The sequence below is a fragment of the Manganibacter manganicus genome (assembly GCF_002075885.1).
GTDB lineage: Bacteria > Pseudomonadota > Alphaproteobacteria > Rhizobiales > Rhizobiaceae > Mesorhizobium > Mesorhizobium manganicum.
The window spans coordinates 56,412-111,509 of record NZ_MDET01000010.1 but is presented as its reverse complement, the minus strand read 5'-3'; the positions used below and the strand labels follow the sequence as shown (position 1 = coordinate 111,509).

Below are 55,098 nucleotides of genomic sequence, written 5' to 3'. Positions count from 1 at the left end.
CATGGCGGAATTCAAGAGCGACATCGAGATAGCGCGCGCAGCGAAGAAGAAGCCGATCCAGGAGATTGGGGCGAAGATCGGGATATCGGACGAGCATTTGCTGCCTTACGGACACGACAAGGCGAAGGTTTCGGCTGATTTCATCAGATCGGTGCAGGGCAAGCCGGATGGCAAGCTGATCCTTGTGACGGCGATCAACCCGACGCCTGCGGGCGAGGGCAAGACGACGACGACGGTTGGGCTTGGCGACGGGCTGAACCGGATCGGCAAGAAGGCCGTGATCTGCATTCGCGAGGCCTCGCTCGGGCCGAACTTCGGCATGAAGGGCGGTGCGGCCGGCGGCGGCTATGCCCAGGTCGTGCCAATGGACGACATGAATTTGCACTTCACCGGCGACTTCCACGCCATCACCTCGGCCCACAACCTGCTTTCGGCGCTGCTCGACAACCACATCTATTGGGGCAACGAGCTTGGCATCGACACGCGCCGGGTGACGTGGCGGCGGGTGATGGACATGAACGACCGGGCGCTGCGCCAGATCGTGTGCTCGCTGGGCGGGGTGGCCAACGGCTATCCGCGCGAGGCCGGCTTCGACATCACGGTTGCCTCCGAAGTGATGGCGATCCTGTGCCTGTCGCGCGATTTGAAGGATCTGGAAAAGCGGCTCGGCGACATCATCGTGGCCTATCGGCGCGACAAGACGCCGGTGTTCGCGCGTGACCTCAAGGCGCCGGGCGCGATGGCGGTTCTGCTCAAGGACGCGCTTCAGCCGAACCTTGTGCAGACGCTGGAGAACAACCCGGCCTTCGTGCATGGCGGCCCGTTCGCCAATATCGCCCATGGCTGCAACTCGGTGATGGCCACGACCACGGCGCTGAAGCTTGGCGAATATGTGGTGACGGAGGCCGGCTTCGGCGCCGACCTGGGTGCGGAGAAGTTTTTTGACATCAAGTGCCGCAAGGCGGGGCTGAAGCCGGCGGCGGCGGTCATCGTGGCGACGGTTCGCGCCATGAAGATGAATGGCGGGGTCAAGAAGGACGATCTGGGTGCGGAGAATGTCGAGGCGGTGAAGAAGGGCTGCCCGAACCTTGGCCGCCATATCGAGAACGTGCACGAGTTCGGCGTGCCCGTGGTGGTGGCGATCAACCACTTCCATTCCGACACCGATGCCGAGATCAAGGCGCTGCAGGATTACGTCAAGACGCTCAATGCCGACGCGATCGTGTGCAGGCACTGGGCCAATGGCTCGGCGGGCGCCGAAGATCTGGCCAAGAAGGTTGTGCAGCTTGCCGAGTCGGGTGCTTCGCAGTTTTCGCCGCTTTATCCGGACGATCTGGGCCTGTTCGACAAGATCGACACCATCGTCAAGCGCGTCTATCGCGGCGAAGGCGCGATTGCCGACAAGAGCGTGCGCGACCAGTTGCACCAGTGGGAAAAGCAGGGTTACGGCAATCTGCCGATCTGCATGGCCAAGACGCAATATTCGTTCTCGACCGACCCGAACCTGCGCGGCGCGCCGACCGGCCATGTGGTGCCGGTGCGCGAGGTGCGGCTTTCGGCGGGTGCCGGCTTCGTGGTGGCGATCTGCGGCGAGATCATGACCATGCCGGGCCTGCCCTCGAAGCCGTCGTCGGAAAACATCCGCCTCAACGCCGACGGCCAGATCGAAGGCCTGAGCTGAGCGGCAAAGGTTCTGCAGATCCGGCGATGGGTCAAATCCCAACAATCGGATTGCAACAATAGACCCAACAATAGCGAAAGGCGCCAATCGGCGCCTTTCCTGCTTTGGCACCCAGTTTTCTGGGCGTTGCCCCTCGATTTTCGGCCCTTCACGCGCCATCAAGGCACCACGCCACATCAGGGAGCCAACAATTGAACAAAACAATCGAACGCATCACAGGCGATACGATCGGCGGCACGAATTATTAGAGTTTGCGCGCTAGCTACCTGTGACGGCGAAGATGTCGCCGGCGTTTCCGAGGGCAGGCGCGGATCATGGATGAAACGGCCCAGATGCCCGGCCGAGAGCAAGGGGCAGTCCGGCGATGGTTGCGGCGCATGAGCCCCAAAGGGGCGATGCAGCGTGCCGCGGGCGCCGCCTTCTTCATCCGTATCACCAATGCCGCCATTGCCTATCTGTCGCAGATCGTCATGGCGCGCTGGATGGGGGCGTTTGAATATGGCGTTTATGTCTATGTCTGGACCTGGGTGCTTTTGATCGGCACGGTGGCCGATCTCGGCTTCGCAGTTGCCGCGCAGCACTTCATTCCGCGCTATATCGAGGCGCGCGACCATTCGCGCATCAGAGGTTTCATCTTCGCCAGTCGCTGGGTGCCGGCAGTGGCGGTCACGCTGATGGCCGTGCTGGCCGCCACCTCGGTCTATCTGTTGTCCGGTTCGATTGGCGTCTATCTCGTCTTTCCGCTCTATCTCGCGTGCCTCGCCTTGCCGCCTTATGGCATGACGGCAGTGCAGGACGGCGTTGCGCGGTCCTTCGGCTGGATCAATCTCGGGCTGGTGCCGCCGTTCATCCTGCGGCCCCTGCTGCTTCTGGCAGTGATGCTTGTTTTGTTTGCAGCCGGCTTTGCACTCGACGCGGCGACAGCCATGCTGGCGGCGCTGGCCGCAACATGGCTGACGGCGATCGGGCAGGTCGTCGTGCTCGACCGGCGGCTGGAAAAGCGTATCCCGAAAGCGCGAAGGAACACCGTTTATGGCGTGTGGATCAGGTCTGCGCTGCCGGTGCTGTTCGCCAATATCTTCCTGTTCCTTATCAGCTATGTCGGCGTGCTCCTGCTGCAATATTTCCGCTCGCCGAACGAGATCGCGCTCTATTACGCGGCGACTAAGGTCACGGCGATCGTCGCGATGGTCCATTTCGCCATCACGGCCTCGGCAACGCACAAGTTCGCCGCCTTCGAGGCGGCAGGCGACACACCGGGGCTGGCAAAATTTTACGCGACCTCGACACGCTGGACGTTCTGGCCCTCTATAGCGGCGGCAATCCTGGTTCTGGTGGCAGGCAAGCCGCTCCTGTGGCTGTTCGGCCGTGAGTTCATGGCGGCTTATTCGCTGATGTTCGTGATGGTCGCCGGTCTCCTGGTGCGCGCCTCGATCGGTCCGGGCGAGCAACTTCTCAACATGGTTGGCCAGCAACGTATTTGCGCGGTGATCTATGCGGGGGCCTTCGCGGTCAATCTCGTGCTTTGTCTCGCCTTCATTCCGCCATGGGGCGCCATGGGTGCGGCATTGGCCGCTGCCATATCCATCGTGGTGGAATCGGTGCTGCTTTTCCTGGTCGTGAAAAGCCGCATCGGCATCCGGGCGTTCGTCGGCTTTTCCGGGCCTCGATAAAACGCAAACCTTCGGCTGAAGGAAAAATTAGCAGCTAATCATGAATATTGCGGCTTGAGCGTCTCAGGATCGGAATGCCCATGCTTGCCCTCAGCAAAGCCCAGCCACTGCCCGCCGGCGATGGTTACAGCGTCGAGGTTGACAGCATCGCGGATCCGGAGTGGGACCGGATCGTTGCTGACTTTGCCGATTCCAATCCCGAACAGACGGCATGCTATGCCAGACATCACTGGAAGAGCCACGACAGCCATTTGCTGCTGCGGAAAAATGGTGTGCCGGTCGCCGGCGCCCGCATTGCCTTGGTCAAGCTGCCGGTGGTCGGGCGCGGCCTTGCCTTTCTGCGCTTCGGGCCATTCTGGCGACGCCGCGAGGCGGCAATGGACGGCCAGACATACCGCACGATGATTTCGGCGCTGGTGCATGAATATTGCACGCGGCGCGGCCATTGCCTGACGATCTTGCCGCGCCCGCACCCCCGTTTTCACGAGACGGAAAGCCTGCTGCTGCGTGAACAGGGGTTTGTACGGCGGCGCGAAATCCGCGATGCCGAGCGCTATGTCGTCGACACCACGCTGGACGATACGGCACAGATGGCCAGCCTTGCGCAGAAGTGGCGCTACAATCTGCGGCAAGCGCTGAACAGACCGCTGGAGGTGCGCTTTACCGAGGAACCTGCGGAAATCCGCGCCTTCCAGCACCTTTACAAGACGATGATGGAGCGCAAGCACTTCGCCAGCACCACGCCGGTTCACCTGACCGGGACGCTGATGGCGGAACTGCCGCCCGCATTGAAGCCCAAGCTGGCCGTGGCTTTCCACGACGGGGAACTCGTTGCCGGTGCGACGATCGGCGTGTTCGGCGACAGCGCCTATTACATGTTCGGTGCCAGTGCGGCGGCGGCACTGCCGCTGCATGCCGGCTATGCGCTGCACTGGTACGTCGTCGCCTTTCTGCGCGAGCAGGGCATTCACTGGTACGATCTCGGCGGTGCCTCGCACGAACCGGGCCTGCGGCAGTTCAAGAAGGGTTTCGTCGGCAAGGCCGGCCGCATCGTGACGATGCAGGGCGAGCATGACCGCTGGTCGCACCCGCTCGGGCGGCTGTCTGCCGATACGGTGTTCAGCCTGCGTTACCTCCAGCGCCGTATCCGTCACGGCAGCCATTTCTCGACCTAGGGTCAGACACCAACTATTGACAGGTCATGCGCACCCGGTCGCCAAGGTCGTGGGCTGCGCCGCAAGCAATCGGCTTCGTCGGTTCCATAGCCGGCGCGGCCGTGGCGCCGGCCTTCTGCGCATGGATTTTGCGATGCTTCACCGTCGATGTCGATGGGCGGTATCGCGGAGGTTCTGAAACCGGCGCGACGGGAAACACGGTCGGACTATGCACAGGCGGCGTTTGCGTGCCGGTCGGGCCTTTGTCCCATATCCGCCTGGCGTCCATCATGTGCGGGATCATTACGGTGCCGTCGCCGGAGCGCGCGCAACCGGCGAAAACGGGAAGCAGGAAAATCAGGAACGGAATTGTCTTGTTGCCCATGATCGACTTCAAAAACCGGTTGGTCTGCCTGTCCCGTGAAGCGTTATCACTTCGACACGAAACTGTCATGCGACTGTAACATACGCGGTTTATGGCCTGCCGCGGGCGCTGAAGAAAAGCGCCGAGAGACCATCCTGAACAGGAGCAGGCCAAATGAGACATTTCATCCGCTCAGCGGCTGTTGCGATTGCAATCGCCGCGGCGTCCACCTTCACCATTTCTCCCGTGCTTGCCGCCGATATTTCCGGCGCCGGAGCGACCTTCCCCTACCCGATCTACGCAAAGTGGGCCGACGCCTACAAGAAGGAGACCGGCATCGGCCTCAATTATCAGTCGATCGGCTCCGGCGGCGGCATCAAGCAGATCAAGGCCAAGACGGTCACTTTCGGAGCGTCCGATGCTCCACTCGAAGGCGAAGAACTCGAATCCACCGGTCTTGCGCAATTCCCGATGGTGATGGGCGGCATCGTGCCGGTCGTCAATCTCGAAGGCATCGAGCCTGGAGAACTGGTGCTCGACGGGGCGACGCTTGCCGACATCTTCCTCGGCAAGATCACCAACTGGAACGATGAGGCGATCAAGAAGCTCAACCCGGAGGCCAAGCTGCCCGATCAGGCGATCGCGGTCGTTCATCGCTCCGATGGCTCGGGCACCACCTTCAACTTCACCTACTATCTCGGTGATGTGAGCGCGAGTTGGAAGGACGAGGTCGGTGTTGCCAAGGCCGTGCAATGGCCGGTGGGCATCGGCGCCAAGGGCAATGAGGGCGTCGCCAACAATGTCGCCCAAACCGGCGGCTCGATCGGCTATGTCGAATACGCCTATGCCAAGGAAAACGGGTTGATCTATGCCGACATGATCAACAAGGACGGTAAGACAGTCGAGCCGACAGCGGAATCCTTCTCCGCTGCTGCCGCGAATGCCGACTGGAGTTCGCAGCCGGGCTATGGCGTCATCCTGGCCAACCAGCCGGGTGCCGAATCCTGGCCGATGACTGCGGCGACCTGGATCCTTGTCTACAAGCAGCCGGAAGATACGCAGGCGACCGCCGATGCGTTGAAATTCTTCGCCTGGTCCTACGCCAAGGGCGACGAAATGGCCGGTGAACTCGACTATGTGCCGATGCCTGACAATGTGGTCAAGAGCGTCGAGGAAATGTGGGCCAAGGATATTCTCGGCTCCGACGGCAAGGCCATCTACACCGAGTAACGGCAGTCTCACGAACGGGAGGGCGAAATGGCGTCCTCCCGTCATTCCAAAATGAGGGCCGCATGACCACCATTGCCGCAGCCATGCCATTATCGATGGAGACCGTTCGTGCCCGCGAGGCTGCCGTACGGCGCTTCGCCTTCACCGACTCCTTGTTCCGGCGGCTGACATTCGCCGCGGCTATTCTGGTGCTGATGATCCTGGGCGGGGTGGCGGTTTCGCTGGTGGCCGGCGCCTGGCCTGCTCTGTCAGCCTTCGGTCCGTCATTCCTGACGACCGAATCCTGGAACCCGGTGACGGAGAAATTCGGTGCGCTGGCACCGATCTACGGCACGCTTGTCACCTCGGGCATCGCCATTCTGATTGCCGTACCCATCGGCATCGGCATTACCGTGTTCCTGACCGAACTTTGTCCGCGTCCATTACGCCGGCCTATCGGCATCGCGGTCGAACTTCTGGCCGGCATCCCTTCGATCATCTACGGCATATGGGGCCTGTTCGTCTTCGCGCCATTCCTGCAGACCTATCTGCAACCCTTCTTCATCAAGCTGTTCCATGGCGTTCCCGTTCTGTCGAGCCTGTTCGCCGGCCCGCCCTATGGCATCGGCATCCTGACCTCGGCGCTGATCCTGGCGATTATGGTGCTGCCCTTCATCACATCCATCACCAAGGATGTATTCGACACAGTGCCGGCGGTGCTGAAGGAATCAGCCTACGGCATTGGCTGCACCACATGGGAGGTCACGCGCCGGGTCGTCATTCCCTATACGCGGATCGGCATTATGGGGGGTGTCATGCTAGGGCTTGGCCGCGCACTCGGCGAGACCATGGCCGTCACTTTCGTTATTGGCAATGCGCACCGCATCTCCGCTTCCCTGTTTGCCCCCGGCACCACGATTTCGGCCTCCATCGCCAATGAATTCACCGAGGCCGACGGTGCGCTCTACACCTCTTCGCTGGTGGCGCTCGGCCTCATCCTGTTTGTCATAACCTTCCTCATCCTCGCCGCCGCCCGCTTCATGCTGATGCGCATCGAGCGGCGCGCCGGAAGCTGAGAACGGAGACCGCCGGTGTCGATCGCACCCTCCCTGCATAGAAGCCGAAAGTTCCGCAACGCCCTGATGATGGGGCTCAGCATGGGCGCTGCCGGTATCGGACTTGCCTGGTTGGCGCTCATCCTCGGCGCGCTGGTCTGGAAGGGTGGAACTGGCCTCGCGCTCTCGGTGTTTACCGAAATGACGCCGCCGCCTGGCGATTCCGGCGGCCTGCTCAACGCGATTGCCGGCTCTGTCGTGATGACGGCCATCGCTGTCGTCGTCGGCACGCCCGTCGGCATTCTGGCGGGCACCTATATGGCCGAATATGGCCGGTTCTCGAAGCTGACGGTGCTGGTGCGCTTCATCAACGATATCCTGCTTTCAGCCCCTTCCATTGTCGTCGGCCTGTTCATCTACGAGATCATGGTTCGTACCATGGGCCATTTCTCGGCGCTCGCCGGCGCCTTCGCACTTGCCATACTGGTGGTTCCGGTGGTGGTGCGCACGACCGAAGACATGCTGAACCTTGTTCCCAATGCGTTGCGCGAAGCCGGCACCGCCATCGGCGCGCCGCGCTGGATCGTCATCCGCTCGGTTGCCTATCGCGCGGCGCGTTCGGGCATCGTCACCGGCATTTTGCTGGCCATTGCCCGCATTTCAGGTGAGACGGCGCCGCTGCTCTTCACCGCGCTCAACAACCAGTTCTGGTCGAGCGATCTCAACGCACCGATGGCCAGCCTTCCGGTGACGATCTACCAGTTCGCGCTCAGCCCCTATGAAGAATGGCAGCAACTGGCCTGGACCGGCGCACTTCTCATCACGCTCGCCGTGCTTGCGCTCAGCATCTTCGCACGCAGCCTCACCGGACGCAGAGAGGACAAATGACACAGATGGTCTCCCTGGACAAAATCATGCCGCAGACCACCGCCGGGAAAACGAAGATCGAGGTCAAGGGCCTCAATTTCTACTATGGCGAGTCCAAGGCCTTGAAGAATATCTCGCTGGCACTGCCGGAGCGCAGTGTCACCGCCTTTATCGGGCCTTCCGGTTGTGGGAAATCGACGCTGCTGCGCGTCTTCAACCGCATTTACGAGCTTTACCCGAAGCAGCGCGCCGATGGCGAGGTGCTGCTTGACGGCGAGAACATTCTCGGCCGGGGGCAGGATCTCAACCTGCTTCGCACACGCATCGGCATGGTGTTCCAGAAGCCGACGCCGTTCCCGATGTCGATCCATGAGAACATCGCTTTCGGCGTCCGTCTTTACGAGAAACTGTCGAAATCCGAGATGGACGGCCGCGTCGAACAGGCGCTGAGACGCGCGGCTCTCTGGGAAGAGGTCAAGGACAAGCTCGATGCCAGTGGTCTGTCACTGTCGGGCGGGCAACAACAGCGACTTTGCATCGCCCGCACCGTGGCGGTGAAGCCGGAAGTCATCCTTCTCGACGAGCCGGCTTCGGCGCTTGACCCGCTTTCGACGGCCAAGATCGAGGAACTGATCGACGAGTTGAAGAGCGACTACACGATCGTCATCGTCACCCACAACATGCAGCAGGCAGCGCGCGTCTCCAGCAACACTGCCTTCATGTATCTTGGCGAACTGATCGAGTTCGACCGCACCGAGAAAATCTTCACCGCGCCAGCGGAGAAACGCACCCAGGATTACATCACCGGCCGCTTTGGCTGAAGGAGAGGAAAGGGACCATGAGCGAACATATCGTCACGTCCTTCGACGACGATCTACGCGAGGTCGGCAAGCTGATCCGTGAGATGGGTGGTCTCGCAGGTTCGATGGTTAATGGTGCGACCATGGCTCTGCTTTCGGCCGACATTGCATTGGCCCACCGCGTCGTCTCCGACGATGCGGTGATGGATGCAAGTCAGCGAGAACTGGATGAGCGGGCCATAAGTTTGATCGCACGTCGTCAGCCGATGGCCGACGATCTGCGCGCGGTGGTTGGGGCAATCCGCATGGCCGGCGATCTTGAACGCATCGGCGATCTTGCCAAGAACATCGCCAAGCGCGTCGAGGCCATCGGCCATGATGCGGTGCCGCGCGATCTGTCGCACTCGATCGAGGCGATGGCGGGCCTGGTGCTCGGGCAGGTTCACGGCGTAGTCGACGTCTATGGCGAGCGGGATGCGGAAGGCGTTGCCTTGCTGCGCGATGAAGACGAGCGCATCGACGTCAAATATACGTCCGTTTTCCGTGAGCTTTTGACCTATATGATGGAAGACCCACGCAATATTACGGCTTGCACGCATCTTCTGTTTTGCGCCAAGAATCTGGAGCGCATCGGCGATCATGTTACCAATATCGCCGAGAACGCCTATTATGTGCTGACCGGCCAGCAATTGCCCGCCACCCGTCCGAAATCGGATGAAACGGCGCAGCCTGCGGCGTGAGGCAGGAGAGAAGGATTACCTGATGATCGCACCGCGCGTCATGGTGGTCGAGGACGAGGAGTCGCTCGGCGTTCTTCTGCGCTATAATCTGGAAGCAGAAGGCTATCAGGTCGAAATCGCCACGCGCGGCGATGAGGCGGAGATGCGGCTGCAGGAGCATGTGCCCGATCTTCTGGTGCTCGACTGGATGGTGCCTGCGGTTTCCGGCATCGAGCTTTGCCGGCGCATCAGGATGCGCCCTGAAACGCAGCGGTTGCCGGTTATCATGCTGACGGCCCGCGGCGAAGAGAGCGACCGGGTCCGGGGGCTCTCGACCGGCGCCGACGATTATCTGGTCAAGCCGTTTTCCATGCCGGAGTTCGTGGCGCGGGTGAAAGCACTGTTGCGTCGTGCCAAGCCGGAGGTCCTGTCCTCGGTACTGAAGGTGGGCGACATCATCCTCGATCGTGAGCAGCATCGCGTCTACCGTGGAAAAACCGAGATCAGACTCGGGCCGACCGAGTTTCGCCTGCTCGAGTTCATGATGCGGCATCCGGGCCGGGTGTTTTCCCGTAGCCAGTTGCTGGATAATGTCTGGGGCGAGACCATCTATATCGATGAACGCACGGTGGACGTTCATGTCGGGCGCTTGCGCAAGGCAGTCAATGAAGGATCCATGTCCGATGTGATCCGCACCATCCGCGGTGCGGGCTACGCGATTCAGGAAGATTGACCGTCAATCCGGTTGTTTCAACCAAACACGCTGCCAGTTCTGCCGCTCGGCTCACCTGGCCATTGTCTTGCCGGCGCGACTTGTTCATAAAGGCATGCGGTGTTCAGTGGTTTGCACATAATTGAAAAAGTTTTTTCCTGTCATTGCCTTCATCGCTGTCGCGCTGGTGAGCCTGGCTATGGCCAGCTTCGCCTATTTCGCCACGCAAGAAGCGACGCGAATCAAGTTTGAGGCGACGGCCGACGATGCACTCAACCGCATCGCCAGCCGCGTGGATTTGCAATTGTCGCTGTTGCGCTCGACCCAGGCATTGTTCGACGCGCGCCATGGAAAAATTTCAAGTGGCGAATTCAAGGCTTTCTTTGACTCGCTCAATGTTGACGGGAATTTTGCCGGCTTGCGCGGCATCGGCTTTCTCAGGCTCGTTAAGACGGGGAATGAGGAACTTGCCGAACGGGCAATATTGGATGATCGCGGTGTCGCGTACCGCGTTCATCCTGAGGCGGTGGGGCGCTGGCGTGCCCCGGTGAAGCTGTTCGAGCCGCTCGACAAGAAAAACCAGTCGGCTATCGGCTACGATATGATGAGCGAACCGGTTTTGCGGCAGGCAATCGAGAAGGCGATGGAGGACGACGGGCAGCATGCCAGTGGCCGCGTCCTTCTCGACGGCAAGAACGGTGAAAAGGTACCCGGCTTCTTCGTCTTCGTCAGGCTGATGGTGCCGACCTCGCCGGAAAACATCAATGCCGGTACGAAGTCGATCGAAGGTTTTGTCTATAGTGTCTTTCGCGCCGAGAATCTGTTTCAGGTCGCGCTCAACAAGACTCCGCTACTGCCGGTCAGTATCGAGGTCTACGACAGAGCTGTCGATCCCGGCAACCTGATGTTCCATTCGCAGAAGCCGGCTTTCGGCACGAAACTGCTTGTTACCCGTGAGTTAAAGGTGGGCGGCCAACCGTGGTTGATCCAGTTTCGGCCGACAGATGCTTTTGAGGCGCCATCCTCGCGCGCCATTCCGGTGACGCTTGGCCTTCTGGGCCTTCTTCTTGCTGTCGCGATAGCGCTGGTCGCGCGCTACCAGGAACGGGCTTACGACGTGGCGTGGGAATTGCGGACGACGATGGAAAAGAGCCTGCTCGAAAAGGATCTGATGCTGCAGGAGATGAAGCATCGCATCAAGAACTCGATCACGCGTGTGCTCGCGATTGCGCGTCAAACGGCTTCCGGCTCACATGATCTCAAGGAGTTTTCCGATTCGTTTTCAGCCAGGATGCAGGCGATGGCCGCCTCTCAGGATATGTTGACACGCTCGCGCTGGCAGAAAGCGGACCTGCGCGATCTGCTGCGGATCGAGCTTGGTCAGGTGTTCGGCAAGGAGTTGCCGGAAGGATTGCTATCGGGGCCGGAAGTCCTGCTCAACGAGACGACAACACAGGCGCTGGGTCTCACATTTCATGAACTAGCAACCAATGCGCTGAAATATGGCGAGACCGGTAATTCGGTCGATGCGCTCAAGGTGGATTGGGCCAAGGAAGGGCGCGGTCGGAATCGAACACTCGTGCTCAATTGGCGCGAATCGGGCAACGACCGGCTCACGGCACCTGCTGCAATCGGCTTTGGAACCAAGCTCATCGACATGAATATAACGCGCGAACTGAACGGCACCATCGAGCGCGATTTTCGTCCCGACGGACTGCAGGTACACATCAGAATCCCGTTGCAGGATTGAACGCCCGCGTCGGCATAAGAAATGAAGGCCGATCTTTCGGCCTCCATCATGCGTAAGAGGAACTAATGCGCGTAGAGCGATCTGAATGATCGCGACGCGCTTTAAATCCCAGTCGGTCAGTTGCAGCGCGCCTGATACGTGCGACCGTGCCGATCTTTATACACACAGTAGCCATTGCGCAGGTTGCGCACCAGCAGACCGCCAAGCGCGCCGGCACCGGCGCCGATCAGTGCGCCCTTGCCGCCGCCGGCAATGCCGCCAATGGCTGCGCCTGCAAGCGTACCGACACCCACGTCCTGCTCAGTCGTGGTGCAGCCGCCAACGGCCATGGCCGAACACAGGGCCAGCGCGATCGCCACTTTTTTCATAATCTACTCCTCTCGCTGATTATTCACTCATCGAAATCTTTGCATCCGGCTCGAAAAGCAGATGACGAATTTCGCAGAACTTTATTTCATTAAACTAGGTTTATCAGGGCGGCTACCATTCGATGTCCCTTTGCGATTTCACCGACGCGGTGTGCAATTCGGCGCATGCTCAAAGTCCAGCTATAATCGTTTTCACACGGCAGGTCGATGGCTGCCCAGGCGTTGAAAACGTGCCAACCGGCGCAAGGTTCCGAATGGCTCGTCACTCCGCTTCGAAATTACCTTGCGGGACGTTGAGCCGATATTCGAGCCGCCCATTGGCCATGCTGAGTTCAGCCGTGCCGTTGAGGGAAACCGGCACCACGCGCTCCAGTGCAACCGAGCCGAAACGCCGCCGGTGCGCTGATGAGCGGTCGCCGGCACCGGCAATTGCTTCACTCCACATCACCGACAGGCTGGGTGTTTCGCCGCTTTCGGCCATATGCGCCTTGACCTCGACATAACCTCCGGGCCGCGACAGCGCACCGTAGCTGATCGAATTGACCGCCAGTTCATGCATGGCGAGGCCGATATGCAATGCCGCGTTGGGGTTCAGATAAGGGTTCGCGCCCTCGAAACGCAGACCTTGAGCGTCGGGCATATAGCGGGCAACCTGACCGGATATGAGGGCGTGCAATTCCGCACCGCGCCAATTGGAAGATGTGACCAGATCTTGCGACGAGGACAGCGACTGCAGGCGCCCGCGGAAGCGGGTCAGGAAATCAGCGATTCCGTCGGAATAGCGACCTGTTTGACTCGCGATGCTCTGAATGATGGCCAACAGGTTCTTCGAGCGATGACTGACCTCGCGCAGCAGCGTTTTCAGCGTCTGCTCCCGGCGCTTCTGCTCGGTGATTTCGATCTGGGTCGTCACCACGCCCTGCATGGCGCCGTCACTGGCCTGGTCGGCATCGATCCATACATTGAACCAGCGAACGCCTGTTTCGCCAGGGAGGCTTATCTCGAGCCGTTCAGGTTCGCCGGTGGCAGCGACATTGCGCCGAGCAGCGTCGAGGCGTTCGGCCTGCAGCGGAGGGAGACCGTGGCCCGGCTTGTCATATGCCCAAGGATCCAGCATGTTGTGCGCCCAGATCGTCTTGAGGCCCGCGTCCTGATAAAGAACTGAAATGTCGGCATTACGCAAAGCGTGCAACAATGCTCGGCCCAGTTGAGGATCGCCCTCGCCGGGTAGAGTTATAATCTCGTCCCCTCCAGCTGTTTGTCTACCCCGGCTTGACGTCATCAGACAACTCGCCTTGTCTCCACTGGTTTCTGGTGTGCGATGAAAAACCTTTCATAGCCTCAACAGGTTCCAAAATAGTTCCGCCGGGCAACGCGTCCTTGCGGAGCATTGCCCGGCGGCGGCTGGAAACCGGTTGAGGGGTGCGGCTTCCAGTGTTCTCTGGAGATGCGTCGTTCCTCTATTTTCATCCGTTCCTGCCTTGTCGCATCGTTATCTTTTCAGAAAGCCGGCTATCAACGAAAGGATCAGGAACGCCAGGAAAATGAAGAACAGAATCTTCGCCAACCCTGCCGAAGCGCCCGCGATGCCGCCGAATCCCAAGGCGCCGGCCACGATCGCCACCACAAGGAACACCAGCGCCCAGTAAAGCATTCACACTCTCCATCAACTGGTATGGAAAACGCTTTGCCACACCCATTGTTCCGTATGTCTGTCGTAATTTTGGTTGAATCTGTTCAGGCCGCCGCCTTGGCATGGCGATCGAAAAACAGTGCCTGACTAATCAGTGCCTTGACCATGTCGGGATTGAACGGCTTGGTCACGAGAAAGGCCGGTTCCGGTCTTTCACCGGTCAGCAGGCGCTCAGGGAAGGCCGTGATGAAAATTACCGGCACGGAAGTCGAGCCGAGAATTTCATTGACCGCGTCGATACCGGAACTGCCATCGGCGAGCTGGATGTCGGCCAGCACCATCTTTGGGTGTGTCTTGCCGAACAGAGCTATAGCCTCGGCATGCGTGCGGGCAGTGCCGACGACGCGGTGGCCGAGGCTTTCGACCATTTCCTCAATGTCCATGGCGATCAGAGGTTCGTCCTCGATGATCAGGATATCGGTTGCCACCTGGCGGGAAATCTCGTTGCTGGCCTGAACCAGAAGGTCAGAGAATTCAGCCTCGTTCGTATCAAGAATTTCAGCGGCTTCATCTTCCGAGAAGCCTTCTACAGCTACCAGGAGGAAGGCTTGCCTGGGGCGGGGTGCCAGCGCATTCAGATTGGCGGCAGCGTGGCGCTCCCAGCCTGTCGGCGATTGCTCCTGCGGGATCCGGATGGCGACCGAGGTAAAAAGCTTTGCGAATATCTTATAGAGAGCAATTCGATCGCTCGACGCCTTGGGAAATATACCTACATCGGCAATGATTGCCTCCAGCATTGCAGCGACCAGAGCGTCGCCACTTTCCTGCGAGCCGGTGACGGCGCGGGAGAAACGGCGAAGATAGGGTAGATGCGGCGCGATAGTCGCGGATAAGCTCATGGTAGACGTCTCCCTCATGTGACGATTACAGTACAGGTCGCTTATAGCTCAGGCGCAAGCCTGACGCTAAAACGCCGGATTTGCAAAAAAGTTCCGATTGCATCGGAACTAAAACAGTGGACCGGCGTTCTGGATCGGATTCGGGAGGCCCGATGGGGATTCCGCTTGCCTAAAGACCGGAAGCGGGTGGGGGAAAAAGGTACATATGAGAGACATGAACAAAAACAACACGGCCGGCGCAGGAAAAGCAGACGCTTCCGGCGATCCGCTTGGACCCAATTCGGAAATCGGCCGCAAACTCAAGCAATACTACGACGAACTGGTTTCCGATGAAGTGCCGGATCGCTTTGCCCAACTGCTTGCCCAGTTGGAGCAGGCGGATTCCGTACAGAATAAGGGCTGACCCGTGACCGTCTCTCTGGCCTTCAAAACCGATCTACTCGGTGCGATCCCCAGCCTACGCGCCTTTGCGGTATCTCTTACGCAGAGTGCCGACAAGGCCGACGATCTCGTGCAGGAAACGCTTGTCAAGGCGTGGGACAAGCATGAGAGCTTTCAGATGGGCACCAATCTCAAAGCCTGGTTGTTTACGATTCTACGCAACGAGTTTTATTCTCAAATGCGCAAACGCGGTCGAGAGGTGCAGGATAGCGACGGCATCATGACCGGGCGTCTGGCGGTGCATCCGGCACAGCAGGGGCAGCTCGATCTGAAGGATTTTCGCAGCGCGCTCGAACAATTGCCCGAAGATCAGCGCGAGGCGATTATCCTGATCGGCGCTTCCGGATTCTCATATGAGGAGGCGGCGGAGATTTGCGGCTGCGCCGTCGGCACCATCAAGAGTCGTGTCAGTCGGGCGCGCGTACGCTTGCAGGACATCCTCAAGGTCTCAGGCGAGGCCGAGTACGGACCCGATGCAATCTCCACTCAGGTGATGGGATCGTCGGTAGCCTGAAGTGAGTTGCGCCGTACTGCATTTGCCACGGCTTCTACGAGATCGGCTCCGGCATAAGGCTTTGTTATCAAGGAGATACCCGCAAAAGACGCAACCAGATCCGGCGACATCGAATAGCCGGATGCGAAGACAAACGGTATCTTTCCGGCATGAAGGCGCGTTGCGAAATCGACCGTCGAGGTACCGCCGAGCATCAGATCGATGATGGCGACGTCGAAGCCCGTGCGCTGCACCTCGTTCTCGGCATCTTCGAGATTGCGCGCGACGAAAATGGCAGCCGCGCCGCTGTCGCGGCAAAGTTGCTCGACATCCATGGCGATAAGAGGCTCGTCTTCGAGCAGAAGAATACGTAGACCTTTAAGCAATGACGGCACCGGCGATGACTCCTTGAGACATGCGACGTGTTGGCCCGTAATCCAAAACCTGTCATTTAAAAAAGACACAGTGATTTCGCCTTGGAACCGGATCGTACGTAACCAGGCGTTGAAAGCCCGACCATCATAGGCGCTCCATGGAAGTAAAAAATGGCCGGTCCATCTCCACCCGGCGCTATCCTTGTGAAAAATGTCCGCTGCGTCCCTTGCCGGCGTTTCGGCCATTTACATCGGACGAGCTTGCCTTCATCAGTCAATTTAAGAAGGGTGAATTAACGGTCGCCAAGGGCTCGACAGTGCTTATCGAGGGCACCCACAGCGCGCATCTCTACACCGTTCTGTTTGGCTGGGGGTTCCGCTACAAACTGCTGGAAGACGGTCGCCGGCAGGTCCTCAACTACGTCATGCCGGGAGACATGATCGGGCTTCAAGGCAGTATCATGGGTGAAATGGAGCACTCGGTCGAGGCGTTGTCGAATCTGATGTTGTGCGTGTTCGAGCGCGACGAGCTTTACGCGCTTTACCGCAAATTTCCCAGCCTTGCCTTCGACATCACCTGGCTGGCCGCACGCGAAGAATGTATGCTGGATGAGAACCTGCTCAGTCTGGGGCGTCGCACGGCGTTGGAGCGGGCCGCCTATCTTTTGGCATTCATAGAGTCGCGTGCTGCGTCTGTTGGACTGAACGGCGGCAAGAGCCCGGTGGAGATTCCGATTACCCAGACGCATATAGCCGACACGCTTGGCCTCTCCCTGGTTCATACCAATAAAACGCTGCGCAAACTGGCGAACCGTAAGCTGATCCGCTGGCTTGAGCGCAGTTATGTGATTCTTGAGCCGGAAGCCTTGCGCGAAATTGCCAGATGGAGCGGTTCGGATGGGGCGCCAAGGCCGCTGGTCTGACCAACGTCTTGTTGACCCTGCGTGACCGCAGTGCTGAAGTGACATTTCATGCCGTCTTGGCACGGTTGCGTTCCGTTGCGCGGCGGAACAATGCGGCCGATCGGACGTTTGTAGCCGTGCAAACGCAAGGAGTTGAATTATGGCATCGGTAGGCAAGCCCATCAGCGATAGAGCGTCCACCGAGGAACTGGAAGCCGATATCAGGCAATTGAAGGCTGAAATCGAGAAACTATCCCAGCAATTAGCCAAGACCGGCGAACAAGGCTATGGCACCGCGCGGCGGGCCGCCGCGGAAGGAGTCGAACAGTTGCGCGTCCAGGGCGAGGCGGCGATGGAGAGCTTGCGGGGCAACGCCAGAGACCTGGAACAGCAGATGTCCGCCCATGTGCGTGAAAAGCCGGTGACGTCATTGGCGATCGCTGCCGGCGTCGGCTTTCTGTTCGCTCTGTTCTCGCGCCGCTGATAATTGCCGATGGGTGCGTTGAGTTCGCTTATCGCAGGCTTGGCATCGGGCGAAACGGTTGCACTCGTGCGCCGTGCCCGATGGACTGCTCTTGTCTACACTATTGCCGCGTTGGCCGGGCTATGCGGCATCGGCTTTCTTATCGGTGCGTGCTATGTCTGGACTTCTCGTCAGTATGGGGTCTTGCACGCTGCATTCGGTTTCGGCATCGGCTTTTTGGTACTGGCCGGGCTGATTATCCTCGTGTCCCGCTTTACGGCAGCATTGCGTGCCCGCAAAAGGGCGACGCAACGGCGCAGCGACATGACGGCGATCGGCGTGACCGCGGTACTTGCCGTGCTGCCTTCGCTTTTGCGCGGCAAGCGCGGGATTGGTCTTCTCCTTGCGCCTGCCGCGGCGCTGGCAGCCTATGCCATTTACCGGGAAAACAAGGGATCGGACAAGGATGGGCCCACTGAGCGCCGTTAACTCTCGATCTTAACCAGGGGCGAATCCGCCGGCACCAGCACTCTCAGTGCGCCGGGATGGATCTTCAGCTCCGTTCTGCGTTCAAGGCCGATCAGTTCGCCGTCGATGACGGCGCGCATGCGTTTTGCCGGGGCGTCAACGGTGAGAACAAGATTGTCGGCTTGGTGGATTTCAACATGCTCGTTGTCCCGCCACCGACCGCGCGCCAAATTTAGCGCAAATTTCATCAACTCGCCCTTGCGGCGGGCGACAGTGACATAAATACCGAGAACACCGCCCGCCGGATCGTCGGCATAAGGCAGATGGCCTTCGCCAAATAGATTGTTGGTGATGCCGATGCCGCTGACACGCGTCGTCACCTCGGTGTCGGCCATTGTCAGTGTCGCGTCCATGGCTGGTGGGTTGGCAATCGAAATCCAGGCGGCGCGGGCGGAAGCACCGATTTTGCCGAGGCGTGAGCCGAAACCCATCTTGTCGCGCAATTGCACCATTTTGGCGTGCAAGCCGATCGAAAACTGGTGGACGAAAGGACGGCCGTTGGCGGTGACAATATCCACAGCGGCTACTCTCCCATTTGCGAATGCGTCAATCGCGGCATCAAGCGATTGTGGAATGCCCAACCCACGAGCAAACAGGTTCATCGTCCCGGCGGGGAGGACCGCAAGTGCTTTCCTGCTGTCCATCAAGCGCGCGGCAGCGGCGGAAACGGTGCCGTCTCCACCGCCGACAAGCACTGTATCAACCTCATGGTGTGCCACCGCCCTGTCGAGTGCCTTCGACACCTTGTCGCCTGAGACCGTCTCGACGATGAGCGTGTGACCGGCGCCCTCCAGTGCCGTCTTCATGCGTCCGGCCAGGGCGGCAAGGTCCGTGTTGCGTAACGTGCCGCCGTCCCGGTTCAGCACCGCCGCATATCGCATCGCATTTCCTCTCGAAGAAAGGACCGGATCGCGCCGGGTCACGGATAAAAAGCCGTTGCCGGACCAAGGTCCCTAAGTGGCGGCCAACTCTTTGGCCGGCCCAATTTGGAACAAGCCTGCTTTCCTGCCGTTGTGAACATGCACACGTCCGCTCACGACCGAGCGGCGACACAAGATCGGTCAACATATGACGAGGAGAAAGATCATGATCAAGACTCTTTTGACCACGACCGCGCTTGCAGCATTGTTGGCGACAGGCGCCTACGCGCAAAACACCACAACACCGACGGAACCTGCACCGGCCGCGGAGGCCGCAGCCCCTGCGGCCCCGGCCACCGAGGCTGAGGATAGCCTCGCTACCAATATCATGGGCGAAAGTGTCTATAACGGTACCGGCGATGAGGCGCAGAACATCGGCAAGGTTTCAGATATCGTTTTCGATAAGGACGGCAAGGTCCAGTCTATCGTTATCGGCGTCGGCGGGTTTTTAGGAGTTGGCGCCAAGAATGTCGCTTTCGAATATGGCAAGCTGCAATGGGCCGAGAAGAATGGCGACCGTTGGCTCGTGGCCCCGACAACCAAGGAAGAGTTGACAGCCCAGCAGGCATTCGACGCTACGCCTTATGAGCCGGCGCCGGCGCCGGCTCCGACCGGAACGGAAACTGCACCTGCTGACGGCACGACCGCAATGGCGCCTACCGGGCAGGCTGATGAGGCCGCGCCGGGAGCGGCGACTGCTCCGGCAGCCGACACGGCACAAAACGCGCCTGCCGCTCCTGTTCAGAAATCTGATGGTCGACTCGCTTCGAACCTGATCGGTGAAAGCGTCTATAACGGCACCGGGGACAAGGCGGAGAACATCGGCCAAGTGGAGGATATCGTGATCTCCAAGGCTGGCAAAGCCGATTCCCTGGTTATCGGCGTTGGCGGCTTTTTGGGTGTCGGCGCCAAGCATGTGGCTTTCAGTTATGACAAGGCCGAAACGGTCGAGGAGAACGGCGACCGTTGGCTGGTTGCGGAGGTGAATAAGGAGCAGCTTCAGGCGTTGCCGGACTTCGACCGGAAGGCTTACGACGTGGCATCCGCGCCCAGTGTAGCGGCCGGGGCCGACACACCGGCCACGACCAAGCCTGCGACCGATGAGACGGCGGAGAGTGCGCCGGCCGCAGCGGCCACGGGCAATGACACTATGGCTGCCGGTGAGGCATCCGATGCCGGTACTGATCCATCGATGACCGCGGCTATCGACAAATCTGCTCTCACACCAGTGCCGATGGGCGAAATCCGTTCAGAGGATCTGGTCGGGACCACCGTCTATGGTCCAAATGACGATCAGGTTGGCGAGGTCGGCGACGTCGTGCTGGCACCTGACAAGAAGGTCAACGCCGTGATTGTGGATGTCGGCGGCTTCCTTGGCGTCGGCGAAAAGGAGGTTGCCATGGAGATGGGCGATCTCAAATACATGACCGACAAGGACGGTAACAAATATCTCTACACCAGTGCCAGCAAGGAGCAGTTGGAAGCGCAACCCGCTTACAGCCAAGGTGATAGCGGATCAAATACCGAAAAGCAGCCGCAGCAATAAGTTGCCTGCCTCTGAAATGCCCGTGCCATGGCGCGGGCATTTCATTGATTGCGGCTGTCTTCAAGGCGAGATGAGTTGAATCGCTGTCTCGCTCCAAGCTATTGTTATTGATGCATGTCTTGTCCAAGCGTTTTAATGGTCAGCGAAAGGGCGGATTCGATGCAGGATGAAGTGCCGGAAATCCGGTTGGAAGAACACGGCTCAAAGGGCCGTTATGTTATTGTCGGACCGAATGGCGCCGAAGCCGAAATGACGTTCACCAGGGCCGGCGAGCATCAACTGATCATCCACCATACTGGCGTACCCGATGCTTTTCGAGGGCAAGGCGTTGGCGCGAGGCTGGTGACGCGTGCCGTCGAGGATGCGCGCGCCGGTGGGCGCAAGATCGTGCCGCTTTGCCCCTTCGCCGCCGCTCAGTTTCGCCGCCATCCCGAATGGGGCGACGTGCTGGCCTGACTTCCTCCCTCAAAGACGTCTTCCGTCACCCCCTCATCCAACCGTTTCTTAATGGGTTGCAGTTAGGCTGCGACAAACAATGAGAGCGCTGACATGGTGGCTGTTCCGATCTTTGAGGAAGTCAGCGGCGGTGGCATAGGCACCATGATGTCCGGCCTTGCCGGTCTGCCGCGCGACGAGCGCGAGCGGGCGCAAATCGAACTTTGGGCTGGCGATCGACCTTCACGCAAGCTGGCGATCTATCCGGCTTCCGCCGGGTTCGATCTCGTTGAGGAACTCGACTATCTCGCCAACCGCACCGTCGAGTCGAATATCTTCTTTAATCCACGCTTTCTAGCGCCTGCCATGCCGAGACTGGAAAATAGGGAAGTCCGGTTGGCCGTCATCCGCGATGGGGATGACTATCGCAGCCGGCTTCGGCTTCTGGGGCCGTTTTCGATCGAGCGTCCAGCCGTGCCGCTGGGCGTGCCTGTCATGCGAAGCTGGGCGAATCCGTTCGGCCCGATGGGCGCGCCGCTGATCGACCGTGACGATCCGCTTGGCGTGCTTGAAGACTTCTTTACCATGCTGGCGCGGCCGCACCTGAAACTGCCCAGGCTGTTCGTCGTACCCGATTTGCGGCTGGATGGGCCGGTGGCGGCTTTGCTGAAGACATTGTCGGAAACAAGGGATTTGCCGCTGGTCGTCACCGGCGAAAACTCGCGTCCGATGCTGAAGAGCGATCTCGACGGCGATATCTATCTGAAAAACTCATTGCGGGCGCATCATTATCGCGAGTTCCGCCGCCTGAAGCGCCGATTAGCCGATCATGGCAAGTTGGAACATGAAACGGCGCGCGGCCCCGAAGAAGTTCGCTATGCCATCGAGGATTTCCTGGCATTGGAGGCTTCTGGCTGGAAAGGCCGCGAACGCACAGCCATGGCGGTCGATCGCTTTCGCGCTGCCTTCGCGCGCGAGGCGGTGCATGGGCTGGCCGATCTCGATATGTGCCGCATCCACAAATTGACGCTCGACGGGCGGACCATCGCTTGCCTGATCGTGTTTATCGAGCAGGGCGTCGCCTACACTTGGAAGACAGCCTATGACGAAACGCTTTCAGCCTATTCGCCCGGCACATTGCTGATGATCGAGGTAACCAAACAGCATCTCGATGATCCCAACATAATCATGACCGATTCCTGCGCCGTGCCTGACCATCCGGTAATGAGCCGGTTGTGGAGCGAGCACAGCCCCATGGGTACCTTCGTAATCGGTATTGCACCCGGCACGGATCGGTTGACGCGCCAGGCGGCGACGCAGATTCATCTTTACCGCGAGACCCGCAACATGGCGCGCATTCTGCGTAACCGGGTCAAGGATCTCGTCGGACGTTATCGAAAGCATTGATGGGCTTTTTGTGCCTCGTCATGGATGACGATAAAATTGCGGTAGCTTGCCTTTCATCGGGTTGCGGAATGAATTAGAGGTCTCGCCAGACATCTCTGGAGGGAACTCATGAAAGCTCTGTTTCTCGCACTGGCTGCCTCTGTGGCCCTGGCGCTGCCGGCCAAGGCGGCCGATGTCACTGTCGACGTGACCGCGATCGTCGAGCACCCGGCACTCGATGCCGTGCGCGATGGCGTCAAGGATGCGCTGGCCGAAGCCGGCTACAAGGATGGTGAGAATCTGAAATTCGTCTATCAGTCGGCGCAGGGCAATCCGGCCACCGCCGCCCAGATTGCCCGCCAGTTCATTGGTGAATCGCCGGACGTGATCGTGCCGATCTCGACGCCGTCTGCACAAGCGGTCGTTGCGGCCACACATGATATTCCGGTCGTCTTCACCGCGGTTTCCGACCCGGTTGGCGCGCAACTTGTGAAAAGCATGGAAAAGCCCGGCGGCAATGTCACCGGCCTTTCCGACATGTCGCCGGTCGCTGCCCATATCGATCTCATCAAGGCAGTCCTGCCCGACGTGAAGACCGTTGGCTTCCTTTACAATTCCGGCGAGACCAATTCGGTTTCGTTGCTTGCCAGCTTCAAGAAGGCTGCCGATAACGCCGGCATCAAGGTGGTGGAATCGGCGGCAACCAAGACGGCGGAAGTGCAGGGCGCGGCGCGCGCTCTGGTCGGGCGGGTCGATGCGATCTATGTGCCAACCGACAACACCATCGTCTCGGCGCTGGAGGCTGCTGTCGGCGTTGCCGACGAAGCGAAGCTGCCATTATTTACGGCTGACACGGACTCCGTCAAGCGCGGCGCGATAGCCGCTCTCGGTTTCAACTACTATGACGTCGGAAAACAGACCGGCGAAGTCGTCGTGCGTGTGCTGAAGGGCGAAAAGCCGGGTGATATTCCTGTCGAGATCGCCAAGGGCACGGATCTTGTCGTGAACAAGAAGGCGGCGGAAAAGATTGGGCTCAAGCTGCCCGAAGGCATCATTTCCGGCGCCACCAAGGTCATCGAATAAGGCGCGGCAGCGGAAAGGTCGGTTATCTTGAGCCAGATCGCTTTCTGGGGCGCCGTCGAACTCGGCCTCGTCTATGCGTTCGTGGCGCTGGGAGTCTATCTGGCCTTCCGTGTGCTCGACTTTCCCGATCTTACCGTTGACGGCTCGTTCCCGCTTGGGGCGGCCGTAGCGGCGGTGCTGATCCTGGCTGGCCTCGACCCCTGGCTGGCCTCCGCCGTGGCGATGGTAGCCGGTGCGATTGCCGGCTTGGTTACGGCGCTGCTCAATGTACGCTTCAAGATATTGCATCTGCTTGCGTCCATCCTGACGATGATAGCGCTGTTTTCGGTCAATCTGCGCGTGATGGGTCGGCCGAACGTGGCGCTAATCAACGCTGACACCATGCTGACGCCCTTTTACGGGCTTGGCCTTAGCGATTATCTGGTGCGGCCGCTGTTCATTGGCGTTTTGGCAATTATCGCGCTGCTGATGGTCTGGCGTTTCCTTGAAAGCGATGCCGGCCTTGCCATGCGCGCCACCGGCGCCAACCCACGAATGGCGCGCGCGCAAGGCGTGGACACCGCCTACCAGATCTACCTCGGCATGGCGCTCTCCAACGCGCTGGTGGCGCTCGGCGGCGCACTGTTTGCCCAGACCAACGGCTTTGCCGATGTTACATCGGGCGTCGGCACCATTGTCGTCGGATTGGCCGCTGTCATTATCGGCGAAACGCTGTTCGGCGCGCGTGGCATTCTCATCACGCTGATTGGCTGCATCGTGGGGTCGATCCTTTATCGCATTGCCATTCAACTGGCGCTTTCCAGCGATGTGCTGGGCTTGCAGGCATCCGACCTTAATCTGGTGACGGCGGTTTTGGTCACCTTCGCGCTTGTGCTGCCGCGCCTGCGCCGGGGAGGGAGTGGCCGATGATTTCGCTCAAGGATATCGGTGTTGTTTTCGGGCGTGGCACGCCGCTGGAAAAGAAGGCGCTTGCCGGCATCGATCTCGAGATCGAGCAGGGCATGTTCGTGACGGTGATCGGTTCGAACGGTGCCGGCAAATCGACCTTGCTCGGCGTGTTGGCCGGCGACATTGTGCCGACTTTCGGCAGAGTGACGATTGCGGGCACCGATGTGACGCGCAAGCCGACAACCAGGCGCGCGGAACTGGTAGCGCGCGTGTTTCAGGATCCGCTGGCGGGAAGCTGCGGGGCACTGACCATCGAGGAAAACCTGGCGCTTGCCGAACGGCGTGGCAAAAGGCGCGGACTGACGAGAGCGCTCAATTCGGCGCGCCGTGCGATCTTTCGCGAACGCATCGCCGATCTCAATCTCGGCCTGGAGAACCGGCTGGGCGACCGTATGGACCTGCTCTCGGGCGGCCAGCGTCAGGCGGTCTCGCTGGTCATGGCGACGCTGACCGATTCGCGGATGCTGCTGCTCGACGAGCATACGGCAGCACTCGATCCCGGCATGGCTGAGTTCGTCATGGGTTTGACCGAGAAGATTGTTTCCGAGCGCAAGCTGACCACGCTCATGGTCACGCATTCCATGCGCCAGGCGCTCGATTACGGCGACCGTACGATCATGCTGCACGGCGGCGAGATTGTGCTCGACGTCAGCGGCGAGGAACGCAAAGGCCTGCAGATCGAAGACCTGATCGCCATGTTCCGGCGCATTCGCGGCCAGACCATAGATGACGACGAGTTGCTGATCGGCTGATAGCTGCTTTTATTGCAGTCTCAGTGCGCTTCGTCCCAATTGTCGGCGGCGCGGGCATCCACCTGCAAGGGAACGGACAGCGAAACGGCAGGCATTGCCGCATTCTCCATGACTGTGCGCACGACGGGAATGGTCGCCTCGACCTCGCCTTCGACCGATTCGAAGATTAGTTCGTCGTGCACTTGCAAAAGCATGCGGGCGGAAAGACCCGCCTCGGCCAGTGCGCCTTCCATGCGGATCATGGCGCGGCGGATGATGTCGGCGGCCGTGCCCTGCAAACGCGCATTGATCGAGGCGCGTTCGTTGAACGCACGCACGGACGGATTTGACGAGCGAATTTCGGGATAATGGATGCGGCGGCCGAATACCGTCTCGACATAGCCGTTCTCTCGGGCGAAAGCCTTTGTTTCGTCCATGTAGTCACGGATACCGGGGAAACGTTCGAAATATTGCTTGATATAGGCTCCGGCCTCCTCGCGAGGGATTGAAAGCTGGTTGGCAAGGCCGAAGGCCGAAATGCCGTAGATGATGCCGAAATTGATCGCCTTGGCGCGGCGGCGCACTTCTGACGGCATGCCTTCGACCGGCACGTTGAACATTTCCGAAGCCGTGATGGCATGGATGTCCGCACCGTCGGCAAAGGCCTGCTTCAATTGCGGAATGTCCGCCACATCGGCCAGCACGCGCAATTCGATCTGGCTGTAATCGGCCGAGATCAGTTTGTGGCCCTTCTCGGCAATGAAAGCGGTGCGTATCTTGCGACCCTCCGCAGTACGTATGGGAATGTTTTGCAGATTCGGATCGGATGAGGAAAGCCGTCCGGTCGTTGTCGCGGCCAACGCATAGGAGGTATGGACGCGCCCGGTCTCCGGATGGATAAAGCCGGGCAGGGCGTCGGTGTAGGTCGATTTCAGTTTGGTCAGTTGGCGCCAGTCCACGATCTTGCGTGGCAGTTCATGGCCTTCGGCGGCGAGGTCTTCCAGAAGCTGCGCGGAGGTGGACCATTGGCCGGTCTTGGTCTTGGAGCCACCGGGCAGACCCATACGGCCGAACAATATGTCGCCGAGTTGCCTGGGCGAGCCGATGTTGATGCGTTCGCCGATCAGCGCATAGATGTCTTCCTCCAGACGGGCAGCGCCCTGTGCAAGGTCGCCGGACAGGCGCGACAGAATTTGGCGATCGACGGAGATGCCGCGCTGTTCCATCGCGGCCAGTACCGGCACCAGCGGTCGTTCCAGCCGTTCATAGACCGATACCAGGCCCTTGGCGGCGAGACGCGGCTTCAGCACTTGCCATAGCCGCAGCGTTACGTCGGCGTCCTCGGCGGCGTAACAGGTTGCCTTATCCAGCGGCACTTGATGGAAGCCGATGAAGCTCTTGCCGGACCCGGCGACGTCCTTGAAGGGGATCGTCTTGTGGCCGAGCCATTTGTCGGCAAGGAAATCCATGCCGTGGCCGCCTGTGACGCCGGCATCGAGCACGTAGGAAAGCAGCATCGTGTCGTCATAGGGCGTGACGTCGACACCGTGACGCTGCATGACGACGAGGTCGTATTTCAGGTTCTGCGCGATCTTGAGAACGGAACTGTCTTCCATCAGCGGCTTGAGAGTGGAAAGCGCGTCGCGGATCGGAATCTGCCCGTCCACCAGACCGCCGCCGAGTAAATCGTCCTGGCCGCTCTTGTGGCCAAGCGGCACATAGCAAGCGCGGCCGGGCGCTGTCGCCAGCGAAAAGCCGCACAGTTCAGCCTGCATAGGATCGAGCGAGGTCGTTTCAACATCGAAGGCGACGACACCGGCCTCGCGCGCCTCGGCGATCCATACCTCAAGCGTCGGCAGATCACGCACGCAATGATAAGCGTCGACGTCGATCTTGTCGGCCACTGCGGCCTCTGCCCGCTTGGCTGCGAGGAAAGAAGGGGTGAAACCCTCTTCCTTGGCAGCCGTCCCCGTCGCGGTCTTTTCATCGACTTCCAAGGCCTGCACGCCGGAGCCAACGTCCGGCCCGTGTGCGGTATCTGCGCGCTCGACGGCGACCGTTGCGGCTTCGATCTCGCCGGCTTCCGTGCCTGTCGCTTCGGCGACGCGCCGGGTGAGCGAAGAAAATTCCATCGCTTTCAGGAAGCCGATCAGTTTAGGCCCGTCAGCCGGATGGAGGACGAAGTCGTCAAGTGCTTCGGTGACGGGCACGTCGGTTCTGAGTGTCACCAATTGGCGTGAGATGAGCGCCTTGTCGGCATTGTCGATGATCGATTCGCGCCGCTTGTTCTGCTTGATCTCCGAAGCGCGTTCAAGCAGCGCGTCCAGGTCACCGAACTGTTCGAGAAGTTGCGCTGCCGTTTTCGGCCCAATGCCGGGAATGCCTGGCACATTATCCACCGAATCGCCGGTCAAAGCTTGCAAATCGATCATCTTTTCAGGCGGCACCCCCCATTTCTCGATAACGTCAAGAATACCGATCTGGCGATCCCTCATCGGGTCGTACATGCCGACCGTGGGACCGACGAGTTGCATCAGATCCTTGTCGGAAGAAACAATGGTGGTGTCGCCGCCAGCCTCGCAGGCGAGACGACAGTATGTGGCGATCAGATCGTCGGCCTCGAACCCTTCCATTTCCAGGCAGGGCAGGTTGAAGGCACGCGTCGCCTCGCGAATCAGCCCGAATTGCGGAATCAGATCCTCCGGCGGTGCGGAGCGATTGGCCTTGTATTCGGGATAGAGATCGTTGCGGAAGGTTTTGGATGAATAGTCGAAGATTACCGCAAAATGAGTGGGTGTAATGCCGGCATCCGTATTGCGCGCTTCGCGCAGAAGCTTCCAAAGCATGTTGCAGAAACCGGAGACTGCACCAATCGGCAGGCCGTCGGACTTGCGCGTCAATGGCGGCAGCGCGTGATAGGCGCGGAAAATGTAGCCGGACCCGTCAACCAGAAAGAGATGATCGCCTTTTTTCATGGCCGTTAGCCGTAGCGTGGCGTTGATAGCGTGTCCATGGCAAAGCAGCGCCATGGGCCGCGCTGCGGCCTCGTCCTGACATGGAGTACGCCCGTGCATGGCAAGCCAGCCAATATCATCACGGCCATGTTACAAAGATGTAATGTTCGTGCCCTTGAATCGCCACGTTCAGAACCACAGATAGCAGGCATCGGCAGTTTTCGCCGAAGTCCGGAGTAAGGCCCGTCCCCCGCCTATACCGGACACTGCGGCAGCCTAACCCCCCTCTCCGGGCTGCCGCATCGTTTGAGTAAGGCCGCCGTGGTTTCCCCTCCGCCACGGCGGCATTTTTTTGAGATTAAGTCATTGCGCCGCAGATTGCGTTCTTCATGTTTGCGCCTGTGCCGTATCGCGTAATGCGTTCAATTGAACGCACGGCGCTCTAACACTTTGATGGAACATCGGAATAACCCGAAAACCGGATTCCACTTTTCGGTCCGATGTTTTAAGGTGCCGCGCAAATTGAAAGGCCCGCCAAGCATGTCCGCAGTTTCCCCCGTCCTGGAACGTCTCGACCAGAATCTGGATGCCAGCCTCGAACGGCTGTTCGAATTGCTGAAGATCAAGTCGATCTCCACCGACCCGCATTATGCCGACGACTGTCGCAGGGCGGCGGAATGGTTGGTCGCGGACCTGAAAGCGATCGGCTTCGACGCCGGCGTGCGTCCGACGCCCGGTCATGCCATGGTGGTGGCGCATCACGAGGGGCCGGCAGGAAGCCCGCATATCCTGTTTTATGGGCATTACGACGTACAGCCGGTGGATCCGTTGGATTTGTGGGAGAGCGACCCTTTTGCGCCGGCGGTCAGGGAAGTCGAGCCGGGCCACAAGGTCATCACAGCGCGGGGCGCCTCGGATGACAAGGGGCAGTTGATGACCTTCGTAGAAGCCTGCCGCGCCTGGAAGGCCGAGCATGGCAATTTGCCCTGCCGCATCACGCTTCTTTTCGAAGGCGAAGAGGAATCCGGCTCGCCCTCGCTGAAGCCGTTCCTGGAAGCCAATGCCGAGGAACTAAAGGCCGATTTCGCGCTCGTTTGCGATACCGACATGTGGGACCGCACCACGCCCTCGATTTGTACTTCGCTGCGCGGGCTGGTCGGCGAGGAACTGGTGGTGAAGGCTGCGAACCGTGATCTGCATTCGGGCATGTATGGTGGCCCGGCGGCCAATCCGATCCGTATTCTGGCGAATATCCTTGCCGATATTCATGACGAGACCGGCCGCGTCACCATTCCCGGTTTCTATGAGGGCGTGGAAGAAACACCGTCGCAGGTGCTCAAGGCCTGGGAGACGCTGGGGCAGGACGCGAGGAGTTTCCTCGGTCCCATCGGCCTCTCCGAACCGGCGGGCGAGAAAGGGCGTTCCGTGCTGGAAATGGTATGGGCGCGCCCGACCGCTGAATTCAACGGCATTTCCGGTGGCTATACCGGCAAGGGGTTCAAGACGGTGATCGCGGCCGAGGCGTCGGCCAAGGTGTCATTCCGCCTCGTGCATCAACAGGATCCGAAGAAGATTCGTGCCGCGTTTCGCCAGTTTGCGGCAGAGCGAGTGCCCGCCGACTGCAAAATCGAATTCCATCCGCATGGCGGTTCGCCGGCGATCCAGCTTGGCTATGACTCCCCATTCCTGACCAAAGCCAGGCAGGCGCTGACTGATGAATGGCGGAAGCAGGCGGTTACCGTCGGCAGCGGCGGCTCCATTCCTGTCGTTGGCGATTTTCGCACCTATCTCGGCATGGAGTCGCTGCTGGTCGGCTTCGGGCTTGCGGACGACCGCATCCATTCGCCGAACGAGAAATACGAACTCAATTCATTTGCCAAGGGGCAGCGTTCCTGGGCGCGTATCCTTGAGGCGCTGGCGGCAAGGGGTTGATCATGACGAACACGAATATCCGCTTTCACACGAACGATCTGCCCGATCTTTCGCATTACAATGTCGAGGCGGTGGCCATCGACACCGAGACGCTGGGCCTGAAGCCGCATCGCGACCGGTTGTGCGTGGTGCAGATTTCGCCCGGCGACGGCAGCGCCGACGTTATCCAGATCGCACCGGGTCAGAAGCGCGCGCCGAACCTCGTCAGCCTGCTGAGGAACCGCAAGATCACCAAGCTGTTTCATTATGGCCGCTTCGATATCGCCGTGCTTTACCATGCCTTCGGGATAATGGCGGAGCCGGTGTTTTGCACCAAGATCGCGTCGAGGCTGACCCGCACCTATACCGACCGCCATGGGCTGAAGGACATCTGCAGCGAATTGCTGGGCATCAGCCTGTCCAAGCAGCAGCAATCGTCGGATTGGGCGGCCGAGGCACTTTCGCCCGAGCAACTCGAATATGCCGCTTCTGATGTACTTTATCTGCATCGACTGCGCGAGGTTCTGGCCGCGCGGCTCGCCCGTGACGGGCGTGCCCGGGAGGCCGATGCCTGCTTCCGCTTCCTGCCGACCCGCGCCAGGCTTGACCTGATGGGTTGGGACGAAGAGGACATCTTCGCGCATAGTTGAGCCGGAACCGCACGGTTGCGGGCGCGTTGTGCCGGACATTGGATTGAAGGAGGGATGATCGTGTCGAATAGGCAGCCAATCTCCACCGCGCCGAAGGACGGATCGGAGGTTACCGTCTATTGGGTCGACGGCGACGGTGTTGCGAACGAGTCGCTTGCGCGCTGGGACGCGGGCAATGGCGGGTGGTGGGCCTTTACCGACAGCACGACGCAAAAGAAAATCGAACCGACAAGCTGGCGCCCCGCCTCAGCGGATGATGAGGACCAGTAGGCTTGTGTCGCGCTTTAGTTGCGTTGGCTGGCTTCGAACACGTCTTTCCCCTAATCTGTTGGTTGTCGGAACCGGAAGCTGATTCGAAGCCCGTTTCGCGTTCAGCTTCCGTCCATTGGAGGGACGAGCATGGGTATTGAAAGCCTTATTGTCTTCATTATTATCGGTGCCATAGCCGGGTGGCTGGCGGGCTTGATCGTCAAGGGCTACGGCTTCGGACTACTCGGAAATATCGTTGTCGGCATCGTCGGCGCATTGATTGCCGGATGGCTGTTCCCGGTTGTGGGCCTGCCTCTGGGCGGTGGCATATTGGCCGCTATCATACAGGCGGTTGTCGGCGCGGTGGTCTTGCTGGTTCTGATCCGATTGGTCAAATCCGCCTGACGGGAGACGGAGGGCCTCATGGATCGCAATACGCTTTATCTCGTCATCGGCGCGCTGGTCGTCGTGGTGATTGCGCTTGGAATTTATACCTATCGCCAGGAACATCGCCCCGAAGGCGTCGAGTTGAAAATCGACGACAACGGCATCTCCATCCAGAAGAACTGAGTCGCGCAGCAATGGCAGCAGTTCTAAATGAGAGCGACCTCAAGCTCTTTTTCGGTCCGATGCTCTAATGCGCCAGCGTTCCGGGTTTGGCTTCGCGTCCAACCGGCAGCGGCGGTGTGCCGCTGTCCACCAACAGCCCTGTAATGCGGGCAAAGCCGGTAAATGATTTCCGGGCCTCTTCCGCCGTCATTTGCATGGCCATGGCGGCGCTGCAGCAATTGAAGGCGCAACGATAGACTGGTCCGCGCCGTCCGACTGGCCATTCGCGCAAAAAGGCCAATGCCTCGGCGACATTTTCGATATCTTCGACAGGATGACCACTTCCGCGCGACACCCGCACGGACGAAAAGAATTGCAGACGATTCATGTCCTTCCTCCGCTGGTCGCACAAACTGGTAATGGTAAACAATGCGTTTTCACGCCATTGGTTCCATATGATTACATATAATTCGGGAAATGGGTATGCGTAAGCGGTAGGCAGGGTGCATGCGGAGAAAGCCGGACGATCGGCCGGGTCGGCAGTGAAAATCCCTTGCCCTTGGCGGCATTCCGAACAAACATCTCCGCCGCGGCGATTGCAGCGACGGCCTTCAGGTTGGAACTCTTTGCCGCCGGACGACTTAAAGTGACCCAACGAGGGAGTTCCGGAAATGAGCCTGAATCTGAAGAATGTCGCCATCGCACTATTGGGTGTGCTGGCCTACAAGAACCGCGACAAGATCGGCGAATTGCTCACCGGCAAGTCATCAAGCGACCCGAGTGGCGCTGAGGCAGATAGCGGTGGCGGGTTGTCAGATGCGTTGAACGATATTCTCGATCGGTTCAAGACAAATGGCGCTGGCGAACATGTGGATTCCTGGGTCGGAACCGGCCCGAACAGGACGCTCGATCGTGCCCATGTCGAACAGGCTATTGATCCCGATACGTTGAACGCATTGTCGGCGCAGACGGGCCTATCGCGTGACGAATTGATCGAACGTCTGACCAAGGACCTTCCGGATGCGGTGAACGAACTCACCCCGGATGGAAAGATGCCGAGCGGTGATCTGGCCAGGCTGATGGGCAATCTGGAGGCCAGCGGGCGAGCCTGAAAAAGCCCTTTTGCCATGATTATCGAGGAGACGCCGTTCCGCTGAATGGCGTCTCTTTTGTTTTGGGCCATACGATCGGCCTTATGGCCCGGCTATATGGTCGACAAATGCTGGTTTGTTTCCAGCCGGTTGGTAAAGCCCTGCCTTAACTCGCCCTTAAATCGCCGCATCTACTGTCCAGTCCGAGCGCCATCGCATGAGGAAGACGCAGCTTAACGCATGGCGGATCGCAGGGAAAAACGCATCGAGCCCAGCTTCGATGGCCCGCCGAAGACGGCGGCGTCGGGCTTTTCGGTGCGCGAAGAGGATCGCGTCGTGCCGAGCAATCGTAAATCGTCTACCGGCCGCAAATCATCCAAATCGAAACCCGTGGCGCGCGGACGCCGCCGTAGCAAGAAGCGCAGTCTAGGTATAGTCGGCCTTTTTGGGCGGCTGGCCTATTGGGGCTTCGTTCTGACAATCTGGGGCGGTATCGCCGTTGCCGGCATCGTCGTCTATTACGGTGCTCAGATGCCGGCAGCAACCACCTGGACCATTCCGGATCGGGCACCCAACATCAAGATCGTCTCGGCGGACGGCCACCTGCTTGCCAATCGGGGCATGAGCGGCGGCGAGGCGGTCGGCCTTGGCGACATGTCACCCTATATCCCCGAAGCTGTCGTCGCCATCGAGGACCGGCGCTTCTATTCGCATTTCGGCATCGATCCGATCGGGCTGGCGCGCGCCATGGCGACCAATGTGTTGGAAGGCCGCCTTTCGGAGGGTGGTTCGACGCTGACCCAGCAGCTTGCCAAGAACCTGTTCCTGGAACCTGACAGGACGATCGAGCGCAAGGTGCAGGAGATGCTGCTCGCATTATGGCTGGAGCATAAATACACCAAGGACCAGATACTGCAGATGTATCTCAACAGGGTCTATTTCGGCTCCGGCGCCTATGGGGTGGAGGCGGCGTCGCAGCGCTATTTTGGAAAGAGCGCGCGCGACGTTTCGCTGTCGCAAGCCGCTTTGCTCGCCGGCCTGCTCAAAGCGCCTTCGCGGCTTTCGCCCGCGCATGATCCCAAAGCGGCCGAGGAGCGTTCGCAACTGGTTCTGGCGGCCATGCGCGAGGAAGGCATGATCAGCGCCAAAGAACTGGCTCATGCCGAGAGCACGCCGGCAACGCATGCGCCTTCCTATTGGACGGGCTCGGAAAACTATGTCGCCGATACCATTATGGACAAGTTGCCGGACCTGATCGGCGATGTGAAGGGCGACATCGTCATCGATACAACGGTCGATCTCACCTTGCAGAAGGCGGCGGAGAAATCGATCCGCGACCTGATCGACAAGAACGGCAAGAAGCGTGGAGTCAGCCAGGCCGCACTGGTGGCGATCGACAGCAGCGGAGCGGTCCGCGCCATGGTGGGGGGCTACGACTATTCGGCAAGCCAGTTCGACCGGGCAACCGATGCCCACCGCCAGCCGGGTTCCGCCTTCAAGCCGTTTGTCTACACGGCGGCGCTGGAAGCCGGCCGTACGCCCGATAGTGTTCGCAACGATGCGCCTATCAAGATCGGCAATTGGACGCCGGACAATTACGGCGGCAAATATTACGGCAAGGTCACGCTGGCCACCGCTCTGGCCAAATCGCTCAATTCGGTAGCTGCACAGCTTGCCATGGAGGTAGGGCCGAAGGCCGTGGTCGAGGTGGCGCACCGCTTGGGCATCCAGTCCGATCTCAAGACCAATGTGTCGATTGCGCTCGGCACGTCGGAGGTGACGCCGCTGGAACTGACCGCCGCCTATGTGCCCTTCGCCAATGGCGGCTATCGGCCGGAATTGCATTTCATTCGCCGGATCACCACCGCTAATGGCAAGGTTCTCTACTCGAATGATGGCGGTAAGGCGCCGCGTGTCATCAGTCCGCAAGTCGTTGGCATGATGAATTCCATGCTGGAGGGCACCGTCGAGGCCGGCACCGGCAAGCGGGCTGCTTTCGGCTGGCCTTCGGCCGGCAAGACCGGGACCAGCCAGAATTCGCGCGATGCCTGGTTCGTCGGCTACACTGCAAACCTGACTACCGGCGTGTGGTTCGGTAATGATGACGGCCACGCCATGAAACATGTCACTGGCGGTTCTCTGCCGGCGGAGGCTTGGCATGAATTCATGATTGCGGCACATAAGGGCATTCCACCGAGACCGCTGCCAGGAACCTGGAAATCGACGCCGTCCGACAGGATCGTACCTGACGAAATGCCGCCTGCCGATGTGCCGATGGCCAATGTCGGGGAACCTTCCCGCCGAATGGCGCCGTCCATACCGGCGCCGGTGTCGAGGGAGCCAACTCCCGTGCCGCAGCGTGCCGTGGGTACGGCCGAAGCCAATGCGAGGGGAGATTTCGGCATGCCGGCAGATGGTGCGTCCACCGGTTCGATCGGCCATCCTGTGCCCCCCGGTAATGTCGGCGGCCGTCGCAAGACCCGGCAGACATCGATCCTGGACATTTTGTCCGGCGGATAGCTTTATCGTAAATGGCCTCGCCAGCATCACCGTGTTCGGTTACATCGTCGGGCCGGAGACACAGACGCCATGACCGAGACCGACAAAAGAAAGACAATCGTGCTGACGGGGGCGAGCCGAGGTATCGGTCATGCCACGGTCAAGCGCTTCTCACGCGAAGGCTGGCGTGTCATCACCTGTTCACGGCAGGCTTTCGCCGAAGATTGCCCGTGGCCGGCAGGACCGGAGGATCATATCCGCGTCGACCTGACCGATCCGGAGGATGTCGGCGTCGCCGTCTCGGAGATTCGCCACCGGCTGAAGGCGCATGGCGGGCAGCTTAATGCGCTGATCAACAATGCCGGAATTTCGCCAAAACTCGCCAGTGGCGACCGTATGAACTCCATCGATACGCCAATGCATGTGTGGCGCCATGTATTCCAGGTCAATTTCTTTGCACCCATCATGTTGGCGCGTGGTCTCTTCTCTGAGCTTTCTGCGGCGCGTGGCTCGATCCTCAACGTCACCTCGATTGCCGGCACGCGGGTGCATCCATTCGCCGGCACGGCCTATGCGACATCCAAGGCCGCCCTCGGCTCGCTGACACGCGAGATGGCACATGATTTCGGCCCGCACGGCATTCGCGTCAATGCCATCGCGCCGGGAGAGATCGACACCGCGATCCTGTCGCCGGGCACGGAAAAGATCGTCGAATCCATCCCATTGCGCCGCCTCGGCACAACGGGTGAAGTTGCCGATACGATCTTTTTCCTGTGCTCGGGCGAAGCCTCCTATGTGAACGGCTCGGAGATCCATATCAATGGCGGGCAGCATGTCTGAGGCATGATCGGCCTGGCGGAAATTTATTCTTCGCTGTCGAACGCTTTCAGAAAAGCGATTGTCGGCAAGTTGTGATCACGCGAGCGCGTTTCTTCAGACTTTCCCTGAACACGGCTAGAAATTCCAGCCTGTTCAGGGTTTTACCGCAATGCCGCAGACGACGCCTAAGCTCAACGCCTTTCCCGTATTCATGCGCGTGGAAGGCCGCCCGGTTGTCATCGTCGGCGGCGGCGAGGAGGCCTTGGCCAAGGCGCGACTGATCGCTCAGTCATCAGCCGATATTCGCATCGTCGCGGAGATGGTGGCGCCGGATTTGCTGGCCTGGATTGCAGCGAATGAAGTGTCCCATATCGCCGGGCCTTATGAAACTTCCCGGCTCGAAGGCGCTGCGCTTGTCTTCGCGGCTAGCGGAGAGGAAGAACTGGATCGGCGTGTCGTTTCGGATGCGCGCCGGCTGGGCATCCTCGTCAATGCCGTGGATCGGCCGGAATTGTGCGATTTCTTCACCCCCGCCTTGGTGAACCGCGCGCCGGTGGCCATAGCCGTCGGTACGGAGGGGGCGGGGCCGGTGCTGGCGCAGATGATCCGCGCCCGTATCGACTGGATGCTGTCTCCCTCGCTCGGCTCCCTCGCAAGCCTTGCGGCGTCCTTGCGCGGCACGGCCGAAAGCCTGTTGCCGAAAGGCAATGCGCGCCGTCGTTTCTGGCGCGATTTCTTTACAGGTGCGCCAGCGCGCGCTGCAGAAGCTGGCCGGGTCGCCGAGGCTCACGACAAGGCGATCGACCTTCTGCTTTCAGGGGCCAAGACCGGCGGCCATATTGCGCTGGTCGGGGCCGGTCCCGGCGCGGAAGACCTTCTGACGCTGCGTGCCCAACGGCTTTTGATGGAAGCCGACGCGATCCTTTATGATGCGCTGGTTCCGGAGCCGGTTGTCGCCATGGGCCGGCGTGATGCCGAACGCATTTCTGTCGGCAAGCGCAAGGGCTGCCATTCGAAAACGCAAGCCGAGATCAACGCGCTTCTGGTGCGGCTTGGCCGCGCCGGCAAGCGCGTGGTGCGGCTCAAAAGCGGCGATCCGCTGGTGTTCGGCCGTGCCGGTGAGGAGATGGCGGCGTTGCGCGATGCCGGTATCTCATATGAGGTGGTGCCGGGTGTGACCGCCGCCTTTGCCGCCGCTGCCGATTTCGAACTGCCCCTGACGCTGCGCGGCATCACCTCCTCAATGGTCTTCACCACCGGCCACGATCTCAAGGGCTCGACCCTGCCGGACTGGGCGCGGCTTGCTGTTTCCGGCGCGACCGTCGCCGTCTATATGGGGCGCTCCGTGGCTGCGGAAGTGGCCGAGCGGCTAATCGCCGCCGGCCTGTCGCCTGATACGGCTGTCGCGGTGGTGGAGAATGCCAGCCTGTCCGGCCGTCGCCGTTTTCACGGCACGCTGGCCGACCTGCCATCGCTGGAGCAGCGCATCGATCTTTCCGGTCCGGTGATGACCATCATCGGCGATGCCGTGGCTGGTGCGAATTTCGCCGGTTCGGAACCGTTGGCTGGCCGTCGGAGCGCCATGCCGACCTCCGTTGGCACCATGCCGACTGACGCTTGAGGGACCATCCCATGGAACAGAAGGCCAGGCAACTCGGACAGATCAGCGAAGTCGAGGCAGGGATCGGCGCCGAAGCGGCGGGGTTGGATGCCCTCTATGGCCATCTTTCCGCGCATGACATCGTCGAACGCTCGCTCGGTACACTATTTTCGGGCGCGATCGCTGCGGTGTCGTCTTTTGGCGCGGATTCGGCAGTGCTGCTGCACCTGATCGCCGAGGTAGACCGTCATCTGCCAGTGATCTTTCTCGATACCGGCAAGCATTTCGAGGAAACGCTGCATTATCGCGATGCCCTGGCCGCCGATTTCGGCCTGACTGATATTCGCGTGATCGAGCCGGATCCCGCCACGCTGGAGCGCATCGACCCGACCGGCCGGCTGCACGAAACGGATGTCGAGGCTTGCTGCGCGGTGCGCAAGGTGGAGCCGATGGCGCGTGGAGTGGAGCCGTTTCAGGCGTGGTTTACCGGACGCAAGCGTTTTCAGGCTTCGACGCGCGCGATGCTCCCGGTCTTCGAGGCTGTTGGCTCGCGCATCCGTATCAATCCGCTGGCGCGCTGGACGACGACTGATCAGGCCGACTATATGCGCGCTCATCGCCTGCGTGAAAATCCGTTGGTTGCATACGGTTATCTGTCGATTGGCTGCTTTCCTTGCACACAACCGGTGAAGCCGGGTGAAGACGCGCGCAGCGGCCGCTGGGCCGGTCAAGCCAAGACCGAGTGCGGCATCCACCTCTCCGGATTGGAGAAATCGCTGACTGACGCTTCGCTATAAATCAGGACATCGGATCGAAAGCGGAGTCCGGATTTTGAGCTATTCCGAAGCTCGACCAACCTGATGCGTTCTTCGTGCAGTGAGTGTACATCCGGCTTGATTTCCTTAGCCGCATTTGTGCGGCGCCAGACGATTCTGTCTGGCTGCAAAATGCTCTAGCGACCGTTACAGTCGCTTGTTTCCTCGGCATATTGTAACTTTTTCAGAAGGGTGCGCATGTGTTCGGGAATGTCGGCGACGACCTTGAAAGTCGGTAGCGTTTGGACGAAACGCGAGGTCGCCTCGTCGCCGAACTGACGTCTGATTTCGGCGGAAAGCCTGTCATGCTTGTTGGCGCTGCTGCCGGCCATTGTCTCAAAATCCTTTCGACTTCGAAACTCCCCCGATCCCGACATGGTTCCCGCAAAGCTATTCGGCCGCAAGCAATGAGCGAAAACACGGTAAACTTTGAATTAATATGGAATGATCCGGCATATGCACATATCGGAACGCAGCGCATCACGCTTCGTGAGGTTCCAACCCTTGATTTTTGGTCCATGAACCTCGATATCGGGCACGATCCCCAAACCGTTCAAGATAGTGGAAAACGGCAATGAGCGACCAGGCAAAAGACGAACACGCGCCCGACCAGAACGAGGCGACGGAGGCCATGGCCGAGCGTGCGGAAGGCGGCGTCGAGGACGACTACGAAGCACTCATGCGGCTGTTGAAGGAAAATGAAGAACTGAAGGACAAGGCGCTGCGCGCCGCTGCCGAGATGGAAAATCTGCGCCGCCGCACTGTCCGCGATGTGCATGATGCGCGCTCTTACGCGATCGCCAATTTCGCGCGCGACATGCTGCAAGTCGCCGACAATCTGCAACGCGCGCTGGAGGCGATCCCCGCCGAGGCCAGAGAATCGGGCGGTGCCGGCTTCAAGGCACTGATTGAAGGCGTGGACATCACCGCTCGCGGGTTGCTTTCGACGCTTGAACGTCATGGCGTGAAGAAACTCGCGCCCGAAGGTGAGAAATTCGATCCGAACTTCCATCAGGCGATGTTCGAGGTGCCGAACCCAGAAGTTGCGGCCGGCACGGTCGTGCAGGTGGTGCAGCCGGGCTATTCGATCGGTGAACGGGTGTTGCGGCCGGCGATGGTGGGCGTTGCCAAGGGCGGCTCCAAACCGGCAGCCGATGCGAACCCACCGGCAGAGGGCTCGGATGAGGGCAATACCCAATAGAGCCTGATCCGAAAAATCGCAGGCGATTAGATCATGCTGTAAATCAAAAGTTTAAAGCGAGATGGCGGCCAACTCGACGTCATCCTGCTTTAGTCGCGAGGTGTTGGCAAAAGGCGAAGGGCGGGAATGGGTGAACAGGACAAGGCGATGTGCCCCTTGCGCTTTCCTTGTTCTTCGTCGACCTTGCCGCAATCCTTTGCTGTCTTCCTGGCCGGCCATGCCTTTCGTTACCTTCCTCGACTATGCCGGCGTCGCCGTCTTCGCGGCGACGGGCGCGCTGGCGGCCTCGCGCAAGGAACTCGACATCATCGGCTTTCTGTTTCTCGCCAGCGTGACCGGTATCGGCGGCGGTACGTTTCGTGATCTCATCCTCGGCATTCCGGTATTCTGGGTGATAAACCGTGATTATGTGTGGATTTGCGCTTCTGTAGCCGTGCTGGTGTTTTTGACGGCGCATCGCTTCGAATCTCGTTACAAACTCCTGTTATGGCTCGATGCGGTCGGTATTTCGGCTTTTTCGGTGATGGGCGCAGCCAAAGGCCTTGTCGTCACCGGATCGGTCTCTGTCGCAATCATTACCGGCATGCTGACGGCGACATTCGGCGGCATATTGCGTGATTTGCTCGCCGGCGAGCCGTCTGTGTTGTTGCGGCCGGAAATCTATGTCACGGCGACACTCATTGGTGCCGCCGTCTATACCGGCGCCGACATTGCCGGCTTGGCGCCACTCTTGGCGTCAATACTGGGCTTCGTGGCGGCTTTTATCGTACGTGGCGGAGCGCTCAGGTTCGGCTGGACGTTTCCGGCCTATAAAGGCCGCCCCGGCCGGCATCCCGACGACATTCCATAGGGTCCGATGCAGCAAAACGGCTATGCCGCGAAGCGCTGCGCCTCGCTGCCGTAGTAATTGACGTAGCGCGCGCTGATTTCTTGAACCGGCAGCACTACGCAGACATCCACGGTGCAGAAATCGTGATCGATGACGCAGCCGTCGCCGACACGCGCGCCGATGCGCAAATAGCCCTTGACCAGCGGCGGCATGGCCGCGATTGCCGCCTTGGCGTTTACCGCCTCGATGGGCATCATGTCCATCGGGCAATAGCGTGCGGGCAGCGCCCGCACATCCCACAATGAAGGCGTCCGGCTATGATGGGCAAGATAGGTCAGTGCCTCGGCATGGGCTGCAGGCACCGTGCCGTGAAAAGAGGCGCAGCCGGTCATGACGCCGATGTCGTAATGGTTCACATAGGCCCAGATGCCCTGCCAAAGCACTTCAATAGTGCGCTTTGAACGGTATTCGGGCAGGACGCAGGAGCGGCCAAGTTCGAGAAAACGCTGACCCGGATGGCGCGCCACCAACCCGCTCAGATCGAATTCGTCCTCGGTATAGAAGCCGCCGGCGGCGGCGGCGGATTCCTGCCTGAGGAGGCGGTAAGTACCGACGATGCGCCGATGCTCAGGGCCGTTGATGCTGGTATCGAAGACCAGAAGGTGATCGCAAAGCGGATCGAAGCGGTCGCGGTCGCGGTGGTCGAGCGCGTGCAACATGCCCTTGCGGGCACCCAGTTCGTCGTAGAAAACGCGATAGCGAATTTCCTGCGCTGCGGCGATCTCGGCCTCGCTGCTGGCGAGGCGGACCTCAAGGCTACCAATGCGGCCCAACGCAGTGCCGGAGAAGATGTCGCTTCCTTTCGTTGTCGAAGCGACGACACCGCTGGGCTTCGCATGGGTTTCACTTTGCGGCGTCGCAGACTGCACGAGTGATCCTCCTTCGAGCCATCCCTCTCGGCGCGGGGATACGCTGGTGGTGCAACAGGATTGTGACACTACCGTGATACGGCGTGAGGAGCAAACAATAGCGCAAGATTGGCGGGTATGTGGCGCGCCAGAGCGGCGTTTTTCCGGCGCGTCGCGGATTCCGGGCGAGGCGATGCCGCGAACTCACATCCGGATCAATGCGCGGTTCTCAGGCCGCCTGTTCCTGCACTGAAAGTGTCAATCTGTGTGGATCCAAGGGCTTTGTGAGGAAGCCGCTGGCGCCATGGGCGAGCACGAGCTGGCGTGTCTTTTCCTGGCTGTCTGCGGAAAGCACCATGATGGGAATCGGCGGCAGTCTATTTTCCTCTTCATGGCGGCGGATTGCGGCAATGGCGTCTAATCCGTCCATGACCGGCATGTGTAGGTCCATCAGCACCACGTCATAGCGCCGATTGTCGACCGGCGCCGTCACCGCTTCCACCGCCGCCTTGCCGTTGTCGACGACGTCAACACTACACCCGGCCTTGCCGAGTGCTGCACGCGCCAGCATGGCGTTGATGTCATTATCCTCGGCAATCAGCACCGAAAGGCCTGTGCGGCGATTTTGCGCCGCCTGCGAAATCGGCATTTCGCCGCTTTCCATTTCGGGTGTGCCGACCGTCCTGTAACCCGCCAGAAGTGCGCGCATCAGCGTCTCGCCACGCACCGGCCTTGCCAGGAAGGTCGTGTATCCCTTGGCGCGGAAATCATCGAGGCGCCCCCGGTCAGACGGGGCGATCAGTGTCATGGCCTCACAGTCCGCAAATCCGGTTCGTCGCAGGCGCTCCAGTACCTTTCCGCCGCTTGATTCCAGTTCGGCGTCGACCAGCAGCGTGTCACATCCCGCTGCATTCTCTGAGGCCGATGCGGCTGTCGTGGCGATGATAGCCACCCCGCCAATCACCTCTATAATAGCAGCGATGGCTTCTGCCTCGACACTGTTCTTTGACAGAATGACGATCCGCCGGGCTGCAAGCGCCGTGGGTGAATAGAGCGGCGGCTCCGTCGCTTCCGCTGCCGGAAGTTCGAAGGTGAATTCCGAGCCTTTGCCGAGTCTACTCGACACACCCATCGTGCCGCCCATGGCGCCAACCAACCGGCGAGATATGGCAAGTCCAAGCCCGGCGCCGCCATGCCGGCGTGTGGAAGAACCGTCACCCTGTTCGAACTCCTCGAAAACGCGCTCGAGATCCCTTTGTCGCAGGCCAACTCCGGTGTCGATTACGGCAAAGCGGATTCGGTCGCCGGTTTCGGCGTGAATCCGTTCGACCGTTACCAGCACTCCACCTTCATCGGTGAATTTGATCGCATTGCCGACCAGATTGAGCAGGACTTGCCTGACGCGCCCCGGATCGGCAGTAAACAGTTCCGGCACGTCGGGATCGACAAGGCAGGCGAGGCCGATACCCTTGCCATAGGCACGCGTGGCCAGCAGTTCGACGATATTGCCAGCGATCTCGCGTGGCGACATCGGCTGCGGCTCCGGATCGAAGCGGCCGGCCTCGATCTTGGAATAGTCGAGAAGGTCTTCGATCAGCGCGAGAAGGGCGCTGGCGGAGGTGGAAATGGCACCGACATAGGTGCGCTGTTCGGCGGACAGCCTGGTATCAGTGAGCAACTTGGCCATGCCCATGATGCCGTTCATCGGCGTGCGAATCTCGTGCGACACGGTAGCGAGGAAACGCGATTTGGCCTGACTGGCATATTCAGCCCGCTCACGCGCGACGATCAGCGAGGATTCCGCGTTCTTGCGTGCGGTGATGTCACGTGCGATGGCTCGGTGCGAAACGATGCCGCTATCCTTGTCGCGCACCGAAAGTTCGATCCATGAATACCAGCGCCGGCCATTTGCGGTGCGAATGCTGACATCGGAGGAACTGAGGCATTCTTGATCGAAAAAGGCGGCTTCGGGAACGAGGCCGATCTCGATGCCCAATTCGTCAAGATTCATGCCGTTCAAAACATGCTGATCGATGCCGACGATATCGGCAAAGACCTTATTGGCATAGACGATGCGGCCCTGGCGGTCGCGATGAACGACGAGATCGCCGAGTGCGTCGATCAGTCCGCGGAAACGCTCCACGCTTTCCTGCATTTCCCACACGCGGTCGGCCAACTTCTCGATTTCGGCCTGACTATGAGCCGCAGCCTCGCTATGACGCGTTTGCGCGCGCTGCTCCGCTCGACGGGTAATGAGTTGCAGTGCAATAGCCGCGGCACTCGTCGCCAGCAGGCCTACGACCATAAGAAGCGGTGCCGTCTGGATATAAGCGAGACCGGCGAACACTCCGATAGCCGCGGGTATCAGTACAGACGCGTTGCGTGATGCGATTTGCGGATAGTCCGGCACTAACGGCGGCGAGATCGGAATATACCGGCGGCTTGACGAAATCTCCGCTGCCGCGGCGACTTCTCGTTCATCTTTCGTGTTAGTGGTGGTTCCCGCGCCCATGCGGAACCCATGCCAGATCAAGATTAGAGAAGGTTTTGCCGGAACGTTCGAATTTTAAACGTTCTACACTTTTGGAGTGTGGCCCGGCGCTCTCTGCATATCCACGACCAAGCGGCCCCTGACCTTGCCTTCGACAATATCGTGAGCGGCATCGATTATGCCATCGAAGCCGATTGTCGTGGACAATGCTTTCAGCTTGCCGAGATCGAGGTCCGACCCGATGCGCTTCCACGCTTCCAGCCGGAGCGCCTTTGGCGCCATCACCGAGTCCACGCCGAGCAGCGACACGCCACGCAAAATGAACGGCGCGACGGTGGCGGGCAGATCCATCCCCCCTGCCAGGCCGCAAGCAGCAACCGCGCCGCCATAGGAGGTCATGGAGAGGACATTCGCCAATGTCATGGAGCCGACCGCATCGACACCGCCTGCCCAGCGTTCCTTGCCGAGAGGCTTGCCGGGGGCGGAAAGTTCCTCTCGCGAAATAATTTCGGCAGCACCCAGGCCGGTCAGGTATTCGGCTTCCGCCGACCGCCCGGTTGAGGCAATGACGTGATAGCCGAGCTTCGACAAGATGGAGATGGCGACTGAACCGACACCTCCGGCGGCTCCGGTGACAACCACCGGGCCGCGCTCGGGCGTGATACCATGACTTTCCAGCGCCATAACGCACAGCATGGCGGTATAGCCGGCGGTGCCGACCGCCATCGCGTCATGCGCGCTCATTTTACCCGGCAAGGGCACCAGCCAGTCACCATTGACGCGGGCGCGGGCGGCATAGGCGCCATAATGCGTCTCGCCCACGCCCCAGCCGTTCAGGATGACGTGGTCGCCCGTGTTCCAATCCGGATGAGAGGAAGACAGCACCGTACCGGCGAAGTCGATTCCCGGAATCAACGGCCAGCGGCGCACCACCGGCGCTTTGCCGGTAATCGCCAGCCCGTCCTTGTAGTTCACCGTGGTTGCTTCGACCGTAATGGTGACATCGCCTTCCATCAGATCGGCTTCAGTAAGTTCCGCCACCGCAACGGATTGCTTCTTGTCGTCGTCGCGTGAAACCAGAATGGCTTTGAAGGTTTCGGACATTTTCTTCTCCTGGCTGATCGGCGAAGTTTGGGTTTCCGGATCGACCGGGTCAATCTTCTGAGGGGCGGGATTCCCTGCGCCAAGCGATGAATTCGTCGAATATGACGAGGATTGCGCCCAGGGTGATGAAGGCATCGGCAAGATTGAACACGGCGAAGGACCAGACCGGCGTGTGGAAGAGAATATAGTCGATGACATGGCCATAGACGGCGCGGTCGATCAGATTGCCCAGCGCGCCGCCGACGATCAGCGCAAAGCCGATGCGCGAAAGCACCTGGCCTGGCGCGGTACGGACTGCCAGATAAAGCACGAAGGCGACGACGACCAGCGCCACCACGATCAGGCCGGTATCGCCAAGGGAAGACAGCATCGAAAAGGCGATGCCGGTGTTGTAGGTGCGATAAAGCGCCAGGAAGGGCAGGAGTTCGACCGGTTGCTGCAGGCTTAGCCCCGTCTCCACCAGATGCTTGATCCACTGGTCGAGAAGAACGGCGACAATCGCCAGCACGATATAGGGAACGAGTTTCCTCACGATTTCTCTACGGCCTACAGTTTCAGCGCGTCACGGCGGATTTCATAAAGCATGACGCCGGTGGCGATGGCGAGATTGAGCGAATCGGCGCGCCCGGCCTGCGGAATACGCAACAGCCGGTCGCAGCTTTCGGCCAGCGTGTCGGGCAGGCCCTGCTGTTCGTTGCCCATCATGAGCACGACGGGCTTGCCCGAAAAATCGACCGAGCGGTAATCGACCGTGCCCTTCAGATGCGTGCCGACGACGAGGCCGCTAAAGCCCTTGCGCCAAGCGAGGAATTGCTCGGACGTGGCCTTGGTCACCGGCACGGCGAACACCGATCCCATGGTGGCACGTACCGTTTCCACCGCAAATGGGTCGGTGGTGTCGCCAATGAGAATGATGCCCTTGGCGCCGACAGCATCCACCGTGCGCATTATGGTGCCGAGATTGCCGGGATCGCGCACCCGGTCGAGAACGACCCAGACATCGCCCGCCTTGGGGCGAATGTCCTTCAAGGCCATGAATTGCTGGGAAAAGACGCCGACCACCATTTGCGGATTGTCGCGGCGGGTGATGGCTGAAAGCACCTTCTCCGACACTTCCAGTACGTCGCCGCCGCTGGCCACCGTGCGTGCCGCCACTTTCTCCACCGCCTGATTGCCGATGCCGGCCTTGGCAAAAATCAAGGTCTTGATCTGCCAGCCGAGATCGAGTGCGTCGATGACTAGTTTCAGCCCCTCTGCCATGAAGGCATGCTGCTGGTCACGGAATTTCTTCAGCGCCAGCGCCTTGATGTCCTTGACCAGCGGGTTTGAAAGGCTGGTGACTTCCTTCACCCGGCCGACTGCGCGATGCTCGCTCATTTTGCCAGCCACCGTGAGAAGAGGGATGTCGAAAGCGCGCGGCCCGCCGATTTTTCGCGGATGATGAGTTCGCCCGATTCCACCACCCCGCCCATGTCGGCGAAGATGTCGCGCATCAGCGCATGGATTGCGAAGAAGGAGGAGCGGATCGAATAGGCCGTCAGCACCACCGCGAGCGGCTTCGGCGTCAGGATCGACCGGCAGATGTCGGTCAGCGCCGGCAGGTCCTCGAACAACTGCCACACTTCACCCTTCGGCCCGCGTCCATAGGCGGGCGGGTCGAACAGGATGATGTCATAGACATTGCCGCGCCGTTCCTCGCGCTCGGCGAATTTCATTGCGTCCTCGCAGATCCAGCGGATCGGCTTGTCTGTGAGACGCGCGATCTCCTGATTTTCCCGGGCCCAGCCGATTGCCTTTTTCGAGGCATCGACATGGGTCACCTCTGCGCCGGCACGCGCGGCTATGAGAGAGGCAAGGCCTGTATAGCCGAACAGGTTCAACACCTTCACCGGGCGGTTGGCTTGCGTGATCAGCGCGGCCATGTGGTCCCAATGCGAGGCCTGTTCGGGAAAGACGCCGACATGGCGAAATGAGGTAAAGCGGCCGAGATAATCGATGCCGTCATGCTTCATCGGCCACGTCTCGCCAAGCGGTGCCTTGGGAAAGCGCCAGCGGCCCATGCCTTCCTCGTCGGTATCGCCGGTAAAGGTGGCGTCGGCCTGGTCCCACTCCTTTTGCGGCCATGCCGGTTGCCAGATCGCTTGCCCCTCCGGCCGCACGATGCGATAGGGACCGTATTGCTCCAGCTTGCGCCCATCGCCGCTGTCGAGCAGGGCATAATCGTCATTGGGCGCCACTTCGAGAATTACTGGCAGGCGTTCAGCGGGCAACTCGCCCTGACGGCGGATGACTGGGCGTGCTGGAGCCTTCGGCTGTGTGTGCCTGTCTTCGCGCGGCACATCGTGCGTTGCAGGCGGTGGCGCAATTCCCTTGGCAGGACGAGACTGGCGATGGCCGGCACGATTTTGCCCATGGGCTGGCTTTTCGCGCGTTTTCCTGTCGCGGGAAGGTTTCAAGACGTGGCGTCTCCAGAGCGGTCGGCTCCGCTTTTGGCATAGCCCACTCGGCCACGCAATAAACAGGCGGATGTGCGGGCAATGACGGACCGAGGCAGACGTCAGGATTTGAGTGCGCGGTAGACGGCGATGCCAGCGGCAAGGTCTTCCAGCGCAGCGCCGACCGATTTGAACAGAGTGATCTCGCCGGCGCTTTCACGACCCTTTTTCTCGCCGCGTGCCAGTTCGGCGAGATCGCCGACGATCGCTTCCGGCTTCAAAACACCCGACGCCAGCGGCTGCACGATGTCGCCCGCTTCCTTGGTGGCGCCGGCGCGGGTGTCGACATAGACGCGGGCACGCCGGATGGCGTCGTCGTCGGCCTCGCGCAGTTCCGGCGTGAAGCCGCCGACCAGATCGACATGGGTGCCAGACTTCAGCAGCGCGCCCTTGATCAGCGGGGTAGGCGAGATGGTGGCGGACGCGACGATATCGGCCTCGGCCAATTCCGCGTCGAGGTCTGAGGCTGCCTCGGCATTGAGGCCTTCGGAGCGAAGTTGTTCCACGAGTTTCGCCGTATTGGCGGTCGTGCGGTTCCATATGCGGATGGTTTCGATCGGACGGACAGCCGCATGGGCGCGCGCCAGGAATTGCGCCACGGCACCAGCGCCGATAACAAGCAGGCGCGCCGAATCCTCGCGGGCAAGCCAGGAGGCGGCGAGCGCCGAAGCGCAGGCTGTGCGCCATTGCGTTAGCCGTTGACCGTCGATCAGCGCGCAGGGTTCGCCAGTTACGCCCTCCAGCAGCAGATAGAGACCCATCACGGCGGGTTTCCCAATGGCGTTGTTGTCGGGCGAGACGGTGACGATCTTGACGCCGATATGGCCCTGCCTTGAAGCGCCCTCAGCCTGGAAATTGGTCCATGCCGGCATCAGCAGCAAGGTGGAATCCGCGCCTTTTATGCGTTCGACAGTGTGATGATGGCGCACAGGCTGGACGGCGCCCTCGCGGAAGGCCGTGCGCAGCGTTTCGACGAGGCCGGGAAATGTGAGCGCGCGATCGACGTCGGCGGCCGAAATGGTAAGCATGGTGGTCTCCGTAAAGCGATTCACCCGGTCTATGCCGGCGGACCAGGTGGAATGGCGGCTTGCGACGGTGCCGCAGGTGCCCTTTTGATAGCCTGGCGCAGGTTCTCGGCTTCCACGCCGCGCTGGCGTGCCTGCTTGCGATAACGCCCCTGCCGGAGCCAGGTGACGGCCGCGCCGATGACCATGCCGATCACCAGCATCAGGAACAAGAAGATGAAGAGGGGCAGGGTAAGCGTCAGCGCCGGGTTGCCCGGATTGAACGGGTCAAGCGTGAAAGCAACCATCTGGCGATTGGCAACCGCCAGCGCAATGAGGATGACCGCCAGCGGCACCAGAATGACGATGAGCAAAAAACGCCTGAACATGATGCCCTTTTCCGTGCCGATCAGGGTTCGCGCCCCTATTTGTCCATGTTCAGCTTTTCGCGCAATTCCTTGCCGGTCTTGAAGAACGGTACCCATTTCTCCTCGACCTCGACAGATTCGCCGGTGCGGGGGTTGCGGCCGGTGCGAGGGGGGCGGTTTTTCACCGAAAAGGCGCCGAAGCCACGCAGTTCGACGCGATTGCCTTCGGCGAGCGCTTCGGTGATTTCGTCGAAAACGGCGCCGACTATGTTTTCGACGTCACGCAGGAACAGATGCGGATTGCGCGATGCGATGATTTGCACAAGTTCGGACTTGATCATGCGAGCGGTCCCTCAGAAACGGTGCGGACAAAAATATGCGAATGATTTTATTTGCTTTTTTCACTCTCGCCGGAACCCTGTCAAGGGTGCCAGACCGAAACCAGACCGTCAAGGAACAAGCGATCCCTACCCAATTCACGAAGGATGTCGCCGGTTGGGTCGGAAAGACCGAACACGCGGCCTAGGGTTTTGACAACGGCCTTGGAGAACAGGAACCCGCCGCCGCTTTCGGTATCTTTCCATTCGACGACCTTGATTTTCGGATCAACACCCTTGGTAGCCAGCCATGCGACCGCCTCGTCCTCGCCGCCTACGGCATCGATCAACTTGTTGGCGAGTGCCTGGCGGCCGGTAAAGATCGAGCCGTCGGCTAGTTCAAGCACCTGTTCGCGGCTCATATGACGACGCTCGGCGACAAGGCTGACGAACCAATCATAGCTGTCCATTATGAGCTTGCGCACCATTTCGCGCGCAGCGTCCGATGTCGGCGTGAAAGGTGAAGGCTCGGCCTTGAGCGGTGAGGATTTGATCGCCTCCAGTTTGATGCCCAGCTTGTCCATCAGGCCGGTAATGTCGGGATATTCGATCAGCACGCCGATCGAGCCGACGATGGAGGACTTGTGCGCGACTATATGGTCGGTGGCACTGGCGATCATATAGGCGGCGGATGCGGCTAGAGTACCGACCTCGGCGGCGACCGGCTTTTCGGCGGCCAGTTTGCGGATTTCCTCGAAAGTGGTTTCACCGCCGGTTGTGGTGCCGCCGGGTGAATTGATGGCCAGGATGACGCCCTTGACGCGCGGCGATTTGCGGATCGCTTCCAGCCGCCGCAGCAACTCGTCATCCTGGGTGATCGTGCCTTCGATCTTGACCTTGGCGATGTGATCGACGGACTTGGCGCCGCTCTCACCCTCATAGAACCAGAATCCGAACGCGACCAGGCATAGCGCCACGATGAGCGTCGCGAGGGCGCGCCAGAAGGTAAGTTTGCGCCGCAAACGGCGGCGGTCGATCAAATCGTCGGCTCTCAATGCCATGCTCAAACCTCATGTTCGGCAGCCAGACATGGTTCTAGAACATGCGCTCGTCAACGGCTACCGGTTTCAGGCACGCAGGGCAGGGGCTCGAAACCTGACGACCGATAGTGTATGCGTTTCTCGATCAAGCGTCCCCCGTGAGGGCGCTTGATCCTGGAATAAGGCCATATTTTTGCGGTTTTTCTGCTCGCGTTCGTGTTTAAAGACTTTCGAGAACCGAACTATGGGACGATATTCGTCCGGTGAAAAATTAAGGAAAAGTATTCATGTTGGCGCGATCGAGCGAGATGGCCGACGCCGATGACGTATTGAACGCGGCAGCCGACCCCGCCGTCGTGCCCGCACGTTCGAGTGCCTTTGGCCGGGCGCAGCGGCATTCCAGGCGTGTGCGCGTGCTGAAATTCGCGGTTCCGCTGCTTGCCGTCGCCATCGCGATTGCCTTTCCGGTCTATTCCTATCTGGTCACGCCGGCCGCCATTCCGGTAAAGGCGGACGGCAGTGCGTTCTCGGACGGCAAACTGGTGATGGCCAATCCGAAGCTGGAGGGGATGACCAAGAAGAATCTTCCCTATTCCATGACGGCCCTTCGCGCTATCCAGGATCCCAAGAACGAAAATGTTATCGAGTTGGAGGGGATCGACGCCAAACTGCCGATCGATGCCAAGACGACGGCGGCGATCGATGCACCGCATGGCATCTATAATCGGGAGACCAATACGCTCGACCTGGACCGGGACGTGACGGTGAAAACCAGCGATGGCTTGGTGGTGAAACTGCAATCGGCCTTTCTCGATATCGGCAAAGGCAATATGAAGACCGATAAGCCCGTGGAGATCAGTCGTCCGGATTCGCGGATTACCGCCGATGCAATGACGGTGGAAGATCACGGCAAGGTGCTGATCTTCGACGACAATGTGCACGTTAATATCTATCCCGCCAAGGCGAAGGCGGCCAACAAGAAAGAGAGCGGAGATGGGGTTCACTAATTCTATGCGGCGTCTGGTGCTCGTTTCCGCGCTGTCGCTGGTGGCGGCGGTTCCGGCGTTTGCCCAGTCGACCACCAGCAGCATGTCGGGGTTAAAACTGAGCGGCGACAAGCCGATCCAGATCGAGAGCGACAAGCTCGAGGTTCATCAGGATCAGAGCCTGGCCATCTTTACCGGCAATGTCAGTGTCGTGCAGGGGCCGACTTTGCTCAAGGCCGGCAAGATGCTCGTCTATTATGTCAAGGACGGAAAGGGCGAAGACAAGGCCGGTACGGACGCCGGGGGCGATACCCAAGGTAATGCAAGCGCGGGGTCGGCAATGACCGGTTCGGCCAACATCGATCATATCGAGGTGGACGACAAGGTTTATATCAAGTCGAACGACCAGGTCGCGACCGGGGATCGCGGCACGTTCGACATGAAGACGGAAGTGCTGGTTCTGTCAGGCAAGAAGGTCGTGCTGTCACAGGGCCCGAATGTTCTCGTCGGCTGCAAGCTGACCGTGCAGATGAAGACTGGGCTGGCACAGGTCGATGCCTGTGGCGGCCGGGTCATGATGTCGCTGACGCCGAACTCCCAGAAATAATGATGGGGGCGTTCTCCATAGCAGGACTGGCGAAACGAACGGCCGGGGGTAAGGCCGGGCCAGCTTCCCGACCCGGCTCCGACAAGCTCAAGGGTACGCTGATCGCACGCGGCCTGACCAAGAGCTACAAGGGGCGCAAAGTCGTCAACGGCGTGTCGCTCGGCGTGCGGGCAGGCGAGGCTGTCGGTCTGCTCGGGCCGAACGGCGCCGGCAAGACGACGTGCTTTTACATGGTCACGGGCCTGGTGCCGGTGGATGAAGGCGCTATCGAGATCGACGGCTATGACGTGACCTCGATGCCGATGTACCGGCGCGCGCGTCTGGGTATCGGCTATTTGCCGCAGGAAGCCTCGATTTTCCGGGGGTTGAGTGTCGAACAGAATATCCGCGCCGTTCTCGAAGTGATCGAGAAAAGCCGCAAGGAGCGCGAGAAGAGTCTGGACGAATTGCTCGAAGAGTTTCACATCAGCCATCTGCGCAAGGCACCTTCAATGTCGCTGTCGGGTGGTGAGCGGCGGCGGCTTGAGATCGCCCGCGCGCTGGCGACTCGTCCGGCCTATATGCTGCTCGACGAGCCATTCGCCGGCATCGATCCGATCGCGGTGGCCGATATCCAGCAATTGGTGCGGCATTTAACGGCGCGCGGCATCGGCGTGCTGATTACCGACCATAATGTGCGCGAGACGTTGGGCCTGATCGACCGCGCCTATATCATTCATGCCGGGGAAGTGCTGACACACGGCCGTCCCGAAGAAGTCGTGGCCAATGTCGATGTGCGACGCCTCTATCTAGGCGAGGGTTTTACCCTTTAAACTGACCGGCGTCGCGCTGCGTTTGTGCTTGACAAGCAAAAGTCGGGCCAGTTTCTATGTCGGCTTCTTCTTTTGCCTTGAAGCATTCGGGTTCGACGATGGCGCTGACGGCCAAATTGCAGCTCAGGCAGTCGCAGTCGCTGGTGATGACGCCGCAACTGCTGCAGTCGATCCGGCTTCTGCAAATGAGCCGTGTCGAGTTGGAGCGCTTCATCGACGAGGAGATCGAGCGCAATCCACTGCTGGAACGTGCTGAGACACCAGACGATTCGATCGGCGGTGACATCTTTGAATCCACAGCCGCTGGCGAAAAGGAGGAGGCCTGGACTTCCGAAGCCATCGCCGAGAGGCTGGATAGCTCGTTGGAAAATCTTTTTCCGGATGATCCGGGTGCCAGTCAGCACATTGGTCCGAATCTTGCTGCACAGTGGAGGTCCGCGCCAGCCGGACTGCCAGGTTCCGGTGACTTTCTTGACATGGCCGAGACAACGGCCGCACCGGTGACGCTGCGCGATCACGTGACTGAGCAGATTGCGCTCACTATCGCCGATCCCGTTTCGCGGCTGATCGCGGCGGAATTGGCCGATGGGCTGGACGAGGCGGGGTATCTGCGGGCCGAGCTTGCCGAGATCGCCGCACGGCTCGGCGCCAAGGAAACGACTGTGGAAGCAGTGCTTTCCATCTGTCAGGCATTCGACCCGGCTGGCCTGTTTGCTCGCGATCTGGCCGAGTGCCTTGCTCTCCAGCTGGCCGCGCACGATCGGCTCGATCCGGCGATGCAGGCGCTTCTTGCCCGCCTCGACCTTCTGGCGCGGCGCGATTTCCAGGCGTTGAAACGCATTTGCGGCGTCGACGAAGAGGACTTGCTGGACATGTTGGCTGACATTCGCGCGCTCGATCCGCGACCCGGCATGGCCTTTGCCGGCGGAGCCAGCGACCTGATCGTGGCTGATGTAGAGGTGCGCGCGGCCGGTGACGGTGGTTGGGCCGTGGAACTCAATCCAGCGACCCTGCCGCGCGTTCTGGTCGATCAGGTCTATTTTGCGCGTGTGTCGCGCGGCGCGAAGGATCAGGCGGAAAAGGATTTCCTGGCCGAATGTTCCCAAAACGCCAATTGGCTGACGCGCAGCCTCGACCAGCGGGCGAAAACCATCCTCAAGGTGGCGTCTGAGATCGTGCGCCAGCAGGATGCCTTCCTCATTCATGGTGTGCGTCATCTGAAGCCGCTGAATTTGAAGACGGTGGCGGATGCCATCGGCATGCATGAATCGACAATCAGCCGGGTGACGGCCAACAAATACATGCTAACGCCGCGTGGCGTGTTCGAATTGCGCTATTTCTTCACCGCGTCGATTGCTGCGGCCGATGGCGGCGCAGCTCATTCGTCGGAAGCGGTGCGTGACCGCATCCGGCAAATGATCGAGGGCGAGAAACCGGAAAAGATTTTGTCCGACGACGCGATCGTCGAGGCGCTGCAAGCCGATGACATCGATATTGCCCGGCGCACGGTGGCCAAATATCGGGAAGCCATGAATATCGCGTCTTCCGTGCAGCGCCGACGTGAAAAACGCGCTTTGGCCGGTGTCGGTCGCTGAATCGGCAAACATAGCGTTTTTCCACAGGCTTCGCGCTTCGTTGACAAGCCATGGGGAAGTGTCTAGAAGCCCGCCCGCATGAGGTGAGCATGGCGCTCGCATGTGGATTGCCCGCCGTGGCGTCAATGCGGGGCGGTGTGACTGTCGTGAATGTTCGGACGTAAAATCGGCGCATGACGCGTCGCAAAGCTTGTACGCACGGACCACGGGTATAAACTCCGAACAATCGAAGCCTGAGCAGAAAAGGTCAGTATTCACATGGTACTGCGCATAGCGGGAAAACATATGGATATCGGCGACGCGCTGCGTACGCGCATCAACGAGCGGATCGAGGATGCAATCGGGAAATATTTCGATCGAGGCTTTTCCGGCCATGTCACCATCATCAAGTCTGCGTCCCGGTTCAGTGCCGATTGCATGGTGCGGCTCGATTCCGGCGTGTCATTGCAAGCGGCAGGCGAGGCGCTGGATGCCATCCCGGCGTTCGAGGCGGCGGCTGAGCGCCTGGAAAAGCGTCTAAGGCGCTATAAGCGCCGCTTGAAGTCGCACAGTTCCGGTGCCGCCAATGACGAAGGCACCGATATCGCCTATGCGGTCATGGCGCCTCTGGCCGATGACGATCAGGACGTTCCGGAAGATTTTGCCCCGGCAATCGTAGCGGAAACGACAATGGTCCTGAAAACCATGTCGGTCGCCTCGGCGGTTATCGAACTCGACACCAAGGACAGCCCTGTCTTCGTCTTCCGTAATGCCGGGAACGAGCATCTGAACATCGTCTATCGCCGGCCTGACGGGAACATCGGCTGGATCGACCCCTCGACCACAAAGGTCGCGCAGGGATAAGGCCCGGCTGCCCTCAACAGGGCGGCAGGCAGGCGAAGAAGGGATTTCAGCATGGATTTGACTGATCTGCTCGACGTTTCGGCGATCATGCCGGCCGTCAAGGCCAACTCCAAGAAGCAGCTTCTGCAGATGCTTTCCGAAAAGGCCGCCGCGATCGTGGGTATTCCGGAACGCGACGTGTTCGAGACGATCCTGCAGCGCGAACGGCTTGGTTCGACGGGCGTCGG

Annotated in this window: 60 protein-coding genes (1 of these 60 cut by a window edge); 40 read left to right on the top strand and 20 right to left on the bottom strand. The window is 60.1% G+C overall.

The window, feature by feature from the left end; genetic code table 11:
• The first annotated feature begins 1 nt into the window (after position 1).
• The 3 genes from BFN67_RS08345 (at position 2) to BFN67_RS08335 (ending at position 4,529) form a co-directional block, all read left to right on the top strand.
• Entirely contained in the window at positions 2-1,681 is a 1,680-nt protein-coding gene (locus BFN67_RS08345) for a formate--tetrahydrofolate ligase (protein WP_080918256.1), read from the top strand.
• 377 nt (positions 1,682-2,058) lie between these two features.
• On the top strand, positions 2,059-3,354 hold the full coding sequence (locus tag BFN67_RS08340) for a lipopolysaccharide biosynthesis protein (protein ID WP_158083494.1): 1,296 nt from the start codon (positions 2,059-2,061) through the stop codon (positions 3,352-3,354).
• Between the two features lie 80 nt (positions 3,355-3,434).
• Positions 3,435-4,529 (top strand): lipid II:glycine glycyltransferase FemX, encoded by a 1,095-nt coding sequence (locus tag BFN67_RS08335; RefSeq protein WP_245295190.1) that lies wholly within the window; start codon positions 3,435-3,437, stop codon positions 4,527-4,529.
• 13 nt (positions 4,530-4,542) lie between these two features.
• Here the strand turns inward: BFN67_RS08335 and BFN67_RS08330 are convergent, their stop codons facing one another.
• The gene (locus BFN67_RS08330) at positions 4,543-4,893 is read right to left on the bottom strand and encodes a hypothetical protein (protein WP_080919158.1); all 351 of its coding nucleotides are present in this window, start codon (positions 4,891-4,893) and stop codon (positions 4,543-4,545) included.
• Positions 4,894-5,046: 153 nt separating this feature from the next.
• Here BFN67_RS08330 and pstS point away from each other — a divergent pair, with 153 nt between their 5' ends.
• From pstS to BFN67_RS08295, 7 genes are all read left to right on the top strand, one after another.
• Complete coding sequence (gene pstS / locus BFN67_RS08325) at positions 5,047-6,102, top strand: phosphate ABC transporter substrate-binding protein PstS (RefSeq protein WP_080919157.1); 1,056 nt, start codon at positions 5,047-5,049, stop codon at positions 6,100-6,102.
• Positions 6,103-6,164: 62 nt separating this feature from the next.
• Positions 6,165-7,157, top strand: coding sequence for a phosphate ABC transporter permease subunit PstC (pstC, locus tag BFN67_RS08320; RefSeq protein WP_080919156.1), 993 nt, complete (start codon positions 6,165-6,167; stop codon positions 7,155-7,157).
• A 15-nt stretch (positions 7,158-7,172) separates the two neighbouring features.
• On the top strand, positions 7,173-8,024 hold the full coding sequence (gene pstA / locus BFN67_RS08315) for a phosphate ABC transporter permease PstA (RefSeq protein WP_080919155.1): 852 nt from the start codon (positions 7,173-7,175) through the stop codon (positions 8,022-8,024).
• Positions 8,021-8,824: a phosphate ABC transporter ATP-binding protein PstB gene (gene pstB / locus BFN67_RS08310; protein WP_080919154.1), complete on the top strand. Its 804-nt coding sequence runs from the start codon at positions 8,021-8,023 to the stop codon at positions 8,822-8,824. The genes pstA and pstB overlap by 4 nt, the downstream gene beginning before the upstream one ends.
• Positions 8,825-8,841: 17 nt before the next feature.
• Positions 8,842-9,543, top strand: a complete 702-nt coding sequence (gene phoU, locus BFN67_RS08305; RefSeq protein WP_080919153.1) for a phosphate signaling complex protein PhoU — start codon at positions 8,842-8,844, stop codon at positions 9,541-9,543.
• Positions 9,544-9,565: 22 nt separating this feature from the next.
• Positions 9,566-10,255, top strand: coding sequence for a phosphate regulon transcriptional regulator PhoB (gene phoB / locus BFN67_RS08300; RefSeq protein ID WP_080919175.1), 690 nt, complete (start codon positions 9,566-9,568; stop codon positions 10,253-10,255).
• A 121-nt stretch (positions 10,256-10,376) separates the two neighbouring features.
• A complete protein-coding gene (locus BFN67_RS08295) occupies positions 10,377-11,984 on the top strand; it encodes a CHASE domain-containing protein (RefSeq protein ID WP_080919152.1) in 1,608 nt (535 codons plus the stop codon).
• Between the two features lie 116 nt (positions 11,985-12,100).
• On the opposite strand, the gene BFN67_RS08290 is transcribed toward BFN67_RS08295, so the two are convergent.
• The 4 genes from BFN67_RS08290 to BFN67_RS08275 all read right to left on the bottom strand — a co-directional run bounded on the left by BFN67_RS08290 (position 12,101) and on the right by BFN67_RS08275 (position 14,884).
• Entirely contained in the window at positions 12,101-12,352 is a 252-nt protein-coding gene (locus tag BFN67_RS08290) for a YMGG-like glycine zipper-containing protein (RefSeq protein ID WP_080919151.1), read from the bottom strand.
• Positions 12,353-12,614: 262 nt separating this feature from the next.
• Positions 12,615-13,634: a sensor histidine kinase gene (locus BFN67_RS08285; protein ID WP_080919150.1), complete on the bottom strand. Its 1,020-nt coding sequence runs from the start codon at positions 13,632-13,634 to the stop codon at positions 12,615-12,617.
• Positions 13,635-13,844: 210 nt separating this feature from the next.
• Positions 13,845-14,006: a DUF1328 domain-containing protein gene (locus BFN67_RS08280; protein WP_080919149.1), complete on the bottom strand. Its 162-nt coding sequence runs from the start codon at positions 14,004-14,006 to the stop codon at positions 13,845-13,847.
• Between the two features lie 83 nt (positions 14,007-14,089).
• Entirely contained in the window at positions 14,090-14,884 is a 795-nt protein-coding gene (locus BFN67_RS08275; RefSeq protein WP_080919148.1) for a response regulator, read from the bottom strand.
• A 205-nt stretch (positions 14,885-15,089) separates the two neighbouring features.
• Here BFN67_RS08275 and BFN67_RS08270 point away from each other — a divergent pair, with 205 nt between their 5' ends.
• Positions 15,090-15,287: a NepR family anti-sigma factor gene (locus BFN67_RS08270; RefSeq protein WP_080919147.1), complete on the top strand. Its 198-nt coding sequence runs from the start codon at positions 15,090-15,092 to the stop codon at positions 15,285-15,287.
• Positions 15,288-15,290: 3 nt separating this feature from the next.
• Entirely contained in the window at positions 15,291-15,839 is a 549-nt protein-coding gene (locus BFN67_RS08265; protein WP_080919146.1) for a sigma-70 family RNA polymerase sigma factor, read from the top strand.
• Here the strand turns inward: BFN67_RS08265 and BFN67_RS24780 are convergent.
• On the bottom strand, positions 15,812-16,213 hold the full coding sequence (locus BFN67_RS24780) for a response regulator (protein WP_245295188.1): 402 nt from the start codon (positions 16,211-16,213) through the stop codon (positions 15,812-15,814). The two genes, BFN67_RS08265 and BFN67_RS24780, sit on opposite strands and share 28 nt — an antisense overlap.
• Positions 16,214-16,350: 137 nt before the next feature.
• Between BFN67_RS24780 and BFN67_RS08255 the strand changes: the two genes are divergently transcribed.
• The 3 genes from BFN67_RS08255 to BFN67_RS08245 all read left to right on the top strand — a co-directional run bounded on the left by BFN67_RS08255 (position 16,351) and on the right by BFN67_RS08245 (position 18,046).
• A complete protein-coding gene (locus tag BFN67_RS08255) occupies positions 16,351-17,115 on the top strand; it encodes a Crp/Fnr family transcriptional regulator (protein ID WP_080919145.1) in 765 nt (254 codons plus the stop codon).
• Positions 17,116-17,254: 139 nt separating this feature from the next.
• Positions 17,255-17,578, top strand: a complete 324-nt coding sequence (locus BFN67_RS08250) for an ElaB/YgaM/YqjD family protein (protein WP_080919144.1) — start codon at positions 17,255-17,257, stop codon at positions 17,576-17,578.
• A gap of 9 nt (positions 17,579-17,587) precedes the next feature.
• Positions 17,588-18,046 carry a hypothetical protein gene (locus BFN67_RS08245; protein ID WP_080919143.1) on the top strand — a complete coding sequence of 153 codons (459 nt, stop codon included), beginning with the start codon at positions 17,588-17,590 and terminating at the stop codon, positions 18,044-18,046.
• On the opposite strand, the gene BFN67_RS08240 is transcribed toward BFN67_RS08245, so the two are convergent.
• Positions 18,043-18,966 (bottom strand): diacylglycerol/lipid kinase family protein, encoded by a 924-nt coding sequence (locus tag BFN67_RS08240; RefSeq protein ID WP_080919142.1) that lies wholly within the window; start codon positions 18,964-18,966, stop codon positions 18,043-18,045. The genes BFN67_RS08245 and BFN67_RS08240 overlap by 4 nt on opposite strands.
• A 205-nt stretch (positions 18,967-19,171) precedes the next feature.
• Here BFN67_RS08240 and BFN67_RS08235 point away from each other — a divergent pair, with 205 nt between their 5' ends.
• The 6 genes from BFN67_RS08235 (at position 19,172) to BFN67_RS08210 (ending at position 25,155) form a co-directional block, all read left to right on the top strand.
• Positions 19,172-20,551 carry a PRC-barrel domain-containing protein gene (locus tag BFN67_RS08235; RefSeq protein WP_080919141.1) on the top strand — a complete coding sequence of 460 codons (1,380 nt, stop codon included), beginning with the start codon at positions 19,172-19,174 and terminating at the stop codon, positions 20,549-20,551.
• A gap of 159 nt (positions 20,552-20,710) precedes the next feature.
• Complete coding sequence (locus tag BFN67_RS08230; RefSeq protein ID WP_080919173.1) at positions 20,711-21,007, top strand: GNAT family N-acetyltransferase; 297 nt, start codon at positions 20,711-20,713, stop codon at positions 21,005-21,007.
• Positions 21,008-21,100: 93 nt separating this feature from the next.
• Entirely contained in the window at positions 21,101-22,393 is a 1,293-nt protein-coding gene (locus BFN67_RS08225; protein ID WP_080919140.1) for a GNAT family N-acetyltransferase, read from the top strand.
• Between the two features lie 108 nt (positions 22,394-22,501).
• The gene (locus BFN67_RS08220; RefSeq protein ID WP_080919139.1) at positions 22,502-23,455 is read left to right on the top strand and encodes an ABC transporter substrate-binding protein; all 954 of its coding nucleotides are present in this window, start codon (positions 22,502-22,504) and stop codon (positions 23,453-23,455) included.
• Positions 23,456-23,482: 27 nt separating this feature from the next.
• A complete protein-coding gene (locus tag BFN67_RS08215; RefSeq protein WP_080919138.1) occupies positions 23,483-24,364 on the top strand; it encodes an ABC transporter permease in 882 nt (293 codons plus the stop codon).
• A complete protein-coding gene (locus BFN67_RS08210) occupies positions 24,361-25,155 on the top strand; it encodes an ABC transporter ATP-binding protein (RefSeq protein WP_080919137.1) in 795 nt (264 codons plus the stop codon). Before BFN67_RS08215 ends, BFN67_RS08210 begins: the two co-directional genes overlap by 4 nt.
• 20 nt (positions 25,156-25,175) lie before the next feature.
• Here BFN67_RS08210 and polA read toward each other — a convergent pair whose 3' ends face one another.
• Positions 25,176-28,109 (bottom strand): DNA polymerase I, encoded by a 2,934-nt coding sequence (gene polA / locus BFN67_RS08205; RefSeq protein WP_080919136.1) that lies wholly within the window; start codon positions 28,107-28,109, stop codon positions 25,176-25,178.
• A gap of 519 nt (positions 28,110-28,628) precedes the next feature.
• Here polA and BFN67_RS08200 point away from each other — a divergent pair.
• The 5 genes from BFN67_RS08200 to BFN67_RS23940 all read left to right on the top strand — a co-directional run bounded on the left by BFN67_RS08200 (position 28,629) and on the right by BFN67_RS23940 (position 31,468).
• Positions 28,629-30,020, top strand: coding sequence for a M20/M25/M40 family metallo-hydrolase (locus BFN67_RS08200; protein ID WP_080919135.1), 1,392 nt, complete (start codon positions 28,629-28,631; stop codon positions 30,018-30,020).
• Between the two features lie 2 nt (positions 30,021-30,022).
• Positions 30,023-30,649 carry a ribonuclease D gene (locus BFN67_RS08195; protein ID WP_080919134.1) on the top strand — a complete coding sequence of 209 codons (627 nt, stop codon included), beginning with the start codon at positions 30,023-30,025 and terminating at the stop codon, positions 30,647-30,649.
• 60 nt (positions 30,650-30,709) lie between these two features.
• On the top strand, positions 30,710-30,919 hold the full coding sequence (locus BFN67_RS08190) for a hypothetical protein (RefSeq protein ID WP_080919172.1): 210 nt from the start codon (positions 30,710-30,712) through the stop codon (positions 30,917-30,919).
• A 129-nt stretch (positions 30,920-31,048) separates the two neighbouring features.
• Positions 31,049-31,303: a GlsB/YeaQ/YmgE family stress response membrane protein gene (locus BFN67_RS08185; RefSeq protein ID WP_080919133.1), complete on the top strand. Its 255-nt coding sequence runs from the start codon at positions 31,049-31,051 to the stop codon at positions 31,301-31,303.
• 18 nt (positions 31,304-31,321) lie between these two features.
• Positions 31,322-31,468, top strand: a complete 147-nt coding sequence (locus tag BFN67_RS23940; RefSeq protein ID WP_139789085.1) for a hypothetical protein — start codon at positions 31,322-31,324, stop codon at positions 31,466-31,468.
• 64 nt (positions 31,469-31,532) lie between these two features.
• Here BFN67_RS23940 and BFN67_RS24775 read toward each other — a convergent pair whose 3' ends face one another.
• Complete coding sequence (locus BFN67_RS24775; RefSeq protein ID WP_245295187.1) at positions 31,533-32,102, bottom strand: DUF982 domain-containing protein; 570 nt, start codon at positions 32,100-32,102, stop codon at positions 31,533-31,535.
• Between the two features lie 16 nt (positions 32,103-32,118).
• Here BFN67_RS24775 and BFN67_RS08175 point away from each other — a divergent pair, with 16 nt between their 5' ends.
• The 5 genes from BFN67_RS08175 to BFN67_RS08155 all read left to right on the top strand — a co-directional run bounded on the left by BFN67_RS08175 (position 32,119) and on the right by BFN67_RS08155 (position 38,253).
• Positions 32,119-32,559 carry a YidB family protein gene (locus BFN67_RS08175; protein ID WP_080919131.1) on the top strand — a complete coding sequence of 147 codons (441 nt, stop codon included), beginning with the start codon at positions 32,119-32,121 and terminating at the stop codon, positions 32,557-32,559.
• 219 nt (positions 32,560-32,778) lie between these two features.
• The gene (locus BFN67_RS08170; RefSeq protein WP_080919130.1) at positions 32,779-35,058 is read left to right on the top strand and encodes a transglycosylase domain-containing protein; all 2,280 of its coding nucleotides are present in this window, start codon (positions 32,779-32,781) and stop codon (positions 35,056-35,058) included.
• Positions 35,059-35,127: 69 nt separating this feature from the next.
• The gene (locus tag BFN67_RS08165; protein WP_080919129.1) at positions 35,128-35,877 is read left to right on the top strand and encodes an SDR family NAD(P)-dependent oxidoreductase; all 750 of its coding nucleotides are present in this window, start codon (positions 35,128-35,130) and stop codon (positions 35,875-35,877) included.
• Positions 35,878-36,025: 148 nt separating this feature from the next.
• On the top strand, positions 36,026-37,477 hold the full coding sequence (gene cysG, locus BFN67_RS08160) for a siroheme synthase CysG (RefSeq protein WP_080919128.1): 1,452 nt from the start codon (positions 36,026-36,028) through the stop codon (positions 37,475-37,477).
• 11 nt (positions 37,478-37,488) lie between these two features.
• Positions 37,489-38,253: a phosphoadenylyl-sulfate reductase gene (locus tag BFN67_RS08155; protein ID WP_080919127.1), complete on the top strand. Its 765-nt coding sequence runs from the start codon at positions 37,489-37,491 to the stop codon at positions 38,251-38,253.
• A gap of 155 nt (positions 38,254-38,408) precedes the next feature.
• On the opposite strand, the gene BFN67_RS08150 is transcribed toward BFN67_RS08155, so the two are convergent.
• Complete coding sequence (locus BFN67_RS08150) at positions 38,409-38,603, bottom strand: hypothetical protein (protein WP_080919126.1); 195 nt, start codon at positions 38,601-38,603, stop codon at positions 38,409-38,411.
• A gap of 75 nt (positions 38,604-38,678) precedes the next feature.
• On the opposite strand from BFN67_RS08150, the gene BFN67_RS24315 reads away from it, so the two are divergent.
• The 3 genes from BFN67_RS24315 (at position 38,679) to BFN67_RS08140 (ending at position 40,322) form a co-directional block, all read left to right on the top strand.
• Positions 38,679-38,849 (top strand): hypothetical protein, encoded by a 171-nt coding sequence (locus BFN67_RS24315; protein ID WP_158083493.1) that lies wholly within the window; start codon positions 38,679-38,681, stop codon positions 38,847-38,849.
• Positions 38,846-39,472: a nucleotide exchange factor GrpE gene (gene grpE, locus BFN67_RS08145; protein WP_080919125.1), complete on the top strand. Its 627-nt coding sequence runs from the start codon at positions 38,846-38,848 to the stop codon at positions 39,470-39,472. Before BFN67_RS24315 ends, grpE begins: the two co-directional genes overlap by 4 nt.
• 217 nt (positions 39,473-39,689) lie before the next feature.
• Complete coding sequence (locus tag BFN67_RS08140) at positions 39,690-40,322, top strand: trimeric intracellular cation channel family protein (protein ID WP_080919171.1); 633 nt, start codon at positions 39,690-39,692, stop codon at positions 40,320-40,322.
• A gap of 20 nt (positions 40,323-40,342) precedes the next feature.
• On the opposite strand, the gene olsB is transcribed toward BFN67_RS08140, so the two are convergent.
• From olsB to sppA, 10 genes are all read right to left on the bottom strand, one after another.
• Positions 40,343-41,152, bottom strand: coding sequence for a l-ornithine N(alpha)-acyltransferase (gene olsB, locus BFN67_RS08135; protein ID WP_245295192.1), 810 nt, complete (start codon positions 41,150-41,152; stop codon positions 40,343-40,345).
• A gap of 286 nt (positions 41,153-41,438) precedes the next feature.
• Positions 41,439-43,721 carry a PAS domain-containing hybrid sensor histidine kinase/response regulator gene (locus BFN67_RS08130; protein ID WP_080919123.1) on the bottom strand — a complete coding sequence of 761 codons (2,283 nt, stop codon included), beginning with the start codon at positions 43,719-43,721 and terminating at the stop codon, positions 41,439-41,441.
• Between the two features lie 63 nt (positions 43,722-43,784).
• Positions 43,785-44,804: an acrylyl-CoA reductase (NADPH) gene (gene acuI / locus BFN67_RS08125; RefSeq protein WP_080919122.1), complete on the bottom strand. Its 1,020-nt coding sequence runs from the start codon at positions 44,802-44,804 to the stop codon at positions 43,785-43,787.
• A 49-nt stretch (positions 44,805-44,853) separates the two neighbouring features.
• Positions 44,854-45,336: a signal peptidase II gene (gene lspA / locus BFN67_RS08120; protein ID WP_080919121.1), complete on the bottom strand. Its 483-nt coding sequence runs from the start codon at positions 45,334-45,336 to the stop codon at positions 44,854-44,856.
• A gap of 14 nt (positions 45,337-45,350) precedes the next feature.
• Positions 45,351-46,181, bottom strand: a complete 831-nt coding sequence (locus BFN67_RS08115) for a TrmH family RNA methyltransferase (protein WP_080919120.1) — start codon at positions 46,179-46,181, stop codon at positions 45,351-45,353.
• The gene (locus tag BFN67_RS08110; RefSeq protein WP_080919119.1) at positions 46,178-47,260 is read right to left on the bottom strand and encodes an RsmD family RNA methyltransferase; all 1,083 of its coding nucleotides are present in this window, start codon (positions 47,258-47,260) and stop codon (positions 46,178-46,180) included. Before BFN67_RS08110 ends, BFN67_RS08115 begins: the two co-directional genes overlap by 4 nt.
• A gap of 101 nt (positions 47,261-47,361) precedes the next feature.
• Positions 47,362-48,327: a bifunctional Delta(1)-pyrroline-2-carboxylate/Delta(1)-piperideine-2-carboxylate reductase gene (lhpI, locus tag BFN67_RS08105; protein WP_080919170.1), complete on the bottom strand. Its 966-nt coding sequence runs from the start codon at positions 48,325-48,327 to the stop codon at positions 47,362-47,364.
• Between the two features lie 29 nt (positions 48,328-48,356).
• Positions 48,357-48,692 carry a LapA family protein gene (locus tag BFN67_RS08100; protein ID WP_080919118.1) on the bottom strand — a complete coding sequence of 112 codons (336 nt, stop codon included), beginning with the start codon at positions 48,690-48,692 and terminating at the stop codon, positions 48,357-48,359.
• Positions 48,693-48,727: 35 nt separating this feature from the next.
• On the bottom strand, positions 48,728-49,012 hold the full coding sequence (locus BFN67_RS08095; RefSeq protein WP_080919117.1) for an integration host factor subunit beta: 285 nt from the start codon (positions 49,010-49,012) through the stop codon (positions 48,728-48,730).
• An 80-nt stretch (positions 49,013-49,092) separates the two neighbouring features.
• Positions 49,093-50,049, bottom strand: a complete 957-nt coding sequence (gene sppA, locus BFN67_RS08090) for a signal peptide peptidase SppA (RefSeq protein ID WP_080919116.1) — start codon at positions 50,047-50,049, stop codon at positions 49,093-49,095.
• A 266-nt stretch (positions 50,050-50,315) separates the two neighbouring features.
• Between sppA and lptC the strand changes: the two genes are divergently transcribed.
• The 6 genes from lptC to ptsN form a co-directional block, all read left to right on the top strand.
• The gene (gene lptC / locus BFN67_RS08085) at positions 50,316-51,035 is read left to right on the top strand and encodes an LPS export ABC transporter periplasmic protein LptC (RefSeq protein ID WP_080919115.1); all 720 of its coding nucleotides are present in this window, start codon (positions 50,316-50,318) and stop codon (positions 51,033-51,035) included.
• Positions 51,022-51,621, top strand: coding sequence for an LptA/OstA family protein (locus tag BFN67_RS08080; protein WP_080919114.1), 600 nt, complete (start codon positions 51,022-51,024; stop codon positions 51,619-51,621). The genes lptC and BFN67_RS08080 overlap by 14 nt, the downstream gene beginning before the upstream one ends.
• The gene (gene lptB / locus BFN67_RS08075) at positions 51,621-52,433 is read left to right on the top strand and encodes an LPS export ABC transporter ATP-binding protein (RefSeq protein ID WP_080919113.1); all 813 of its coding nucleotides are present in this window, start codon (positions 51,621-51,623) and stop codon (positions 52,431-52,433) included. The genes BFN67_RS08080 and lptB overlap by 1 nt, the downstream gene beginning before the upstream one ends.
• A 98-nt stretch (positions 52,434-52,531) precedes the next feature.
• Positions 52,532-54,028 (top strand): RNA polymerase factor sigma-54, encoded by a 1,497-nt coding sequence (gene rpoN, locus BFN67_RS08070; protein ID WP_080919169.1) that lies wholly within the window; start codon positions 52,532-52,534, stop codon positions 54,026-54,028.
• 258 nt (positions 54,029-54,286) lie between these two features.
• Positions 54,287-54,871 carry a ribosome hibernation-promoting factor, HPF/YfiA family gene (gene hpf / locus BFN67_RS08065; RefSeq protein ID WP_080919112.1) on the top strand — a complete coding sequence of 195 codons (585 nt, stop codon included), beginning with the start codon at positions 54,287-54,289 and terminating at the stop codon, positions 54,869-54,871.
• Between the two features lie 51 nt (positions 54,872-54,922).
• Positions 54,923-55,098: the 5' end (the start) of a PTS IIA-like nitrogen regulatory protein PtsN gene (ptsN, locus tag BFN67_RS08060; RefSeq protein WP_080919111.1), read on the top strand. Its footprint extends 289 nt past the window's final position; 176 of the gene's 465 nt are visible here — the first part of the coding sequence; its start codon is at positions 54,923-54,925; its stop codon lies off the right edge, out of view.

Bases quoted from the DNA above. Each gene is read 5' to 3' on its own strand.
- BFN67_RS08345 (WP_080918256.1), top strand. From the start codon at position 2: ATGGCGGAATTCAAGAGCGACATCGAGATAGCGCGCGCAGCGAAGAAG.
- BFN67_RS08340 (WP_158083494.1), top strand. From the start codon at position 2,059: ATGAGCCCCAAAGGGGCGATGCAGCGTGCCGCGGGCGCCGCCTTCTTC.
- BFN67_RS08335 (WP_245295190.1), top strand. From the start codon at position 3,435: ATGCTTGCCCTCAGCAAAGCCCAGCCACTGCCCGCCGGCGATGGTTAC.
- BFN67_RS08330 (WP_080919158.1), bottom strand. From the start codon at position 4,893: ATGGGCAACAAGACAATTCCGTTCCTGATTTTCCTGCTTCCCGTTTTC.
- pstS (WP_080919157.1), top strand. From the start codon at position 5,047: ATGAGACATTTCATCCGCTCAGCGGCTGTTGCGATTGCAATCGCCGCG.
- pstC (WP_080919156.1), top strand. From the start codon at position 6,165: ATGACCACCATTGCCGCAGCCATGCCATTATCGATGGAGACCGTTCGT.
- pstB (WP_080919154.1), top strand. From the start codon at position 8,021: ATGACACAGATGGTCTCCCTGGACAAAATCATGCCGCAGACCACCGCC.
- phoU (WP_080919153.1), top strand. From the start codon at position 8,842: ATGAGCGAACATATCGTCACGTCCTTCGACGACGATCTACGCGAGGTC.
- phoB (WP_080919175.1), top strand. From the start codon at position 9,566: ATGATCGCACCGCGCGTCATGGTGGTCGAGGACGAGGAGTCGCTCGGC.
- BFN67_RS08290 (WP_080919151.1), bottom strand. From the start codon at position 12,352: ATGAAAAAAGTGGCGATCGCGCTGGCCCTGTGTTCGGCCATGGCCGTT.
- BFN67_RS08285 (WP_080919150.1), bottom strand. From the start codon at position 13,634: ATGACGTCAAGCCGGGGTAGACAAACAGCTGGAGGGGACGAGATTATA.
- BFN67_RS08280 (WP_080919149.1), bottom strand. From the start codon at position 14,006: ATGCTTTACTGGGCGCTGGTGTTCCTTGTGGTGGCGATCGTGGCCGGC.
- BFN67_RS08275 (WP_080919148.1), bottom strand. From the start codon at position 14,884: ATGAGCTTATCCGCGACTATCGCGCCGCATCTACCCTATCTTCGCCGT.
- BFN67_RS08270 (WP_080919147.1), top strand. From the start codon at position 15,090: ATGAGAGACATGAACAAAAACAACACGGCCGGCGCAGGAAAAGCAGAC.
- BFN67_RS08255 (WP_080919145.1), top strand. From the start codon at position 16,351: ATGGAAGTAAAAAATGGCCGGTCCATCTCCACCCGGCGCTATCCTTGT.
- BFN67_RS08250 (WP_080919144.1), top strand. From the start codon at position 17,255: ATGGCATCGGTAGGCAAGCCCATCAGCGATAGAGCGTCCACCGAGGAA.
- BFN67_RS08245 (WP_080919143.1), top strand. From the start codon at position 17,588: ATGGGTGCGTTGAGTTCGCTTATCGCAGGCTTGGCATCGGGCGAAACG.
- BFN67_RS08240 (WP_080919142.1), bottom strand. From the start codon at position 18,966: ATGCGATATGCGGCGGTGCTGAACCGGGACGGCGGCACGTTACGCAAC.
- BFN67_RS08235 (WP_080919141.1), top strand. From the start codon at position 19,172: ATGATCAAGACTCTTTTGACCACGACCGCGCTTGCAGCATTGTTGGCG.
- BFN67_RS08230 (WP_080919173.1), top strand. From the start codon at position 20,711: ATGCAGGATGAAGTGCCGGAAATCCGGTTGGAAGAACACGGCTCAAAG.
- BFN67_RS08225 (WP_080919140.1), top strand. From the start codon at position 21,101: ATGGTGGCTGTTCCGATCTTTGAGGAAGTCAGCGGCGGTGGCATAGGC.
- BFN67_RS08220 (WP_080919139.1), top strand. From the start codon at position 22,502: ATGAAAGCTCTGTTTCTCGCACTGGCTGCCTCTGTGGCCCTGGCGCTG.
- BFN67_RS08210 (WP_080919137.1), top strand. From the start codon at position 24,361: ATGATTTCGCTCAAGGATATCGGTGTTGTTTTCGGGCGTGGCACGCCG.
- polA (WP_080919136.1), bottom strand. From the start codon at position 28,109: ATGAAAAAAGGCGATCATCTCTTTCTGGTTGACGGGTCCGGCTACATT.
- BFN67_RS08200 (WP_080919135.1), top strand. From the start codon at position 28,629: ATGTCCGCAGTTTCCCCCGTCCTGGAACGTCTCGACCAGAATCTGGAT.
- BFN67_RS08195 (WP_080919134.1), top strand. From the start codon at position 30,023: ATGACGAACACGAATATCCGCTTTCACACGAACGATCTGCCCGATCTT.
- BFN67_RS08185 (WP_080919133.1), top strand. From the start codon at position 31,049: ATGGGTATTGAAAGCCTTATTGTCTTCATTATTATCGGTGCCATAGCC.
- BFN67_RS23940 (WP_139789085.1), top strand. From the start codon at position 31,322: ATGGATCGCAATACGCTTTATCTCGTCATCGGCGCGCTGGTCGTCGTG.
- BFN67_RS08175 (WP_080919131.1), top strand. From the start codon at position 32,119: ATGAGCCTGAATCTGAAGAATGTCGCCATCGCACTATTGGGTGTGCTG.
- BFN67_RS08170 (WP_080919130.1), top strand. From the start codon at position 32,779: ATGGCGGATCGCAGGGAAAAACGCATCGAGCCCAGCTTCGATGGCCCG.
- BFN67_RS08165 (WP_080919129.1), top strand. From the start codon at position 35,128: ATGACCGAGACCGACAAAAGAAAGACAATCGTGCTGACGGGGGCGAGC.
- cysG (WP_080919128.1), top strand. From the start codon at position 36,026: ATGCCGCAGACGACGCCTAAGCTCAACGCCTTTCCCGTATTCATGCGC.
- BFN67_RS08155 (WP_080919127.1), top strand. From the start codon at position 37,489: ATGGAACAGAAGGCCAGGCAACTCGGACAGATCAGCGAAGTCGAGGCA.
- BFN67_RS08150 (WP_080919126.1), bottom strand. From the start codon at position 38,603: ATGGCCGGCAGCAGCGCCAACAAGCATGACAGGCTTTCCGCCGAAATC.
- BFN67_RS24315 (WP_158083493.1), top strand. From the start codon at position 38,679: ATGAGCGAAAACACGGTAAACTTTGAATTAATATGGAATGATCCGGCA.
- grpE (WP_080919125.1), top strand. From the start codon at position 38,846: ATGAGCGACCAGGCAAAAGACGAACACGCGCCCGACCAGAACGAGGCG.
- BFN67_RS08140 (WP_080919171.1), top strand. From the start codon at position 39,690: ATGCCTTTCGTTACCTTCCTCGACTATGCCGGCGTCGCCGTCTTCGCG.
- BFN67_RS08130 (WP_080919123.1), bottom strand. From the start codon at position 43,721: ATGGGCGCGGGAACCACCACTAACACGAAAGATGAACGAGAAGTCGCC.
- acuI (WP_080919122.1), bottom strand. From the start codon at position 44,804: ATGTCCGAAACCTTCAAAGCCATTCTGGTTTCACGCGACGACGACAAG.
- BFN67_RS08115 (WP_080919120.1), bottom strand. From the start codon at position 46,181: ATGAGCGAGCATCGCGCAGTCGGCCGGGTGAAGGAAGTCACCAGCCTT.
- lhpI (WP_080919170.1), bottom strand. From the start codon at position 48,327: ATGCTTACCATTTCGGCCGCCGACGTCGATCGCGCGCTCACATTTCCC.
- BFN67_RS08100 (WP_080919118.1), bottom strand. From the start codon at position 48,692: ATGTTCAGGCGTTTTTTGCTCATCGTCATTCTGGTGCCGCTGGCGGTC.
- BFN67_RS08095 (WP_080919117.1), bottom strand. From the start codon at position 49,012: ATGATCAAGTCCGAACTTGTGCAAATCATCGCATCGCGCAATCCGCAT.
- sppA (WP_080919116.1), bottom strand. From the start codon at position 50,049: ATGGCATTGAGAGCCGACGATTTGATCGACCGCCGCCGTTTGCGGCGC.
- lptC (WP_080919115.1), top strand. From the start codon at position 50,316: ATGTTGGCGCGATCGAGCGAGATGGCCGACGCCGATGACGTATTGAAC.
- BFN67_RS08080 (WP_080919114.1), top strand. From the start codon at position 51,022: ATGGGGTTCACTAATTCTATGCGGCGTCTGGTGCTCGTTTCCGCGCTG.
- lptB (WP_080919113.1), top strand. From the start codon at position 51,621: ATGATGGGGGCGTTCTCCATAGCAGGACTGGCGAAACGAACGGCCGGG.
- rpoN (WP_080919169.1), top strand. From the start codon at position 52,532: ATGGCGCTGACGGCCAAATTGCAGCTCAGGCAGTCGCAGTCGCTGGTG.
- hpf (WP_080919112.1), top strand. From the start codon at position 54,287: ATGGTACTGCGCATAGCGGGAAAACATATGGATATCGGCGACGCGCTG.